36 protein-coding genes and 1 pseudogene are annotated in these 43833 nt (G+C 71.5%); 16 read left to right on the top strand and 21 right to left on the bottom strand.

The features are described from left to right. The coding region (locus ACIRVH_RS32690) for a maltotransferase domain-containing protein (RefSeq protein ID WP_403960716.1) at positions 1-734 on the bottom strand (734 nt) is incomplete at its 3' end. Positions 735-1072: 338 nt separating this feature from the next. On the opposite strand from ACIRVH_RS32690, the gene glgP reads away from it, so the two are divergent. Continuing rightward, complete coding sequence (glgP, locus tag ACIRVH_RS32685) at positions 1073-3691, top strand: alpha-glucan family phosphorylase (RefSeq protein ID WP_403960712.1); 2619 nt, start codon at positions 1073-1075, stop codon at positions 3689-3691. Between the two features lie 3 nt (positions 3692-3694). On the opposite strand, the gene ACIRVH_RS32680 is transcribed toward glgP, so the two are convergent. The 5 genes from ACIRVH_RS32680 to ACIRVH_RS32660 form a co-directional block, all read right to left on the bottom strand. After that, the gene (locus ACIRVH_RS32680) at positions 3695-4216 is read right to left on the bottom strand and encodes a DUF1990 domain-containing protein (protein WP_403960709.1); all 522 of its coding nucleotides are present in this window, start codon (positions 4214-4216) and stop codon (positions 3695-3697) included. A 71-nt stretch (positions 4217-4287) separates the two neighbouring features. After that, positions 4288-5952, bottom strand: coding sequence for a M4 family metallopeptidase (locus ACIRVH_RS32675; protein WP_403960706.1), 1665 nt, complete (start codon positions 5950-5952; stop codon positions 4288-4290). Positions 5953-6204: 252 nt separating this feature from the next. After that, on the bottom strand, positions 6205-8244 hold the full coding sequence (locus ACIRVH_RS32670) for a M4 family metallopeptidase (protein WP_403960704.1): 2040 nt from the start codon (positions 8242-8244) through the stop codon (positions 6205-6207). Between the two features lie 322 nt (positions 8245-8566). After that, positions 8567-10336, bottom strand: a complete 1770-nt coding sequence (locus tag ACIRVH_RS32665; RefSeq protein ID WP_403960701.1) for an ABC transporter ATP-binding protein — start codon at positions 10334-10336, stop codon at positions 8567-8569. Continuing rightward, positions 10333-12078 carry an ABC transporter ATP-binding protein gene (locus ACIRVH_RS32660; protein ID WP_403960698.1) on the bottom strand — a complete coding sequence of 582 codons (1746 nt, stop codon included), beginning with the start codon at positions 12076-12078 and terminating at the stop codon, positions 10333-10335. Before ACIRVH_RS32660 ends, ACIRVH_RS32665 begins: the two co-directional genes overlap by 4 nt. 182 nt (positions 12079-12260) lie before the next feature. On the opposite strand from ACIRVH_RS32660, the gene ACIRVH_RS32655 reads away from it, so the two are divergent. Continuing rightward, positions 12261-12932 carry a HEAT repeat domain-containing protein gene (locus ACIRVH_RS32655; protein WP_403960696.1) on the top strand — a complete coding sequence of 224 codons (672 nt, stop codon included), beginning with the start codon at positions 12261-12263 and terminating at the stop codon, positions 12930-12932. Positions 12933-12935: 3 nt separating this feature from the next. Beyond that, positions 12936-13940: a MerR family transcriptional regulator gene (locus tag ACIRVH_RS32650; protein ID WP_403960693.1), complete on the top strand. Its 1005-nt coding sequence runs from the start codon at positions 12936-12938 to the stop codon at positions 13938-13940. Between the two features lie 28 nt (positions 13941-13968). On the opposite strand, the gene ACIRVH_RS32645 is transcribed toward ACIRVH_RS32650, so the two are convergent. Genes ACIRVH_RS32645 through ACIRVH_RS32630 form a run of 4 tightly spaced genes read right to left on the bottom strand, consistent with a single transcriptional unit; the run spans position 13969 to position 17509 of the window. Then, entirely contained in the window at positions 13969-14604 is a 636-nt protein-coding gene (locus tag ACIRVH_RS32645; RefSeq protein WP_403960690.1) for a response regulator, read from the bottom strand. Then, positions 14594-15844, bottom strand: coding sequence for a sensor histidine kinase (locus tag ACIRVH_RS32640; RefSeq protein WP_403960688.1), 1251 nt, complete (start codon positions 15842-15844; stop codon positions 14594-14596). Before ACIRVH_RS32640 ends, ACIRVH_RS32645 begins: the two co-directional genes overlap by 11 nt. Positions 15845-15869: 25 nt before the next feature. Then, a complete protein-coding gene (locus ACIRVH_RS32635) occupies positions 15870-16604 on the bottom strand; it encodes an ABC transporter permease (protein ID WP_403960686.1) in 735 nt (244 codons plus the stop codon). Then, a complete protein-coding gene (locus ACIRVH_RS32630) occupies positions 16601-17509 on the bottom strand; it encodes an ABC transporter ATP-binding protein (protein WP_403960684.1) in 909 nt (302 codons plus the stop codon). The genes ACIRVH_RS32635 and ACIRVH_RS32630 overlap by 4 nt, the downstream gene beginning before the upstream one ends. Before the next feature lie 256 nt (positions 17510-17765). Between ACIRVH_RS32630 and ACIRVH_RS32625 the strand changes: the two genes are divergently transcribed. Genes ACIRVH_RS32625 through ACIRVH_RS32615 form a run of 3 tightly spaced genes read left to right on the top strand, consistent with a single transcriptional unit; the run spans position 17766 to position 22215 of the window. Further along, a complete protein-coding gene (locus ACIRVH_RS32625) occupies positions 17766-19601 on the top strand; it encodes an ABC transporter ATP-binding protein (protein ID WP_403960681.1) in 1836 nt (611 codons plus the stop codon). Continuing rightward, positions 19598-21466, top strand: a complete 1869-nt coding sequence (locus ACIRVH_RS32620; protein WP_403960678.1) for an ABC transporter ATP-binding protein — start codon at positions 19598-19600, stop codon at positions 21464-21466. Before ACIRVH_RS32625 ends, ACIRVH_RS32620 begins: the two co-directional genes overlap by 4 nt. 50 nt (positions 21467-21516) lie before the next feature. Next, a complete protein-coding gene (locus ACIRVH_RS32615) occupies positions 21517-22215 on the top strand; it encodes a VOC family protein (protein WP_403960675.1) in 699 nt (232 codons plus the stop codon). Positions 22216-22275: 60 nt separating this feature from the next. Here ACIRVH_RS32615 and ACIRVH_RS32610 read toward each other — a convergent pair whose 3' ends face one another. The 5 genes and pseudogenes from ACIRVH_RS32610 to glgX form a co-directional block, all read right to left on the bottom strand. Beyond that, positions 22276-23520, bottom strand: coding sequence for a hypothetical protein (locus ACIRVH_RS32610; RefSeq protein WP_403960672.1), 1245 nt, complete (start codon positions 23518-23520; stop codon positions 22276-22278). Between the two features lie 8 nt (positions 23521-23528). Further along, a pseudogene (locus ACIRVH_RS32605) lies at positions 23529-24284 on the bottom strand (dolichyl-phosphate beta-glucosyltransferase); the annotation flags it as partial. Positions 24285-24406: 122 nt separating this feature from the next. Continuing rightward, positions 24407-24934, bottom strand: a complete 528-nt coding sequence (locus ACIRVH_RS32600; protein WP_403960669.1) for a hypothetical protein — start codon at positions 24932-24934, stop codon at positions 24407-24409. A gap of 11 nt (positions 24935-24945) precedes the next feature. Continuing rightward, on the bottom strand, positions 24946-25452 hold the full coding sequence (locus ACIRVH_RS32595; RefSeq protein ID WP_403960666.1) for a SigE family RNA polymerase sigma factor: 507 nt from the start codon (positions 25450-25452) through the stop codon (positions 24946-24948). A 112-nt stretch (positions 25453-25564) separates the two neighbouring features. Next, positions 25565-27811 (bottom strand): glycogen debranching protein GlgX, encoded by a 2247-nt coding sequence (gene glgX / locus ACIRVH_RS32590; protein WP_403960664.1) that lies wholly within the window; start codon positions 27809-27811, stop codon positions 25565-25567. Positions 27812-28045: 234 nt separating this feature from the next. Between glgX and ACIRVH_RS32585 the strand changes: the two genes are divergently transcribed. The 7 genes from ACIRVH_RS32585 to ACIRVH_RS32555 all read left to right on the top strand — a co-directional run bounded on the left by ACIRVH_RS32585 (position 28046) and on the right by ACIRVH_RS32555 (position 36371). Further along, a complete protein-coding gene (locus tag ACIRVH_RS32585; RefSeq protein ID WP_403960661.1) occupies positions 28046-29269 on the top strand; it encodes an Ig-like domain-containing protein in 1224 nt (407 codons plus the stop codon). A 157-nt stretch (positions 29270-29426) separates the two neighbouring features. Further along, positions 29427-30674, top strand: coding sequence for an Ig-like domain-containing protein (locus ACIRVH_RS32580; RefSeq protein WP_403960658.1), 1248 nt, complete (start codon positions 29427-29429; stop codon positions 30672-30674). Positions 30675-30896: 222 nt separating this feature from the next. After that, on the top strand, positions 30897-31664 hold the full coding sequence (locus tag ACIRVH_RS32575) for an enoyl-CoA hydratase/isomerase family protein (protein WP_403960655.1): 768 nt from the start codon (positions 30897-30899) through the stop codon (positions 31662-31664). 286 nt (positions 31665-31950) lie between these two features. Then, complete coding sequence (locus ACIRVH_RS32570) at positions 31951-32454, top strand: ATP-binding protein (RefSeq protein ID WP_403960652.1); 504 nt, start codon at positions 31951-31953, stop codon at positions 32452-32454. A gap of 348 nt (positions 32455-32802) precedes the next feature. After that, entirely contained in the window at positions 32803-34230 is a 1428-nt protein-coding gene (locus ACIRVH_RS32565; protein ID WP_403960649.1) for a PQQ-binding-like beta-propeller repeat protein, read from the top strand. Between the two features lie 138 nt (positions 34231-34368). Then, a complete protein-coding gene (locus ACIRVH_RS32560) occupies positions 34369-35184 on the top strand; it encodes a polysaccharide deacetylase family protein (RefSeq protein WP_403960648.1) in 816 nt (271 codons plus the stop codon). Next, the gene (locus ACIRVH_RS32555; RefSeq protein ID WP_403960646.1) at positions 35184-36371 is read left to right on the top strand and encodes a hypothetical protein; all 1188 of its coding nucleotides are present in this window, start codon (positions 35184-35186) and stop codon (positions 36369-36371) included. The genes ACIRVH_RS32560 and ACIRVH_RS32555 overlap by 1 nt, the downstream gene beginning before the upstream one ends. On the opposite strand, the gene ACIRVH_RS32550 is transcribed toward ACIRVH_RS32555, so the two are convergent. Then, positions 36338-36997 carry a GNAT family N-acetyltransferase gene (locus ACIRVH_RS32550; protein WP_403960644.1) on the bottom strand — a complete coding sequence of 220 codons (660 nt, stop codon included), beginning with the start codon at positions 36995-36997 and terminating at the stop codon, positions 36338-36340. The two genes, ACIRVH_RS32555 and ACIRVH_RS32550, sit on opposite strands and share 34 nt — an antisense overlap. Before the next feature lie 119 nt (positions 36998-37116). On the opposite strand from ACIRVH_RS32550, the gene ACIRVH_RS32545 reads away from it, so the two are divergent. Then, entirely contained in the window at positions 37117-37329 is a 213-nt protein-coding gene (locus tag ACIRVH_RS32545; RefSeq protein ID WP_145887416.1) for an EF-hand domain-containing protein, read from the top strand. Positions 37330-37375: 46 nt separating this feature from the next. Here the strand turns inward: ACIRVH_RS32545 and ACIRVH_RS32540 are convergent, their stop codons facing one another. Continuing rightward, positions 37376-38296, bottom strand: coding sequence for an AraC family transcriptional regulator (locus ACIRVH_RS32540; protein ID WP_403960641.1), 921 nt, complete (start codon positions 38294-38296; stop codon positions 37376-37378). A 102-nt stretch (positions 38297-38398) separates the two neighbouring features. On the opposite strand from ACIRVH_RS32540, the gene ACIRVH_RS32535 reads away from it, so the two are divergent. Next, positions 38399-39391 carry a zinc-dependent alcohol dehydrogenase family protein gene (locus tag ACIRVH_RS32535; protein ID WP_403960638.1) on the top strand — a complete coding sequence of 331 codons (993 nt, stop codon included), beginning with the start codon at positions 38399-38401 and terminating at the stop codon, positions 39389-39391. A gap of 76 nt (positions 39392-39467) precedes the next feature. Then, the gene (locus tag ACIRVH_RS32530; RefSeq protein WP_403960727.1) at positions 39468-40169 is read left to right on the top strand and encodes an NADPH-dependent F420 reductase; all 702 of its coding nucleotides are present in this window, start codon (positions 39468-39470) and stop codon (positions 40167-40169) included. A gap of 2 nt (positions 40170-40171) precedes the next feature. Here the strand turns inward: ACIRVH_RS32530 and ACIRVH_RS32525 are convergent, their stop codons facing one another. From ACIRVH_RS32525 to ACIRVH_RS32510, 4 genes are all read right to left on the bottom strand, one after another. Continuing rightward, a complete protein-coding gene (locus tag ACIRVH_RS32525) occupies positions 40172-40729 on the bottom strand; it encodes a GH25 family lysozyme (protein WP_403960635.1) in 558 nt (185 codons plus the stop codon). 91 nt (positions 40730-40820) lie between these two features. After that, complete coding sequence (locus tag ACIRVH_RS32520) at positions 40821-41861, bottom strand: phosphatidylinositol-specific phospholipase C domain-containing protein (protein WP_403960632.1); 1041 nt, start codon at positions 41859-41861, stop codon at positions 40821-40823. A gap of 132 nt (positions 41862-41993) precedes the next feature. Further along, positions 41994-42185, bottom strand: a complete 192-nt coding sequence (locus ACIRVH_RS32515; RefSeq protein WP_403960629.1) for a hypothetical protein — start codon at positions 42183-42185, stop codon at positions 41994-41996. A 243-nt stretch (positions 42186-42428) separates the two neighbouring features. Then, positions 42429-43796, bottom strand: coding sequence for an L-serine ammonia-lyase (locus tag ACIRVH_RS32510; protein ID WP_403960626.1), 1368 nt, complete (start codon positions 43794-43796; stop codon positions 42429-42431). Positions 43797-43833: the final 37 nt, after the last annotated feature.

The raw sequence follows: 43833 nt of genomic DNA, 5'->3' as shown, positions 1-43833 counted from the left end.
AGGGCCCGCTCCCGCTCCACGAGCAGCGGCATCGCGTCCGACGCGGTCACCAACTCCCGCACCGGATGGCGGGACAACACCGCCTCCACCTCGGGAGCCAGAGCCGCCGCGAGCCGCCAGGCGGCCGGGCGGTCCTCGTCCCGCAGCGCGGCTGCGGCCGCCAGGACCAGGTCCCGCTCCTGCTCGGGGACTCCGGCGGCCGCCCGCTCGTACAGCCGTGCGCCCTCCTCCAGGACCAGGCCGGTGTCGATGCCCGCCGGGATCTTGATCTGCGCGTGGTGCCGCCAGGTGCCGATCGGGTCCGACCAGGCCTCGACCGTGTAGGTCCAGCGGCCGGGCTCGTCCGGGGTGACGGTGGCGCCCAGGCGATCGGTGCCCGGGGCGAGTTCACGCATCGGGGTCCAGGGCCCCGGGCGGCCCTCGGGGTCCCGCAGGACGACGTTCGCGGCGACGGCGTCGTGGCCCTCCCGGAACACGGTGGCCGACACCTCGAACGACTCACCGGCCACCGCCTTGGCGGGCCTGCGCCCGTGCTGGACCACCGGGCGCACGTCGAGGACGGGAATTCGGCCGAGAATGGTCGGCTCGGACGGGGCGGGACGCTGCTGAGGGGGCGGGGCCGGAGCCTCCTCGAGGAGTTCCTCGGCGGGCTTTCCGGTTTTCTTGCCAGAAGTTTTCCTTCCGGCCGCCTTGCTGGGTGTCGAGGGTGCTGACGAGTGGTGCGTGGCGGGCATGACCGCTCCTGTCCGCTTCAACGTGGGTGTGGGCGGATGGCTGTGGGGAGGTGGGTCCTGCAGGTGAGACGTGGTGCTGCTGTGGGACGTACCGGAGGAGCCTTCCCACCCTATTCGGGTGGGCAATCCGGCACTTTGTTAACTACTCACGCGTACGTCTACGCACAAGACCGGCCCCTTTTCCGGTTTCCCGCCAGGATGGCCATTACGCCCCCGCCGCGCCCCGACACCCGCGCCCGCTACGTCCCCACCGACGCCCCGGTAACCACTAACGTCGACCCTGACGACGAGACGTACGGCGCCGTGCGTCTCACCCCGTAACGCGTCCGAGGTGGAATGTGAAGGCGATCCGTCGGTTCACCGTCCGTCCCGTTCTCCCCGAACCCCTCCGGCCGTTGAGCGACCTGGCGCGCAATCTGCGCTGGTCCTGGCATGTGGAAACGCGCGATCTGTTCCAGTCCGTCGACCCCGAACGCTGGGCCGTCGCCGAGGGCGACCCGGTGCGGTTGCTGGGCGGGGTGCGCCCGGCCCGGCTCACCGAGCTGGCCGGGGACCGGCGGTTCCTGCGCCGACTGCGCGCGGCCGTCGACGACCTCAACGACTATGTGACCGGCGACCGCTGGTACCAGCAGCAGGACGACGGGCTGCCCGCCGCCGTCGCCTACTTCTCGCCCGAGTTCGGCATCACGGCCGCGCTCCCCCAGTACTCCGGCGGCCTCGGCATCCTCGCCGGCGACCATCTCAAGGCGGCCAGCGACCTCGGGGTCCCGCTGATCGGTGTCGGCCTGCTGTACCGGCACGGGTACTTCCGCCAGACCCTGTCCCGGGACGGCTGGCAGCAGGAGCACTACCCGGTGCTCGACCCCCACGAGCTGCCCGTCGGCCTGCTGAAGGAGGCCGACGGCAGCCCCGCCCGGGTCTCCCTCGCGCTGCCCGGCGGCCGGGCGCTGCACGCCCGGATCTGGCTGGCCCAGGTGGGCCGGGTGCCGCTGCTGATGCTCGACTCGGACGTGGAGGACAACGACCTCGGCGAACGCGGGGTGACCGACCGGCTGTACGGCGGCGGCAGCGAGCACCGGCTGCTGCAGGAGATGCTGCTGGGGATAGGGGGTGTCCGGGCCGTGCGGACGTACTGCCGGCTCACCGGGCACCCGGAGCCCGAGGTGTTCCACACCAACGAGGGACACGCCGGCTTCCTGGGGCTGGAGCGGATCGCCGAACTGTGCGACCGGGGACTCGACTTCGACTCGGCGCTGGAGGCCGTGCGCGGCGGCACCGTGTTCACCACGCACACCCCCGTCCCGGCCGGGATCGACCGGTTCGACCGGGAGCTGGTCGCCCGGCACTTCGGGGCGGACGCCGAACTCCCGCGCATCGACGTGCAGCGGATTCTGGCCCTCGGCATGGAGACCTACCCGGGCGGCGAGCCGAACCTGTTCAACATGGCCGTGATGGGGCTTCGGCTGGCCCAGCGGGCGAACGGGGTCTCGCTGCTGCACGGGCAGGTCAGCCGGGAGATGTTCGCGGGGCTGTGGCCGGGATTCGACCCCGAGGAGGTGCCGATCACCTCCGTGACCAACGGGGTGCACGCCCCGACCTGGGTCGCCCCCGAGGTGCTCCGGCTCGGCGCCCGGGAGATCGGCGCCCAGCGGGCCGAGGACGCGCTGAGCGTCGGCGGCTCCGAGCGCTGGGACTCGGTCGCGGACATCGCGGACCAGGAGGTCTGGGAGCTGCGCCGCACCTTGCGTGAACAGCTGGTGCTGGAGGTACGGGAGCGGCTGCGCGCCTCCTGGCGGCAGCGCGGTGCCGGGGACGCGGAGCTGGGCTGGATCGACGGCGTGCTCGACCCCGGGGTGCTGACGATCGGGTTCGCGCGGCGTGTGCCGTCGTACAAGCGGCTCACCCTGATGCTGCGCGACCGGGACCGGCTGATGGAGCTGCTGCTGCACCCGGAGCGGCCGATCCAGATCGTCGTCGCGGGCAAGGCGCATCCGGCGGACGACGGCGGCAAGCGGCTGGTGCAGGAGCTGGTGCGGTTCGCCGACGACCCGCGCGTACGGCACCGGATCGTCTTCCTGCCCGACTACGGCATGGCGATGGCGCAGAAGCTCTACCCCGGCTGCGACGTCTGGCTGAACAACCCGCTGCGCCCGCTGGAGGCCTGCGGCACCTCCGGGATGAAGGCCGCGCTCAACGGCTGCCTCAACCTCTCGGTGTTGGACGGCTGGTGGGACGAGTGGTTCCAGCCGGACTTCGGCTGGGCCGTCCCGACCGCCGACGGCGCAGGCACCGACCCGGACCGCCGTGACGACATCGAGGCCGCGGCCCTGTACGACCTCCTCGAACAGCGGGTCACCCCGCGCTTCTACGAGCGCGGCCGGGGCGGGCTGCCCGACCGCTGGATCGACATGGTTCGCCAGACCCTCACCCTGCTGGGCCCGAAGGTGCTGGCGGGCCGGATGGTCCGCGAGTACGTCGACCGCCTGTACACGCCCGCCGCCCAGTCGCACCGCGCGCTGACCGGGGACACGGCGCGTGAACTGGCGGTCTGGAAGGCCAGGGTGCGGGCCGCCTGGCCCCGCGTGAGCGTCGACCACGTGGAGACGACGGCCACGACGGCCACCGCGGAACTGGGCTCGACCGTGGGGCTGCGGGTGCGGGTGGGGCTCGGCGACCTCGGGCCGGACGACGTGGAGGTGCAGGTGATCTCCGGCCGGGTCGACGCGCAGGACCGCATCACGGACGCCACGGTGGTGCCGCTGAAGGCGACCGGCGCCCCGGACCTGGAGGGCCGTCGCGTCTACGAGGGCCCGCTCTCCCTGGACCGCACCGGCCCCTACGGCTACACGATCCGCATCCTGCCGGCCCACCGCCTGCTCGCCTCCGGCGCGGAGCTGGGCCTGGTGTCCGTGCCGTCGGAGGAGGCGGTGGAGAGGGCGGGGGTGCTGATGCGGTGAGCGTCAGTCCTCGAGGCCCCGGGTGGCCAGCTCCCTCAGCACCTTGCCGCACCTGCGGGCGTAGGCGTGCTGCAGCCCGCGCGTCGCGGCCCCGCCCGCGCGGGCGTACCACTTCTCGGCGCGGCTGAAGGCGGCCACCGTCAGCCAGACGGTGCCGTCGCCGGTGCGGTCGACCACGAAGGCCTCCTCGCCGCACTCGGGGTGGCCTTCCAGGGTGCCGTAGGCCCAGCCGGCGCGGCGGGGCTCCTCGACGGTCCAGACGATGCGGCAGGGGGCCTTGATGAGGCCGGCCAGGGTGACCGTGACGTCGACGTCGGGGGCCGCACGGTCGGCGGTGGCGTCGATGCCCACGCGCATGGAGCGGTGCATCTCCCAGGTCAGGACCGCCTCGGCGGCCCGGCGGAAGACCTCAGGGCCCTCGCCGATACGGGTGCGTTCGAGTAGCGGGTGGTAGCCGGGCGGGCAGAAGGTCAGGTCGTCGCGGGTCGCGCCGACCGGCTCGTAGGTGAAGGGCGCCGAGGACATGGGACACAAGGGTAGGGCGGTACCCGGGACGCCTTCCGCCCGGGTACCGCCCTACCTCACGTGGGGTGTGACTAGCTGACGTTGACCGCCGACCAGGCCGCCGCCACCGTCTTGTACTCGGTGCTGGTGGAGCCGTACAGGGCCGACGCCGCGCTCAGGGTCGCCGTGCGGGCGCCCTTGTAGTTCGTCGTCGACGTCATGTACGTCGTCAGCGCCTTGTACCAGATCTGCAGCGCCTTGGCGCGGCCGATGCCGGTGACCGTGGAGCCGTTGGACGTCGGCGAGTTGTAGCTCACGCCGTTGATCGTCTTCGAACCGCTGCCCTCGGACAGCAGGTAGAAGAAGTGGTTCGCGACACCGGACGAGTAGTGGACGTCCAGGTTGCCGACCGAGGAGGACCAGGAGTCCGCCGAGCCGCCGTCCTTGCTGGGCTTGTCCATGTAGCGCAGCGGGGTGCCGTCGCCGTTGATGTCGATCTTCTCGCCGATGAGGTAGTCACCGGGGTCCGAGGCGTTGTTCGCGTAGAACTCCACACCCGTGCCGAAGATGTCCGAGGTGGCCTCGTTCAGACCGCCGGACTCGCCCGAGTAGTCCAGGCCGGCGGTGTTCGCGGTGACACCGTGGCTCATCTCGTGGCCGGCCACGTCCAGCGAGGTGAGCGGGTCGACGTTGCCCGCGCCGTCGCCGTACGTCATGCAGAAGCAGCTGTCGTCCCAGAACGCGTTGACGTACTGGTTGCCGTAGTGCACGCGGGAGTAGGCGGCGGTGCCGTCGTTCTTGATGCCGCTGCGGCCGAAGGTGTTCTTGTAGAAGTCCCAGGTCACCTGCGCGCCGTAGGCGGCGTCGACGGCCGCGGTCTGGTCGGTGGTGGAGCTGGAGGCCGAGCCGGTGCCCCACGTGTTGTCCGCGTCGGTGAACAGCGTGCCCGCGGACGAGGTGGTGGTGTGCTTCTTGTTGTACGTCTTGTGGCCGCCACGCGTGGTGTCGTACAGCTGGTACGTCGAACCCGACAGCGTGGTGTTCAGGCTGACCGTGCCGGAGTAGAGGCTCTTGCCGGTGCCGGTCGCGTTCTCGATGCCCTGGTACTCGAAGAGCTTCTTGCCGGTGGCGGCGTCGGTGATGACGTGCAGCTGGTTCGGGGTGCCGTCGTCCTGCAGGCCGCCGACGATCGTCTCGAAGGCGAGGACGGGCTTGCCGGAGCCGGCCCAGATCACCTTGCGGGCGCCGTCCGCGGCGGTCTTGGCGGAGCCGAGGGTCTTCGCGGCGCTCAGCGCCTGCTTCTCGGCCTTGGCGGCGGAGATCTGCGGCTTGAGCGAGGCCACCTTGATGGCGGACTTGTTCGCCTTGGTGACGCCCTCGGCCTTGCCCGACTTGGCGGTGTGGACGACCAGGTCGCCGCCGAGCACCGGCAGGCCGGCGTAGGTGCGCTCGTAGCGGGTGTGGACGGTGCCGTCGACGTCCTTGACGACGTCCTTGACGACCAGCTTCTCCTTGGCGCCGAGGCCTATGTGCTGCGCGGTCTCGGTCGCGTCGTCCTGCGCCTGCTGGATCAGGGTGGTACGGGCAGCGGCGGACAGCGCGGTCGGGGCGGCGGCCAGGGTCTTGGCGGCGGCGGCCTCGGCCGGGGTCTGGGCACTGGCACTGGTGGTCAGACCGGTGGAGAGCAGGGCTCCGGCCGCGACAGCGGTGGCGATGGCCAGAGTGGTGCGCTTGTGACGCGCGTAGAGGGGGCTCACAGAAGCTCCTTCTCGTGGGGGAGTCCGGGCAGTGTGGGGTTACTGGCCGGAGTGTGTGGCGTTGGGAAGTTGCTGTGCTGCTGCGGCGGGTGGAGAGAGAGTGACATCAGGGGCGCGTACATGTCAGGACCCCTAAGTGATGTTGGCCGAAAATCGACTGTCTGATGAACGTTTCAGGAATGTAAAACGGGCGCCGCCCGAGGGGATCGAACCCCCGGGCGACGCCCTGTTCCGGTGCTGGTGGGGTGTGGTTTACGGGAACGTCAGCTTCCAGCTGTTGATCTTGCCGACGTCCTGTGCGGCCTGGTCCTGGACCTTCAACTTCCAGGTCCCATTGGCCGATTCGGAGGAGGCGTTGACCGTGTAGGTCTCCGCGACGTTGTCCGCCGAGTCGGAGGACGAGAAGTTCTTCAGGCGGTACGAGGTGCCCGACGGACCGACCAGGTCGATCACCAGGTCACCGCGCCAGGTGTGCGTGATGTCCACGCTCACCGAGAGGTTGCTCGGCGCGTTTCCGCTCCTGCCGGAGACGGTGATGTTCGAGGTGACCGCCGGTCCGTTGTCCGGGATCGACACCGGCGAGGTGTTCTCGTACGAGGTTCCGCCGCCCCCGCCGCCACCGGAGCGCGAACCGACCGCCACGCCCGCCCAGGCGTCCTGCACCGCCTTGTACTCGGCGCTGGTGGTGCCGTACAGCTCGCCGGCCGCCGCGAGCGTGCCGGTGCGGGCGCCCGCGTAGTTGGTGGTGGAGGTCCACTTGGTGGTCAGCGCCCGGTACCAGATCTGCAGCGCCTTGTCGCGGCCGATGCCGGTGACCGGAAGGCCGTCCGCGGTGGGCGAGTTGTAGGTGACACCGTTGATGACCTTGGTGCCGCTGCCCTCGCTCAGCAGGTAGAAGAAGTGGTTCGCGGGGCCCGACGAGTAGTGCACGTCGATGGACCCGATCCCCGAGTACCAGCTGTCCTTGGACGCGCCGTCCTTGCTGGGCTTGTCCATGTAGCGCAGCGGGGTGCCGTCGCCGTTGATGTCGATCTTCTCGCCGATGAGGTAGTCGCCGACGTCCGAGCTGTTGTTGGCGTAGAACTCCACGCCGGTGCCCATGATGTCGGAGGTGGCCTCGTTCAGGCCGCCGGACTCACCGCTGTAGTTGAGGCCGGCGGTGTTGGAGGTGACACCGTGGCTCATCTCGTGGCCCGCGACGTCGAGGGAGGTCAGCGGGTCGGCGTTGGCGGAGCCGTCGCCGTAGGTCATGCAGAAGCAGCTGTCGTCCCAGAAGGCGTTCACGTACGCGTTGCCGTAGTGGACGCGGGAGTAGGCGCCGACACCGTTGTTCTTGATGCCGCTGCGGCCGAAGGTGTTCTTGTAGAAGTCCCAGGTGACCGCGGCCCCGTAGTGGGCGTCCGCGCCCGCGGTGGCGGCGTTGGACGTGGTGCCGTTGCCCCAGGTGTCGCTGGTCTGGGAGAACAGGGTGCCGGTGCCCGAGGTGCCGTGGTTGAGGTTGTACGTCTTGTGGCCGCCGCGGGCCCCGTCGGTCAGCGTGTAGTTCGACCCCGACTGGGTCGTGGTCAGCGTCACCTGGCCGCTGTACTGCGTGTTGCCGACGCCGGTCCTGATGCCCTGGTACTCGAAGAGCTTCTTGCCGGTGGCGGCGTCGGTGACGACGTGCAGCTGGTTCGGGGTGCCGTCGTCCTGGAGCCCGCCGACGACGGTCTCGTACGCGAGAACGGGCGTGCCGCTGCCGGCCCAGATCACCTTGCGCACGCTGTCCGCGGCCGACTTGCTGCCCCCGAGGGCCTTGGCCCGCTGCACGGCCTGCTTCTCGACCGAGGCCTTCGACACGGCCGGGGTGAGGCCGGCGACCTTCAGCGAGGCGTTGTCGGCCTTGATGACGGACTTCGTGGCGCCGGACTTGGCGGTCTCGACGACGAGGTCGCCGCCCAGCACCGGCAGACCCGCGTAGGTCCGCTCGTAGCGGGTGTGCACAGTCCCGTCGGCGTCCTTGACGACGTCGTGGACGACCAGCTTCTCCTTGGCCCCGAGGCCTATGGACCGCGCTGTGGAAGCCTTCTCGGCGTCCGCGTGCCGGATCAGCTCGGTGCGCTGCGAGGGCGTGAGCTTGAGGGCCACATGGGCGGGGTTGACCTTGCCGGCCTGCGGCTTCGCCGGGGTGGCGCTCGCGGCGCCGGACTGGACGGCCGCGGCGATCAGGGCGGCGACACCCGCGAGGGCGACGGTGGCGGTGCGGCGGTGCGCTGTGTGGGAGGTGCGTCTGCGAGAGGTGCTACTCAACACTGACTCCTTCTGCATGACCGCGGGTCGCGCGGCCAGGGGAGACCGGACGGTGGGTTGGGACGTCCGGGCAGAACAGGGCGTTACGCGGAACCACGTGCAGGTGCAGAGCCGGCTCACGCGAGCATGGGGAACTGTGGGGTTGCTGTGAGTCGGCCGTGGGAAGAGTGGCAGGGGATCACGGCATCTGTCAGGACCGCGTCAGAAACTTGGCTGGAAATGGTCCGTTGACCGGATGTTCATGTTCGATATGCGGACTGTTGGCCGGGTTGGTCTCACCGGGCAACTGGCTTGGACGCTGCGCCGGTTGAACCGCAGAAATGGACTAGTCCTCGGGGACCGCGTCCCCGTGCCAGGTTCGCCACAGGGCCGCGTACGCCCCCTTCGCGGCCACCAGTTCGTCGTGGGTGCCCAGTTCGGTGAGATGGCCGTTTTCCATGACCGCGACGCGGTCCGCGTCGTGGGCCGTGTGGAGGCGGTGGGCGATGGCGATGACCGTGCGGGACTCCAGGACCGCGGCCAGGGCGCGCTCGGTGTGCCGGGCCGTGGTGGGGTCGAGGAGGGCCGTCGCCTCGTCGAGGATGAGAGTGTGCGGGTCGGCCAGCACGACCCGGGCCAGGGCGAGTTGCTGGGCCTGGGAGCCGTCGGTGGGGTGGCCGTTCGGGCCGAGGGGAGTGTCCAGGGAGGACGGCAGGGCGCGGACCCAGTCGTCTGCGCCCACTGCCTTCAGCGCCGCCCACAAGTCGGTGTCCGTGGCGGTGGGTTCCGCGATCAGGAGGTTGTCGCGGACCGTGCCGAGGAAGACGTGGTGCTCCTGGGTGACCAGCACGACCTGACGGCGCAGGCGTTCCGGTTCCAGGGACGCGATCGGCACCCCGCCCACCGTCACCGTGCCCGCTCCGGGCGTGTCGATGCCCGCGAGGAGCCTGCTGAGCGTGGTCTTGCCGGCACCCGACGGGCCCACCACGGCGAGGCGTTCACCGGGACGTACCGTCAGGTCCACCCCGCGCAGCACCTCACCGCCCCGCTCGTACGCGTACCGCACCCCGCGCACGTCGATCCGGTCGTCCGCCGGCTCCGGACAGCCGCCCTCCGCCTCCGCCCGGGGAGCCTGCGCCAGCCCCTCCACCCGCGCGAACGAGGCACCGCTGCTCTGCAGTTGCTCCACCCGCATCAGGATCTGGTCCAGCGGCTCGGTGAACTGCCGCAGGTACAGCGCCGCGGCCACCACCGCCCCGACGCCCACCGCACCCCGCTCGTGCAGCCACCCGCCGAGCAGCAGCACACCCACCACCGGGACGCTGTAGGTCACCTCGACCGCGGGGAAGAACACCGACCGCAGACGGAGGGTGTAGAAGCGGGTCCGGCGGGACTTCTCCAGCGCGTCCCGGTTCGCCGTGATCCGCCGCCGCCGGAGCCGGAACGCCTCGACCGTCCGCGCCCCGGTCGCGGTCGCCGCGACGATCTCGGCGACCTCCGAGGTGGCCGCGCCCTCGGCGAGGTAACCGTCCCGCGCCCGGCGCAGATACCAGCGCAGCGCCAGCCAGATCGGGGTCAGACCCAGCACACCGAACAGCCCCAGCACCGGGTCGAGCGCGAACACCGCGCCGAGCACGAACAGCGCCTGCACGATGCACACCAGCAGCTCCGGTCCGACGTCCCGCAGCGTGGTGCCGACGGTCGCCACGTCGGCCGTACCGCGCGCGGTCAGGTCACCGGTGCCGGCCCGCTCCACCGCCGAGGCGGGCAGCGCCAGCACCCGGTCGACGTACTCCTCGCGCACCCGGGCCAGCGTCCGCTCACCGAACCGGTGCCCCACGTACCGTGCCCAGCGCGCCAGCAGCAGCTGGGCCAGCGAGCAGAGCAGGATCCACAGCGCCAGCCGGTCCACCGCCCCGACCCCGTGTCCCGCCCGCACCTCGTCGACGATCCGCCCGACCAGCCACGGCCCGGCGAGCCCCGCCCCGGCCGACAGCGCGTTGAGCGCCAGCGCGACGGCGAACGCCCGCCGGTCGGCCCGCAGCAGTCGCCCGGTGGCCCGCCGCACCCCGGCCCGGTCCGCGACCGGCAACAGCCCCGTGTCCGTCGTCGTCACCGTACGGCCTCCTCGGCGGTGTCAGCAGTGTCAGCAGTGTCAGCAGCGTCATCGGTGTCTCGCGCCACCAGCGCCCGATACCCGGGCTCGGAGACGAGCAGCCGCTGATGCGGGCCGCTCGCCGTCACCTTGCCGTCGGCCAGGAACAGCACCGTGTCCACGCGGTCCAGCACCAGCGGCGACGTGCTCACCACCACCGTCGTACGGCCCTCCCGCGCCGCCCGCAGCCGCTCGGCGACCGTGGCCTCCGTGTGCGCGTCCAGCGCCGAGGTCGGCTCGACGGCCAGCAGCACCTCGGGGTCGGCGAGCAGCGCCCGCACCAGCCGGATCCGCTGCCGCTGCCCACCGGAGAGGCTGCGCCCCTGCCCGGTCACAGCCGAGTCCAGCCCGTCCGGCAGCCCTCGTACGACATCCTCGGCGGCGGCCGCGTACACCGCCCGGCGCAGCGCGGCGTCCTCGGCCTGGTGCTCGGCGGCCACGACCTCCCTCAGCGGCCCGGCGAACAGGTCCGCCTCGTTGTCGGCGACCAGGATCCGGTCCCGTACGTCGGTCAGCGGTACCGCGTCCAGCCGTACCCCGCCCCAGGTCGCCTCGGTGGGCCCGTACCGGCCCAGGCGGTCGACCACGGCGGCGGCCTCCGCGGGCCGGACGGCGGCCAGCGCCACCAGCCGGCCCGGCGCCACCCGCACCCCGGACGCCGGATCGCACAGCTCGGCCGGCCCGTCCGGTGCGGCCAGCGTGCCCGTGTCCGGCTCGGGTTCCAGCCGCAGCAGCCGTACGACCCGGCGGGCGGCCACCACGCCCCGGTTCAGCTCGTAGGCCATCTGCACGAAGAACGCCACCGGTCCGATCAGCACCGCCACATAGCCGTACACCGCCACCAACTCGCCCACGCTGATGGACTTCTCGGCCGCCAGCCGGGCCGCCAGCCAGGTCACCACGGCCAGGAACAACGTCGGCAGCCCGACCCCGAGCGCCTGCACCCAGCTCGCCACCGCGCCCACCCGATAGCCCTGCGCGCGCAGCCGCTGCGAGTCCTTCCGGAAGGCGTCCGAGAACAGCCCCTTGCCGCCGAGCCCGTTGAGGACACGCAGCCCGCCCGCGAGGTCGCCGATGCGCGCCGTCAGCACGCCCTGCCGCTCCCGGTACTCGCTCTCCGCGCCCTGCAGCCGCAGCGTCAGCGGCCCGGTGAGCAGCGCGATCACCGGAACCCCGAGCAGCACCACGGCGGCGAGCGGCGCCGAGATGGCCAGCAGCAGCCCCGCCACGACGACATACACCACGATCGAGCCCACCCCGGGCCCGACCACCGTCAGCGCCTGCGCGAGGGTCGCCACGTCACCGACCCCGATGGTGACGACCTCCCCGGCCCCGGCCCGGCGCGACAGCACCGCCCCCAGCCGGGCCGCGTGCCCGACGACCAGCTTGACCGTACGGAAGTTGGCATCCATCCGCACCCGGGTCATCGTGCGGTGCCGCATGATGCTCAGCCAGGCGTTCAGCGCCCCGACCCCGAACATCGCGGCGGTCCACCAGGCGAGCACCCCCAACCGCCCCGGCACCAGCCCGTCGTCCACGGCCCGCGCCATCATGTACGGCTGCGCCGCCATCAGCACCATCCAGGCACTGCCCAGCAACGCCCCGACCAACGACCGCACCGGCTGACGCAACACCAGCCAGCCCAGGTAGTGCCACCCGCCCCGAATGTCGGGTGTGCCCGGATCCGCGTACGCGTCGATCATCCATCCCCCGTTCCGTTCGAAACCCACCGGAACAGCGGTCCTGACCGGAGACGTCGAACGTACTCAGCGTAAGGATGGTTGCTCCATCGAATAAGACGCCGTCTCAGGTGCTCGCGCAGCGAGCCCTGTTTGACCTTGACACGGTGACAGGGTCTTCACTGCCCGCCAGGGAGGTGGTCTCGATGACGATCATGAGACACGATACGGATGCGGTACGAGTGCTGAAGGGGTTGGGGGACGGCCGTTCGTCCGTGCGACTGCGGACTGCTCTGGCGGCCAGCACGACGCCTGACCCGCGCTTCGTCGACAAGCTCGTCGAGCGAGGCGCGATCGAGCCCGAGTTCTTCGTCCGCGACATGCTGACCTGGGCGCTCACCCGCCACCCGGTGTCCGTGACGCTTCCCGCACTGCTCCGCGAAGTCCGCTCGGAGCGTGCGCAGGCGCGGAGCCAGGCGCTGCACACGCTGTCCAAGATCGGGGACGGGCGGGCGTGGCCGGCGATCACCCGGACACTCCTGTCCGACGCCGACGACGAGGTGGCACGAAGCGCCTGGCGCGCCGCGGTCGTGCTCGTTCCGGAGGGCGAGGAGCCCGAGTTGGCCGCGGTGTTGGCGACGCAGCTCGGGCGCGGTGAGCGGGAGACGCGGCTGAGTCTCAGCCGGGCACTGGTCGCGCTGGGTGAAGTGATCGTGCCGGCTCTTCGTGACGCGACGACGGCCCCGGACCCGCGCACGCGCACGCACGCGCTCGCCACCCAACGGCTCCTGCGCGACCCGGACGCCGGATTCGAGTTCGCGGTCGAGGAGGCGAAGCGCGTCGTGGCCCTCGGCGGGTCCGGCCGGGAGGGACGATAGGGCGTGTTGATCGGTGAGGTGGCGCGACGGTCCGGGGTCAGTGCCCGCATGCTCCGGCATTACGAGTCGCTCGGTCTGGTGCGCCCTTCGGGTCGTACCGGCTCCGGATACCGGGAGTACTCCGGCGAGGACATCCGGCGGATCTTCCACATCGAGAGCCTGCGGTCGCTGGGACTGTCGCTGCGTGAGATCGGACGTGCGCTCGACGATCCCGGCTTCACGCCCTCGGCACTCGTCGACGACCTCATCCGTCAGACGCGCGACCGCATCGCGGCCGAGACCGACCTGCTCACGCGGCTGAGCCGGATCCATGCCGCGGAACCCGCCGGCTGGGAGGACGTCCTCCAGGTGGTCGCGCTCCTCCAGGCACTGGGATCGAAGAACGCCGACGTGCGCCAGCGCGCGGCCCTCTCCTCGGTCGATACGGTTCCGGTGCCGGTGGAGGCCCTGGTCGAGGCGACGCTCAGCGAGACGGAGCCGAACGTCGCCGGGGCCCTTCGATGGGCGCTGGCGCGATCGGGCGACGGCGGCCCGGCACTGCTGGCGGAGGGCCTCGGCTCACCGGTGGCCGCGGTGCGGGAGCGTGCCGTTCGGTCCCTCGCCGAGCTGCCCGGTGGTGAAGCCACCGCGCAGCTGCGGGATGCCCTCGCGAACCCCGACGTCGTGGTACGCGGGTATGCGGCTCTGGCGCTCGGCACACGTGGTGTGGCCGCTGCGATCCCGACGCTCGTCGACATGATCGTGGAGGGAAGGAACGACACCGATGCAGCCGATGCGCTGAGCGTGCTGGCGAGCGACACCGCGACGGCGGACCGGATCGCGACCATGCTCTGCAACCGCCTCGCCCACGACACCACCGAGGCGCCGGCACGCGGGCGGCTGACCCAGGCGCTGGCGGGCATCCCGGGGACGAGGGCGTCACGTGCCCTCGTGGAGCTTTCGCACGACGAGGACCGTGCCGTCTCGCTGACTGCGGCGTACCTTCTTCGGCTGCGCGACGCCCGGTGACGGACACCCGCCCCGCTCGGTGGACGCCTCAGCCCAGGATTCCCCGGTCGTAGGCCACCGCCACCGCCGCAGCCCGGTCCTTCACGCCCAACTTGACGTACAGATGCGTGAGATGGGTCTTGACCGTCGCCTCACTGATGAACAGTTCGCGGGCTGTCTCGCGGTTGGACATGCCCTTGGCGACCAGGGCCAGGACCTCGCGCTCGCGGGTGGAGAGGGGCTCGTTGCCGGGGGCGCGGACGGCGTGGACCAGACGGGAGGCGACGGCGGGGGACAGGACCGTGCGGCCCTCCGCGGCGGCCCGGACCGCGGTGAACAGCTCGTCGCGCGGGGCGTCCTTGAGGAGGTAGCCGGTGGCGCCCGCCTCGATCGCCGGGAGGGTGTCGGAGTCGGTGTCGTACGTCGTCAGTACCAGGACCTTGGCACGGGCGTTGCGCCGGGTCAGTTCGGCGATCGCGTCGACCCCGCCGCCGCCCGGCATCCGCAGGTCCATGAGGATGACGTCCGGGTCGAGCGCGGCCGCCCGTTCGAGGGCCTCGACGCCGTTGGTCGCCTCGCCGAGCACGGTGAAGCCGGCTGCGGACTCGAACATGCCGCGCAGGCCGTCCCGTACGACGGGATGGTCGTCGACGATCAGCAGAGAGATACCCGTGTCACTGGTCATGGCGGACCAACGGTACGCGGGCCGACAGCGCCGTGCCGTGACCGGGCTCGGACTCCACCGCGAGGGAGCCCGCGATGCGTTCGGCGCGGGCGCGCATGCCGTCGAGGCCGAAGCCGCCGGAACGGGTGCGTGCGGGGACGGCGAGCGGGTCGAAGCCGCGGCCGTCGTCGCGGATGTCCAGGATGACCTCGTCGCCCAGGAAGGACAGGGTGACGCCGGCGCGGGTGGCGCGCGCGTGGCGTGAGGTGTTGGACAGGGCCTCCTGGGAGATGCGCAGAAGGGTCGCCGAGACCTCGTCGTGCAGCTGCTCGGCGTCACCGGTGACGGTGAACTCGGCGCGAATGCCGGTGTGTTCACCCCATTCGGCGACCGTCTTCTTCAGGGCATCCGGCAGCCCGTCGCGGGCCAGGGCGACCGGGGCGAGGTTGTGCACCGAGCGGCGGGCCTCGCCGAGGCTGTGCCGGGCCAGCGCGGAGGCCCGATCCAGATGCGTCCGGGCCGTCGCCAGGTCGGGTGCGTTCGCGACGACCTGGAGCTGGGCGATGATGCCGGTCAGCCCCTGGGCGAGGGTGTCGTGGATCTCGGCGGCGAGCCGCCGGCGTTCGTCGGCGACCCCGGCCTCCCTTGCCTGGACGAGGAGTTGGGCGTGCAGGGCGGCATTCTCGTCGAGGGCCTGCTGCAACGCCGTGTTGGTGCGCTCCAGTTCGGCGATGGTGTCGGTCTGGACCTCGGATCGGGCCTGCTCCTGCACGGCGTAGCGGGTGAACACACTGACCATGCCGACGTTGACGCCCAGGACCAGGAAGAAGCCGAACCACAGGACCAGCCCGTGCGGCGGCATACCGCCGATCTCGCTGCCGGACATGGTGACGGCGGTCAGGAAGAGACCGGGAAGCACCAGGCGGCGGGGCAGCTCACGGACGGCGGTGTAGTAGCCGGTCACGGCGTAGAAGGCGAAGAACGGGTTGATCCAGGTCAGCACGAAGCCGATGGCCCAGCGCAGCAGATAGAGGCCGGCACCGGTGCGGCTCGGACCCGGCCGCCTGCGTTTCACCCTCCCCCAGACCGCCTGCAGCACGACGCTCGCGGCCACGAGCACTCCCGTGACGACCAGTTCGGAGCGGTCCATGCCGATCAGGTGGGCGGAGATCGTCCCCGCGACGACACCGGCGGCCAGCAGCGCCCAGGGTCCCCATGTGTCGAAGGAGGCCCGGGGCTGGTGCTGCGTGGCGGTCGTCATGGCATCAGTGTCCGGCACGGCTCGCTCACTCCCAGCGGAACCAGCGTGCGGCCGCCGCCGTCAGCAGCACCGTCCAGGCCGCGAGCACGCCCAGGTGCCCCCACCCGGGCCAGTGTCCGGCCGCCGCCTCGCCCAGGGCGCGGGCCGCCGCGCCGAACGGGGTCAGCTGCACCACCCGCGCCAGCGTGTGCGGCATCGCCTGCACCGGCAGCCACACACCCGCGCAGAACATCATCGGGAAGAACACCGCCGAGCCGGTCGCGCTCGCGATCTTCGTGGTGCGGGACAGCGCCGAGACGACGGAGCCGAGGGCGAGGGCCGCCCCGGCGGCGAGCAGCAGGGCCAGCAGATAGCCGGCCGGCTGCTCGGGCAGCCGTACGCCGAAGGCGAGCCGGCCGACGACGAGCGCGAGCAGCGCCGAGGCCAGCGCCACCGTGCCCTGCACGACCATCTGCGCGGACAGCAGGGCGGAGGGCCGTACGGGGGTGAGCCGCATCCGGCGCAGGATGCCCCGCTCCCGGTGGCCGGTCAGGGCCTGGGGGAGCGACTGCACCCCGGACATGATCAGGGCGATCAGGACGGCGATGGGGACGTAGGCGTCGACCGGCCGCAGCCCGCCCAGGGACTTGTCGGCCTCCCGGAACGACGGGATCGAACCGAGGATGACCAGGAGCAGCGTCGGGAACAGGAAAATCCAGAAGACGGCGCCGGGTTCCCGGCGGAACAGGCGGAACTCGGTGCGCAGGACGGCGGTGTTCATGCCGTGGCCTCCTTCGTCAGGTCCAGGAACGCGTCGTCGAGGGTGGCGTCGAGGACGCGCAGCTGATGGGCGGTGACGCGGTGGCGGGCGAGCAGGGTGATGACGGCGTTGACGGTCTCGTCGGTGCCGGAGAGGGTGATCCGGCCGTCCCGGTGCTCGAACGAGGCGAGCGCCGGCAGGGCGGTCAGTTCACGCTCGTCCAGCGGGGCGGACGGGGTGAAGCTGATGACGGTCGCGCCCGCCGAGCGGCGGATCAGCCCGGCCGGCGTGTCCAGCGCCGCGACCCGGCCCTTGTCGATCACCGCGATCCGGTCGCACAGCCGCTGCGCCTCCTCCATGAAGTGGGTGACGAGCAGCACGGTGACCCCGCTCGCGCGGACGTCCTCGATGAGCTGCCAGGTGTCGCGGCGGGCCCGCGGGTCGAGGCCGGTGGTCAGCTCGTCCAGGACGACGATCCGGGGGTCGCCGATCAGGGCCAGTGCGATGAACAGGCGCTGCTGCTGTCCTCCGGAGAGCTTGGCGAAGCGAGTGTCCAGCTTCGGGGTCAGCCCCAGCCGTTCGGCCGGCGTCCGCCAGTCGGCGGGGCGCGGGTAGAAGGACGCGTACAGCTCCAGCGCCTCCCGCACGGTGAGCTTGGGCTGGAGTTCGCTCTGCTGGAGCTGGGCGCCGAGGACCTTCGCGACCTGCCCGTGGTCGGCGACGGGATCGAGGCCGGTGACCCGGACCCGCCCGGCGTCCGGGACGCGCAGCCCCTCGACGCACTCGACGGTGGTGGTCTTGCCGGCGCCGTTGGGGCCGAGGATGCCGAAGATCTCGCCCTCCTCGACGGCGAAGGAGACGCCGTCCACGACGGCGCGGCCGCCGTAGGACTTGCGCAGATCGGTGACTTCGATGACGGGTGGCATGCGTCGAGAGTCCCGTGCGGGCGGGGTCCGGCACATCGGCCGTCGCGCTCGAAGCGGCATCGTCCGATCGGTTGATGGCGGGCTACGACCCCCTGTGCGCGGCTCCTCGACTCCCTTGTACGACGCCTCGAACGTTCCCCCAAGCTGTCGGCTTCGCTCGAGCAGGGGGAACCCCCAGGTCGTAGGACCAGGGACGGATGTGGGTCCGGCCAAAACTCGGTGGGCGATGTCAGTGCGGATCCGTAGGCTCGCGATGATGCCCACGACACGTGCAACCACCCAGGACCGCTCCGCCGTACGCACCCTTCTGCGACTGTGGCCGTACGTCCGCCCCGTGCGGGCCCGGCTGTTCACGGCCGCGTTCGTCGCGGTCGTCGCCTCCTGTACCGGACTGGTGATCCCGCTCGTCCTGAAGTGGCTGGTCGACGGACCGGTCGCCGACCGGGATCCGGCCGGGGTGTGGCTCGGCGCGCTGTACCTGCTGCTGCTCGGCCTCGCCGAGGCCGTCCTGTTCGGCATACGGCGCTGGCTGGTGGCCCGGCCGCTGTCGCACGTCGAGGCGGAGATGCGGGCGGGCCTGTACGGCCGTCTGCAGCGGCTGCCCGTGTCCTTCCACGACCACTGGGCGTCCGGCCAGTTGCTCTCCCGGGGCACCACCGACCTGATGCTGCTGCGCATGTTCCTCGCCTTCCCGCTGACCTTCCTGCTGGTCAACGGAGTGACGATCCTCGTCGGCGTGGTGATCATGCTGATGCAGGACTGGGTGCTCGGGCTGGTCATCCTCGGGCCGGCCGTCCCGGTCATGTGGACCTGTGTGGTCTTCGAGCGGCGCTACGCCGAGGTGGCGCGGCGCGCCCAGGACCAGGTCGGGGACCTGACGACGATGGTCGAGGAGAGCGTGCTCGGCATCCGCATCATCAAGGGCTTCGGCCGGCACCGCAGCCAGGCACGGGCGTTCCGGGAGCTGTCGGGCAGACTGCGCGACACGGAGCTGCGCAAGGCGCGGCTGCTGGCCACCATCTGGGGCGTCATCGTCACGCTTCCCGAGGTGGCGATCGGGGCGGCGCTGGTGCTGGGCGCGGTGCGGGTGGCCGACGGGGACCTGTCCGCGGGCACACTGGTCGCCTTTCTGAGCACGGCACTCGCGCTGCGGTGGCCGGTGGACTCGATCGGCTTCCTGCTGGCGATGAGCCAGGAGGCGGCGACGGCGACCGAGCGGTACTTCGAGGTGATGGACGAAGCGCCGGAAGACGGGTCGGCCGGGGGCGGCTCGCGCGGCTCGGCGCCGCGAGATGCCGCTGCGCGGGGACTGCGCTTCGACGACGTCCGGTTCCGCTACCCGGACGCGCCCCCCGACTCCCCACCCCTCCTCGACCACATCGACCTCCACATCCGACCCGGCGAGTCCATGGCCCTGGTCGGAGCCACCGGCTGCGGAAAGACGACGCTCACCGCCCTCATCCCCCGCCTGCACGAGCTGACCTCCGGGCACATCACCCTGGACGGAGTCGACATCACCGCGATGTCCCGCGAGGAGCTGCGCGCCAAGGTCGCCGTGGCCTTCGAGGAACCCACGCTGTTCTCGGCCGACGTCGGCGAGAACGTGCTCATGGGGGCCGGGGACGACGCCTCGGAGGCGGACCTCGACCGCGCCCTCGCCGTGGCGCAGGCCGAGTTCGCGCACGCGCTCCCGCAGGGCACCGGCACCCAGGTCGGCGAACAGGGCCTGAGCCTGTCCGGTGGTCAGCGCCAGCGTCTCGCGCTGGCCCGCGCGGTCGTCGGCCGGCCGGAGTTCCTCGTGCTGGACGACCCGCTGTCCGCCCTGGACGTGCACACGGAGGCCGCCGTGGAGGCCGCGCTGCGGCACGTCCTCGCCGACACCACCGCGCTGATCGTGGCCCACCGCCCGTCCACGGTGCTGCTCGCCGACCGGGTCGCCCTGCTGTCGGGGGGCCGGATCACCGCCGTCGGCACGCACCAGGAACTGCTGCGCACCAACGCCGAGTACGCACACCTGATGTCCGGCGAAGAAGGCGAAGAAGGCGAACAAGGCGAACAAGTCCGAGAAGGGGAACGAGGGGACCTCCGATGACCACCACCACGACCGCCGCCCCCGCCACGGACAACGACGACGAACTTCCCCGCCCCGAGGCCACCGGTGGCGCGGGCGATCCCTTCGACCGGGACGTCCTGCCCACTCCACCCGGGGCTACGGCCTCCCTCCTGCGCTCGCTGCTCGCACCCATGAGGGCCCGGGTCACCCTCACCACCGTCCTCCTGCTGTTGCAGCAGGCGGCGGTGCAGGCGGGCCCGCTGCTGGTGGCGTACGCCCTCGACACCGCCGTACCGGCGTTCCGGGACCACGACCACGGTCCGCTCATCGCGGTCGGCGTCGGCTATCTGCTGTGCGCGCTGCTCTCCGGCGGGCTGCAGTTCGCGTTCATCGAGGTCTCCACCCGGGTGAGCCAGGACGTGCTGCTGGACCTGCGTGGCCGGATCTTCCGGCACGCGCAGGCGCTGAGCGTCGACTTCCACGAGCGGTACACCTCGGGCCGGCTGATCTCCCGCTCCACGACGGACGTCGAGTCGCTGCGCGAGCTCCTCAACGAGGGGCTCCAGGAGCTGGTGACCGTCGTGCTGTCCTTCGTCTACATCTCGGCGATGCTGCTGTGGCTCGATCTCGGCCTCGGCACGGTCGCGGTGGCCTCCTTCGTGCCGCTGTACCTGCTCGTCCGGGTCTACCAGCGGCGCGCGGGGCGGGTGTACCGCGCGCGTTCCACGGCGATCGCGGCGGTGATCGTGAAGTTCGTGGAGACGATGAACGGCATCCGCCCGGTGCGCGCGTTCCGCCGGGAGGCCGCGAACGACGCCGAGTTCGCCGGGCTCAACAGGCGGCACGAGCGGACGAACGGGAACGCGCTGCTGGAGATGGCCCGGTACGTGGTCGGGTCCCGCCTGGTGGCCAACACGGCGGTCGCCGCGATCGTCCTGTGGGGTGCCTACCGGGTGGCGTCCGGCTCGCTGGCGCTGGGTGTGCTGGCGGCGGCCGTGCTGTATCTGCGGCGGCTGTACGACCCGATCGACCGGCTCGGCATGTTCCTGAACTCCTACCAGTCGGCGGCGGCCTCCCTGGAGAAGATCGCCGGGCTGCTGGCGCAGACGCCGTCCGTGCCGGAGCCGTCGGCGCCCCGTGAACTCCCGTCGGCGAGGGACGAGTTCCCGGGCCGGGAGGTCGTCTTCGACGGGGTCCGCTTCGCCTACCGCACCGGCGGCGAGGTGCTGCCCCGCTTCGACCTGACCCTCCCGGCCGGGCAGACCGTCGCCGTGGTCGGCTCCACCGGGGCGGGCAAGTCGACCCTGGCCAAGCTGCTCGCCCGCTTCTACGACCCCTCCGACGGCCGGGTGCTGCTGGACGGCGTCGACCTGCGCGAGCTGGCCGTGCCCGAACTACGGCGCGGGGTGGTCATGGTGACCCAGGAGGCCTTCCTGTTCTCCGGCACGGTCGCGGACAACATCGCGATCGGCCGGCCCGACGCCACCCGCGAGGAGATAGAGCGGGCCGCGAAGGCGATCGGCGCGCACGAGTTCATCAGCGCACTGCCCGACGGGTACGACACCGACGTACGCAAGCGCGGCGGGCGCATCTCGGCCGGGCAGCGCCAACTGGTCTCCTTCGCCCGCGCGTTGCTCGCCGACCCGGCGGTCCTGATCCTGGACGAGGCCACCAGCTCCCTGGACATCCCGGGCGAACGGGCCGTCCAGCGGGCGATGTCGACGGTCCTGCGGGGCCGCACCGCCGTGGTGATCGCCCACCGCCTCTCCACCGTGGAGATCGCCGACCGCGTCCTGGTCATGGAGCACGGCCGCATCGTCGAGGACGGTCACCCCGACGAACTCATCGCGGGCACGGGGCGCTTCGCGGACCTGCACCGGGCGTGGCGGGACAGCCTGGCGTAGCCGCCGATCGGTCGAACTGCGTTGTCGGACCTGCCGGTTAGGTTGAGTTCATGACCTACGCAGAGGGCAGGGCCGAGCGCATCAGGCCGCAGCGGTTTCACGAGACCCCCGGCCTGGAGGACTGGCGTGTGCTGGGGGAGGGGGCGTGTGCGTACTTCCGTACCGGGTCGTTCGCGGCCGGCGCCCGGCTCGTGCAGGCGATCGGTGCGTTGCCGGGTGTGGGGGACGGTCCTCCGGACGTCGACCTGCGGCACGAGGGCGTGACCGTACGGCTGATCACGATCACGGACGACTCGTACGGTCTGACCGAGCGGCACATCGAGCTGGCCCGGCGGATCTCGTCGGTGGCCCGCACACTGGACATCCCGGCCGATCCGTCCGCCGTGCAGACCGTCCAGGTCACCGTCGACGCCCTCGCCCGTCCCGACGTGGTGCCCTTCTGGCGTGCCCTGCTCGGGTACCAGGACCGCGCGAACAGCCCCGAGGACCTGATCGACCCGCACGGCCGCGGGGCGCCGTTCTACCTTCAGCAGATGGATGCGCCGCGCCCGCAGCGCAACCGGGTCCACGTCGATGTCTGGGTGCCGTACGACCGGGCCGAGGCGCGGGTGGCCGCAGCGCTCGCGGCCGGTGGCCGCCTGGTGAATGATGCCGACGCGCCGTCGAACTGGGTGCTGGCCGACCCCGAGGGGAACGAGGCGTGTGTCGGCGTGGCCGGCCGGCCCGGGACGGGCCCGGCCCGTCCCTGACGAGCGGCCGCCCAGCGATGGTTCGCCCCGCAGGAGCTGTGCGACAGACGGGACCGGGCCCTACGGCACTCCGAGTTCGAACAGTGCGTACCCCGCGTACGAGCCGGAGGCCAGGGCGGCGATGCCGAACAGGGTGCACTGCATGCGCAGGCTGAGGCGGCGCATGGCTACGGCGAGGGGGATGAACAGGGGGAAGCAGGGGAGCAGGTAGCGGGAGACGTTGGCGAAGATCTGCTGGCTGCCGAGGACCAGGGCGAGGGTGAGGACGGTGTGGACGACCAGCACCGCCGGTGGGCGCAGCCTCAGCAGGAGGGGGAGGAGGGCGAACGCCAGCAGGACGACCCCGACCCCGATCACGTCGGCGAAGGGCCAGGCGGACAGGTAGGTGAAGTGACCCACGGGGACGGACGTCAGGACGTCGAAGGTCTGCTTGCCGTAGTCGAAGCTGTGCGCCCACGCGCCCGACTGGAGCTTGAAGTAGCCGCCGTAGTCGCCCATCCGGTGGCCCACCCAGCCGAGGTAGCCGAGCAGGCCGAGCGGGGCCACGGCCATGGCGAGCAGCGGGCGCAGGACGCCGTCGCGGCGATCGCGCAGCGCGCACAGCGCGGCGACGGCGAGCGCGGCGATCAACGCGGCGGCCGTGGGGCGGTTGAGGCCGGCCATGAAGGTGAGGACGCCGGCGGTGAGCCAGCGGCGGGTCATGACCGCGTAGCAGACCCAGGCGGCGAGGGCGACGTAGAGGGAGTCGGAGTAGACCGCCCACTCCACGCCGGAGCCGGGCCAGACCGCCCACAGCCCGGCCGCCGCGAACCCGGCCCGTCGGCCGCCGAACCGGTCGGCGACCGCGTAGATCCCGAGGGCTGCGACGAACGAGGCGAGGATCGAGACCAGGAGGCCGGAGCCGAACGGGCCCAGGCCGGTGACCGCCGAGGTCAGCCGCATCAGCGCCGGGTACAGCGGGAAGAACGCCGCCGAGTTGCCCTCCAGGGTGATCAGGCCGGTGGCGCCGGGGATGTGGACGAGCTTCGGGTCGTAGCCGTGCAGCGCGATCTGCTGGTACCACCAGCCGTCCCAGGTGGCCAGGACGTCCCAGGTGTGCGCTCCGCCGCCGAAGCGCGGGTGCTTGGTGCGGAAGTCGCCGGCCGAGTCCAGCAGGTACATGAAGGAGCAGAAGCCGGCCAGTTTCAGGGCGCCGTAGAAGGCGAGGACCGGGCCGTGGTGGCGGGCGGCGGCGCGCAGGCGTTCGCGGGGGCCGGGCGGGCGGGCCGGGGCCGGCGCGGGTATGTGGTCCAGGGTCATGGTCATGCGGCGCTCGATCCCGTACGGCGGCGGGCCGGTGCGCGGCGCATCCGGGCGATCCCGCGCAGGTCGGCCAGCGCCGTGGCGAGGATGTCGACCCGGCTGTCGGGATCGTCCACCCAGTCCACCGGCACCTCGTGGATCCTGAGGCCCGCCCGCTCGGCGAGCACCAGCAGCTCGGTGTCGAAGAACCACTCCCCGTCCCGCACCAGCGGCAGCAGCCGCTCGGCGACATCGCGCCGCACCGCCTTGAACCCGCACTGCGCGTCGGAGAAGCCCACGGACAGCGTGCAGCGCAGCAGGACGTTGTAGCAGCGGGAGATGACCTCCCGTTTGGGGCCGCGCACCACCCGGGCGCCGGGTGCGAGGCGGGTGCCGATGGCCAGGTCGGAGTGGCCCGAGATGAGCGGTGCGACCAGCGGCAGCAGCGCCGCGAGCCCGGTGGACAGGTCCACGTCGGTGTACGCCAGCACGGGCGCCCGCGAGCCCGACCAGGCCGCGCGCAGCGCCCGCCCGCGCCCCTTCTCGGGCAGCCGTATGCACTCCACCTCGGCCAGCTCCTCCGCGAGCCGGGCCGCGATGTCCGGGGTGCGGTCGGTGCTGGCGTTGTCGGCGACGGTGATCCGGAACGGGTAGGGGAACGTGTCGCACAGGTGCGTGTGCAGCCGCCGGACGTTCGGCTCCAGGTCCTTCTCCTCGTTGAACACCGGCACGGCCAGGTCCAGGACGGGCTCCTCGTGATCGGTCGGCAGCGGGGCGCGCCGGGGCAGCGGAGTCCTCGACGGTGTGGCCCGACGCGGGCGGAGATTTATCACGTAGGTCCCTTACGTTCTTGAATGTGAGGCGCACTGAGGGAGCGCGCGGCGGTGAAGTGACGGAGGAGGGCGGCGCGTTATCCGGTCGGGCTGGCCACCTGGGAGGGGGCGTCCGACGAGTCGTCCGGGTTCGCGGTGTCCGTGGGCGGCGGTGCGGTGTTCGTGTCCCGGTCCGTGGGAGTCGCCGTGGCCGTGCCGGTGGGCGGCGGGTCGGTGGCCGGGTCGGTGGTCGTCGACGTCGCGGGCGGTACGGAGGTCTCCATGGTTCCGCCGGGGTTCGGTGTCCCGGTGGTCGCCGTCGAACTGGGCGGCGGGCTCGGCGAGTCGTCCGGCGAGGGGGACGTGTTCGGGGTGGGCGTCGGGCTGACGGCGGGCCGCGGGTGGGGCGCGCTGGGCCGGTCCGTGGTCGGTGTGTGCGGCCACAGGAACAGGCCGAGGCCGAGCCCCGCGACCGCCAGCACGGACCCGGCGGCCCGGCGCGCCGCCCGCACCCGGCGCCGGGTGCGCACGCCCGCGTACAGCCGGTCCTGGTTCCTGGCCTCGAAGGGGCTGTGCTCCTGGGTGCTGTGCATCAGCTGCGTCAGCTGCCGTTCGAAGTGATCCATGGCTTCTTTCCTCACCCCACCGGCTCGATGACGTCGGCCAGGAGCCGGCGCAGCCGGGCCACCCCGCGCGAGGCGTGGGACCGGGCTGTGCCCACCGGGCAGCCCAGGGTCTCCGCGACCTGCCGGTCGGGCAGGTCCTGGTAGTAGCGCAGGACGACGGCGGCCCGCTGCTGCGGCGTCAGCTCGGCGAGCGCCGCCTCCAGCCGGGAGCGCTCGGCGACGGTCGCGGACATGTCGCCGGCCACCGCGACCTCGGGCAGCTCCTCGACGGGCCGCTCGCCCCACCAGCGCCGGCGGGCCGAGCGGGCCGCGGCCCGGGCCAGCACCTTGCGCACGTACGCCTCCGGCGCCTCGTCGGCGACCTTCGGCCAGACGAACCACAGCTTGACCAAGGACTCCTGCAACAGGTCCTCGGCGCGATGCCGGTCCCCTCCGGTGAGCAGACGCGCGAGATGGAACAACACCGACCAGCGTGCCGTCACGAACGCGTCGTACTCACCTGCCCGAGCCTGCTCCATTCCCGCGGTCCCCGTTCTTGCCGACTGTCTCCACAGGGGGAAAGGCCCTGGGCCCCCGCCCACGCTGCACCCGGCCGACGTGATCCGCGTCACGCACAGGACTCACACAGCGTCAGTCGACGCGCAGCAGCAGGACGGCCCGGGCCGGCACCATGATCTCCGTACCGGCCGGATGGACCGTGCCCGGCGCCTCGGCCTGCTCCTCGCGCGAGGTGTCGACCACGACCTCGTACCGCTCCGCCCAGGGCGCGCCCGGCAGCACGAAACCCGTCGGCCGGTCGCCCGCGTGCAGCACGGTGAGGAAGCTGTCGTCCAGGACCGGCGCGCCCCGCTCGTCCCGGCCCGGGATGTCCCGTCCGGACAGATACATGCCAAGCGTGGCGGCGGGTGCGTACCAGTCGCCCTCGGTCATCTCCTCGCCCCGGGAGGTGAACCAGGCCAGGTCGCGCAGGCCGTCGGCCGAGTGGGCACGGCCGGAGAAGAAGGCGCGGCGGCGCAGCACCGGGTGCCGGTGGCGCAGGGCGATCAGCCGGGAGGTCAGGTCGAACAGGGGGCGCCAGGCCGGGTCGTCCAGCAGGGACCAGTCCAGCCAGCTGATCTCGTTGTCCTGGCAGTAGGCGTTGTTGTTGCCGCGCTGGGTGCGGCCGAGTTCGTCGCCGGCGACCAGCATGGGCACGCCGGTGGACAGCAGCAGGGTCGTCAGGAGGTTCCTGAGCTGCCGGCGCCGCAGGGCCCCTACCCGCTCGTCGTCCGTCTCCCCCTCGGCCCCGCCGTTCCAGGACCGGTTGTCGTCGGTGCCGTCCCGGTTGTTCTCGCCGTTCGCCTCGTTGTGCTTGGTCTCGTACGACACCAGGTCGCGCAGGGTGAAACCGTCGTGCGCGGTGACGAAGTTGACCGAGGCGTAGGGGCGCCGGCCGCCCCAGGCGTACAGGTCGCTGGAGCCGGACAGGCGGTAGCCCATCTCCCGCACATCGGGCAGGGCGTGGCGCCAGAAGTCCCGTACGGCGTTGCGGTAGCGGTCGTTCCACTCCGTCCACAGCGGCGGGAACGCGCCCACCTGGTAGCCGCCCGAACCGATGTCCCACGGCTCGGCGATGAGCTTGACCCGGCGCAGCACGGGGTCCTGGGCGATGACGGCCAGAAAGGGCGACAGCATGTCGACGTCGTGCATCGAGCGGGCCAGGGCCGCCGCCAGGTCGAAGCGGAAGCCGTCCACGCCCATTTCCGTCACCCAGTAGCGCAGCGAGTCCGTGATCAGCCGCAGGACCTGGGGCTGGACCACGTGCAGGGTGTTGCCGCAGCCGGTGTAGTCGGCGAACCGGCGGGCGTCGTGCTGGAGACGGTAGTAGCCGCGGTTGTCGATGCCCTTCAGGGAGAGCGTGGGGCCCAGCTCGCCCGCCTCGGCGGTGTGGTTGTAGACCACGTCGAGGACGACCTCGATGCCGGCCGCGTGCAGCGCGCGGACCATCCGCTTGAACTCGCCGACCTGCTGGCCCGTCGTACCGGAGGCCGCGTAGGCCGCGTGCGGGGCGAAGTAGCCGATGGAGTTGTAGCCCCAGTAGTTCTTCAGACCGCGGCGCAGCAGATGGTCCTCGTGGGCGAACTGGTGCACGGGGAGCAGCTCCACGGCCGTGACGCCCAGCTTCACCAGGTGCTCGATCGCGGCCGGGTGCGCCAGGCCCGCGTAGGTGCCGCGCAGTTCCTCGGGAATGCCGGGGTGCAGCTGGGTGAAGCCGCGCACGTGCAGCTCGTAGATCACCGAGTCCGCCCAGGGCGTCTTGGGGCGGCGGTCGTCGGCCCAGTCGTCGTCATCGTGGACCACGACGCCCTTGGGGACGTACGGCGCCGAGTCCCGGTCGTCGCGCACGGTGTCGGCGACATGCTGCTCCGGCCAGTCCCGGACGTGCCCGTACACCTCGGGCGGCAGCCCGAACTCACCGTCCACCGCCCGCGCGTACGGGTCCAGCAGCAGCTTGGCCGGGTTCCAGCGGGCGCCGGTCCACGGGTCCCAGCGGCCGTCGACGCGGTAGCCGTAGCGCTGCCCCGGCATCACGCCCGGGACGAAGCCGTGCCAGATCTCGTGCGTCAGTTCGGTCAGCGGGACCTGCGTCTCCCGGCCCCGCTCGTCGAACAGACACAGCCGGACCGCCTCCGCCCCGCCCGCCCACAGCGCGAAGTTGGTGCCCGCGACCCCGTCCGGGCCCACCCGGAACCGGGCCCCCAGCGGAGTCGGCGCACCCGGCCACGCGGGCGGGGCGGCCGGCAGGGCGCGACGGACGCCGTCCACCACGGCAGCCGGCTGCCCGCTCTCGGCGGCCCGCCCCTCGGCCAGTGCCCGCTGCTCGGCTGCGCTCGTCACCAGTCGGCCCCTCTTTCAGTGGCTCGCCCCCGGGGCGCAGTCGGCCGCGCCGAAGGGCCGAGCGTGCCCGGACCCTTCCGGCCCAGGGCACGCTCGGCCGCCCGGTACGGCTGCGCCCCGACGGCTCCGACGATGGCGCGGCGGCTCCCCTTCGCGTCGTCCTCCCCACTGTTCTGCCCAGCCCTGGCGTCGCACTCACGTTTCCCCGGAGCGTGCCCGGTCGTTGAGTCCCACGTGAGGCACGTAAACGGGCGCGCACGGCGCGCGGGGGCCGCATTGGCCGCCGTACTGACATGGGCGGGTCTGCTGGCCGGCTGCTCCTCGGGCAGCCCCGGCGGACTGGACTTCGACCGGGTCCTCGGCAAACATCCGGCCCCCGAGGACGTCATCCGGGTCACCCCCGACGACGGCGGAACGGGTGTCAAACCCGGGGAGCGGCTGCGGGTACGGGTGCCCGACGGGCGCCTGGAGAAGGTGAAGGTCGTCAGGTCCCAGGACGCGCAGGACTCCCCGGTCCCCGGGCACATCAGCGCCGACGGGCTCAGCTGGGCACCGGACGACGAACGGCTGGCGCTCGCCGCCAAGTACACCGTGGACGCGGTCGCGCTGGACGCCGACGGCGGTCGATCGGCCCGGCACACCACGTTCACCACCCTCGTCCCCGCGGAGCGGTTCATCGGCTACGTCACGCCCGAAAACCGCTCCACCGTCGGCACCGGAATGATCGTCTCCCTCGCTTTCAGCCGGGACATCACCCACCGCGCCGCTGTCGAACGGGCAGTACGGGTCACCGCGAATCCGCCCGTGGAGATCCGCCCGCACTGGTTCGGGAACAACCGTCTGGACTTCCGCCCCGAGGCCTACTGGAAGCCCGGCACCGAGGTCACCGTCGACCTCGGCCTCAGGGACGTCGAAGGGGCGCCCGGCGCCTTCGGCCTGCAGGACAAGACGTTCACCTTCACCGTCGGCCGCAGCCAGGTCTCCCGGGTGGACGCGGCCGAGCACATGATGGAGGTCCGGCGCGACGGGCAACTGCTCGCGAACGTGCCGATCACCGCGGGCGCACCCAAGACCACCACCTACAACGGGAAGATGGTGGTGATGGAGATGCTCGAGGTCACCCGCATGAACAGCCGGACGGTCGGCTTCGGCGGCGAGTACGACATCCCCGACGTCCCGCACGCCATGAAGCTCACCGACTCCGGCACCTTCCTGCACGGCAACTACTGGTCCTCGGACGCCCCCGGCCGGGTCAACGTCAGCCACGGCTGTGTCGGGCTGAGGGACGTCAAGGGCGGCAGTTCGGACACTCCGGCGGGCTGGTTCTTCGACCGCAGTCTGGTCGGTGACGTCATCGAGGTCGTCAACAGCGAGGACAAAACGGTCGCTCCCGACAACGGCCTCGGAGGGTGGAACATGGCCTGGAAGGAGTGGAAAGCGGGCAGCGCGGTCAAGTAACCGGATGAGGGACAGGGTTGCGGGCGAGGACGGCCGGTTGAATTTGCGACTGAACGGTGACATTCACCTGACACCTCGCTCAAAACCCTGCGGTTAACATGCGCACACCAAGTGTGGTGGGGAGCGGGCCTGACCTGGCCCGGCGAGGGGAGAACAAGTGAACGTGCGGCCTGTTTCGGGGGCGTCGGTGGGGGGCCGGGGGAGAGGCCGTAAGGGGCTGGCGCTCATAGCCGGCGCCCTGCTCGTGACCCTCACCGCGTGCGGCGGCGGTGACTCGGGGTCCGGGTCCGGGGCCGGTTCCGGCGACGGGAAGGGCAAGGACCCCAGCACGCAGCAGGGCAAGCAGTCGACGGCCGCCGTCAGCATCTCGCCCAAGTCCGGTGCCACGGGCGTCGACACCAGCGGCGCCCTGAAGGTGAACGTCAGCAAGGGCAAGCTGACCGAGGTCACCGTCAAGGACGCCAAGGGCGCGAAGGTCGACGGCGCCATGGCCGGCGGCGGCACCTCGTGGACGCCGTCGACCCATCTGGCCGCCGGCACCAAGTACACGGTGCACGCGGTCGCCAAGGACTCCGCGGGCCGTGAGGCCGCCGAGGACTCCAGCTTCACGACGCTCACCCCGCAGAACACCTTCGTCGGCTACTTCACCCCCGAGGACGGCTCCACCGTCGGTGTGGGCATGCCGTTCTCGGTCCACTTCACCCGGGGCATCACCAACCCGGGCGACGTCGAGAAGGCCATCAAGATCAAGACCGAGCCGGCTGTCGACGTCGAGGGCCACTGGTTCGGCAACGACCGCCTGGACTTCCGTCCCGAGAAGTACTGGAAGGCCGGCACGAAGGTCACCGTCGACCTCAACCTGGACGGCGTCAAGGGCCGCGACGGCGTCTACGGCGAGCAGCGCAAGACGGTGAAGTTCACCATCGGCCGCAACCAGGTCTCCATCGTGGACGCCAAGAAGCACACGATGAAGGTCACCCAGGACGGCAAGGTCATCAAGACCATCCCGGTCACCACCGGCAAGCCCGGCTACGACACCTGGAACGGCCAGATGGTCATGCGTGAGAAGCTCACGGTGACGCGCATGAACGGCGAGACCGTGGGCTACGGCGGCGAGTACGACATCAAGGACGTCCCGCACGCCATCCGCCTGACCGACTCCGGCACCTTCATCCACGGCAACTACTGGGGCGGCGACGCCTTCGGCAACTACAACGCCAGCCACGGCTGCGTCGGCCTCCGTGACGTGCGCGGCGGCTACGACAAGAACGTGCCGGCGGCCTGGTTCTTCAACCACTCGATGAGCGGCGACGTGGTGATCGTGAAGCACTCCCACGACCGCACGGTGGACCCGGCCAACGGCCTCAACGGCTGGAACATGTCCTGGGCCGACTGGAAGAAGTGAGCCCTCGGTGAGCTGCCGGCCCGGTGCTGTGAACTACGGCACCGGGCCGGCGGTCGTTTTTGGGGCAACCCCCAGACCCCCGGCCGGATGTGATCGACCGCACCGCCCCAGTTGCCGTTAGTGCCCGTGCTGTGCCTGTCTGGGGGCAACCCCCAGACCCCCGGCCGGATGTGATCGACCGCACCGCCCCAGTTGCCGTTAGTGCCCGTTAACCTGCTGCGCATGACCGTGAATCTCGAAGTCGCCGAAGGTGTCGGAACGCTGCGGCTGGACCGGCCGCCGATGAACGCGCTGGACGTCGCCACGCAGGACCGGCTGAAGGAGCTCGCCGAGGAGGCCACGCGGCGCGAGGACGTGCGCGCCGTGGTGATCTACGGCGGCGAGCGGGTGTTCGCGGCGGGCGCGGACATCAAGGAGATGCAGGCGATGGACCACACCGCGATGGTCCTGCGCGGCCGCGCCCTGCAGGACTCCTTCACCGCCGTGGCCCGCATCCCCAAGCCCGTCGTCGCGGCCGTCACCGGGTACGCGCTCGGCGGCGGTTGCGAGCTGGCCCTGTGCGCGGACTTCCGCATCGCCGCCGACAACGCCAAGCTCGGCCAGCCGGAGATCCTGCTCGGTCTCGTCCCGGGCGCGGGCGGCACCCAGCGGCTGCCCCGCCTCGTCGGCCCCTCCAAGGCCAAGGACCTCATCTTCACGGGCCGGATGGTGAAGGCCGACGAGGCCCTCGCGATCGGTCTGGTGGACCGGGTCGTCCCGGCCGCCGAGGTCTACGAGCAGGCGCACGCCTGGGCCGCCAAGCTGGCCCAGGGGCCGGCCATCGCGCTGCGTGCGGCGAAGGAGTCGATCGACACCGGCCTGGAGACCGACATCGACACCGGACTCGCCGTCGAGCGGAACTGGTTCGCGGGTCTGTTCGCCACCGAGGACCGCGAGCGGGGCATGCGCAGCTTCGTCGAGGAGGGGCCGGGCAAGGCGAAGTTCCTGTGAAGTTCACCGCTGAACTTCCGTGCTGAGGCTTGCAGTTGACGCCTTGTCTGATCCGGGTCCCTCGATGGGGCGGTTTATGGGAGCCTTAAGGCAACCTTAAACCTGCCTCGTCGAGGGAGTCCGTCGGTTGCCCGGAAGTGAGCCATCGCCGCAGGTCGGATGGGCTGTTCCAAGATCGGACATGCCATCGGCATATGCCGGTAGGCCGGAGCGTGGCAGGGGCGTACGGGGGGTGTATTCCTCCGGAACGGCCACGGAGGCGGCTCCGGACGGCCATCATGGGGGCATGGCGGGGCTGGAGGGCATCGAACAGCCGCGGGGACACAGCCGTGCGGCCGCGGCGCGGTGGTCGCCCGCGGTCGAGGACGAGCAGGCGCTCAAGGCGCTCGAACTGTTCGGCAACCCGACGGAGGCGGAGGTACCGCTGCCGTCCCGCCCGGAGTCCGCGGCCACCGCGCGCCGGCTCGCCCAGGTCGTCGTCCTGCGGCAGTGGGGGCTGACCCCCAAGATGACCGAGGACGTGGTCTTACTCGTCTCCGAACTCGTCGGCAACGCCGTACGGCACACCGGGGCCCGGGTCTTCGGCCTCCGGATGCGCCGCCGTCGTGGCTGGATCCGCATCGAGGTCCGCGATCCCTCCCGTGGGCTGCCCTGTCTGATGCCGGTTCAGGACATGGACGTCAGTGGCCGCGGCCTGTTCCTGGTGGACAAGCTGTCCGACCGCTGGGGCGTCGACCTCCTGCCACGTGGCAAGACCACCTGGTTCGAGATGCGGGTCGCCGACCGCTAGGGCGACAGGCCCAATGACCGGGGTCGAGGAGACCCGACGGCTTGCTCCCTGCGAATGAATCCTCCGCCACGCCCCCTTGGCGTACCGATGATGTGACTGTCAGTCACCAGAATGGCCCTCGGCCGGATGCCGGCGTCCACGCAACCGGAGACAAGGGCGGATCACATGGTGCGAGTCACTTCACCGACACACCGACAAGGAAGAGGACGACGAGGGCTGCTGCGGCCGAGGGCGAGGGCGGCGGCTCTGGCGGGACTCCTGCTGCTCGGGATCGCCGCTCCGTCACAGGCCGTCGAGTCCACCGTCTCGGAGAACAACAGGCGCACCGGGTGGGACACGCACGAACCGATGCTGGCGCCGGCCCTGGTGTCCTCCTCCGCCTTCGGGCAGCGCTGGTCCACCGCGGTGAACGGCGTGGTGTCGGCCCAGCCACTGGTCACCGGCAAGAACGTCGTCGTCGCCACACAGAACAACTACGTCTACGGCATCGACGCCTCGACCGGGAGGACCAGCTGGACCCGCCAGCTCGGCCCGGCCTGGCCCACCTCGGCCGTCGGCTGCAACAGCGGGTCCACCGGGATCACCGCCACCCCGGTGTACGACGCGTCGTCCAACACGGTCTATCTGACCAGCAAGGTCGACGACGGCCCGGACGCGATGCACCCGCACTGGTACCTCCACGCGCTGAGCGCCTCCAGCGGCGCCGAGCGCGCGGGCTGGCCGCTCACCATCAAGGGCACGCCCACCAACAGCCCCGGCCACCCGTTCAACCCGCTCACGGCGTCGCAGCGCCCCGGCCTGCTGCTGCTCAACGGGTCGGTGTACGCCGGGTTCGCCTCGTACTGCGACCACGGCCCGTACGTCGGCCAGGTGGTCGGCGCGAACGTCACCAGCCGCAAGCTCACCCTGTGGTCCGCCGAGGCCGGTTCCGACAGCAAGGAAGCCGGCATCTGGCAGAGCGGCGGCGGGCTGGTCTCGGACGGCAACGGGCGGATCTTCGTCGCCACCGGCAACGGCACCGGAACGGGCGGCTCGCCGAGCGCCGGACCCGGCAACCTGCCCCCGGCCGGCCTCGGAGAGTCGGTGGTGCGTCTCGGTGTGAACGGCGACGGCAGCCTCTCGGCCAGGTCCTTCTTCAGCCCGACCGACAACAAGACCATGGACGTGCACGACACCGACCTCGGCTCGGGCGGTCCGGTCGCCCTGCCGAACAGCTTCGGCACCGCGGCGCACCCGCGCCTGCTGGTCCAGGTCGGAAAGGATGGCCGCGTCTTCCTGCTGGACCGGGACCATCTGGGCGGCATGGGCCAGGGGTCGAACGGCACCGACAACGCGGTGAGCACGGCCGGTCCGTTCGAGGGCATCTTCGGCCACCCGGGCGTCTGGGGCGGTGACGGCGGCTACGTGTACACGGTGGCCACCGACACCGGTCACGGCTCGCCGCTCCGTGCGCTGAAGTACTCGGTGAACGGCGCCGGCACTCCGGTCCTGACCAGCGCCGGCACCAGCACCGAGAGCTTCGGCTACGGCTCGTCCTCGCCCGTGGTCACCTCCAACGGGACGATGCCCGGCACCGCCCTGGTCTGGACGGTGGCCGCCGCCGGTTCCGCCGGAGCACTGCGGGTCTACGACCCGGTGCCGGTCAACGGCACCCTGCACCTGCGCCGGTCCTTCCCGATCGGCACGGCGTCCAAGTGGTCGCTGCCCGCCACCGACGGCGGCCGGGTCTACGTGGGGACCAAGGACGGGCACCTGGTGGCCTTCGGCATCGGGTAGGACCGTTCCACGGCACGGGCGTGCCCGACCCGATGGAGGGCCGGGCACACCCGTGTGCGCGGGATCCGGTGGCGACTGCGACCCGAAATCGCCCCTCGATCGGCGCAATCGGCCGTTTTCTTACCCAACGCCCCTTAAATGGTGCGGGTGACCACGACCAACCGACGCGGGGTGCTGCGCGCGGGTGCCGGGCTCGTCACCGGGGGCGCGTTCGCCGCCGGTTGCGGCGCAGGCCAGGACGCCCGGCCCGGCGCGACGACCGCCGCGCATCCCGGGTCCGCCCCACCCGCCGACGCGTCCGGCCGTCCCGCGGCCACCTCCCACGCCGCCCCCGCCCCCCGCGCCTACGCCGGTCTGCCGGCCCAGATCACCCACGGCCCGCGCACCCGCCCCCAGGTCGCCCTCACCTTCCACGGGCAGGGCGACCCCGACTTCGCCGAGTCCCTGCTCAGCACGGCCGAACAGCACGGCGCCCGGCTGACCGTGCTCGCCGTCGGCACCTGGCTGGACCAGCACCCGGGCCTGGCCCGCCGCATCGTCGACGGCGGCCACGACCTCGGCAACCACACCCAGCGGCACATCTCCATCAACGCCATGGCCGAGGCCGACGCCCGCAAGGAGATCACCGACTGCGCGGACCGGCTGAAGCGGCTCACCGGGTCGATCGGCACCTGGTTCCGGCCCTCCCGCTCCCCGACGGCCTCCCCGCTGGTCACCCGGCTCGCCCGCGCCGCGGGCTACCCGCACGTGCTGTCGTACGACGTCGACTCGCTCGACTACACCCGCCCCGGCGCCGACGCCGTCACCCGCAAGGTCCTCGCCGAAGTGCGGGGCGGCTCGGTGGTGAGCCTGCACTTCGGGTATCCGGACACGGTCGCCGCCCTCCCCGCCGTACTCCACGAACTCGACCGCCGCCACCTGCGCGCGGTCACCACCACGGAGCTGCTGAGCTGATGCGAACCACGAAAGCCGCCCGCCGCCTGGCCGCCGGAGCCGCCCTCACCGCCCTGGCCCTGCTGTCCGCGTGCAGCGGTGAAGCCCAGCACAAGGAGAACGAGGCCCTCGGCAGCCAGGCGCCCGCCCGGCCGCAGGTGAAGAAGCAGCAGGTGGACGGGTTGCCCGGGATGCCCCCGGTGCTGGACCCGACCGACGTCTACGCGGCCGACCGACCGAACCGGCTCTCCCCGGCCGTCAAGGACTTCCCGTCCCGGGTGTACGTCCCCAACACCAACTCCGACACCGTCACGGTCATCGACCCGGAGACCTACCGGATCCTCAAGACCATCCCGGTCGGCCGGCAGCCCCAGCACGTGGTGCCGTCCTGGGACCTGAAGACCCTCTGGGTCAACAACGACCTCGGCAACAGCCTCACCCCCATCGACCCGAGGACCGGGAAGGCCGGCCGGAAGGTCGCCGTGCATGACCCGTACAACCTGTACTTCACGCCCGACGGCAAGTACGCGATCGTCATGGCCTCCATGGACCGTCAGCTCGTCTTCCGCGACGCGCACACCATGAAGGTGGTGAAGGCCGTCCCGGTCGGCTGCTACGGCGTCAACCACGCCGACTTCTCCCTGGACGGCCGCTACTTCATCGTCTCCTGCGAGTTCAGCGGCGAACTCCTCAAGGTCGACACCGCGCGGATGGAGGTCCTCGCGCACCAGAAGCTGCCGTTGCACGGCGCGATGCCGCAGGACGTCAAGGTCTCCCCGGACGGCAGGCTCTTCTACATCGCCGACATGGTGGCCAACGGCATGTGGATCGTGAACGGGGACACCTTCGACAAACCGGAGTTCCTCGCCACCGGCAAGGGCGCCCACGGGCTGTACATCAGCCGGGACTCCCGGGAGATGTACGTGTCCAACCGCGGCGAGGGCACCATCTCCGTCTTCGACTTCACCGAGAACCGGCTCACCAAGAAGTGGCACCTGCCCGGCGGCGGCAGTCCCGACATGGGCGGGGTCTCCTCCGACGGCAAGGTGCTGTGGCTCTCCGGCCGCTACAACTCCGAGGTGTACGCCATCGACACCCGCACCGGCACCGAACTGGCCCGCATCAGGGTCGGCAGCGGACCGCACGGCCTCGCCGTCTACCCGCAGCCGGGCCGCTACTCACTCGGGCACACCGGCATCTTCCGCTGAAGCAGCACCTCCGAGCCCACCGGACGGTACCCGGCCGCCTGGAACGCCCGCATACTGCGGGCGTTCCCCGCCGACACCTGGGCCCAGACCGGCTCGTCGGCCAGCTGCCGCGCCGCCGTCACCAGCGCCCGGCCGAGCCCCTGGTGGCGTACCGCGTCGTCCACCTCGACCGCCGCCTCCAGCCGGCCCGCCACCCCGCGCCCCAGCACCAGCACCCCGCCGTCCACGGTCCACACCCGGACGTCGTCGCGCCGCCGGCGCGAGCTGACCACCCGCGGGTGGGACGGGTCGGCGATCTCCCGCAGCGCGAGCGCCGGACGGCCCGGCAGCGGGGACCCGACGACCATCACGTCGACCGTGTCCGTACGGCACCCCGTGCGGTCCATCAGGGCGGTCAGGAAGCGCGCGTTCATCGTGGCGGCCAGCGCGTCGCACTCCTCGGTGACCGCGCGCAGCGTCTCCCGCACCCAGTCCGGATCCTCGTCGGTGAACACGACCGAGTGGGCGGTGAAGGCCAGGACACCGGCGTCCCGGGGCGAGGGCTGGGGAACGACCGTCGTGCCGCCGTCCGCCGGCGGGAAGACGCCCTGTGCCGCCGCGTCGAGAATGTCCCGCAAGGTCTCCAAAGCCGTGCTCCTTGAGTCTCCAGGGTGGTCGCCGCACTCCATGCTCACGGCGGCCGTTAATCTGACCAGCGACAGTACGCCGACACGGCATGAGAATCACGAGCAAAAGGGGCGGATCGGTGGCTGACATCGAGGAAGCACGCAAGCAGTTCCAGCGGATCGACGCGGACGGTGACGGTGTCATCACCGCTGCCGAGTTCAAGCACGCCCTGGCGCAGGGGGGCGACTGGAACGTCACCGATACGGTCGCCGAGGCCATCATCAAGACCCGCGACCTGAACGGCGACAAGGTCCTGTCGTTCGACGAGTTCTGGGCCTACCTGAACAAGTGACCCACCCGAAGGGGGTGCCCGTCCCGTGGGGAGGGCACCCCCTTCGTCATGCCACCCCCCGCCGGTACTGCCCCGGCGCCACCCCGTACTCCCGCTTGAACGCCTTGGCGAAGGCGAACTCCGAGGTGTAGCCGGTGCGGGCGGCCACCTGGCGCAGGGACAGGTCGTCGTGGCGCAGCAGCCGTCCGGCGACCGTCATGCGCCACCAGGTCAGATACGTCAGAGGCGGCTCGCCCACCAGCGCGGTGAAGCGGCGGGCGAAGGCCGCGCGGGACAGGCCGCCGGTCGCGGCGAGCTGTGCCACCGTCCAGGCCTGCGCCGGGTCGCCGTGGAGCGCGCGCAGCGCCGCCGCGACCGCCGGGTCGGCCAGCGCGGCCGACCAGCCCCGTGCCCGCCCGGCCGCGCGCTCGCTCTCCCACCAGGCCCGCAGGATGTACAGCAGCAGGGTGTCCAGCAACGAGGTGACGATCGCGTCCGTCCCCGGCCGCAGTTCCTCCGGTTCCATCCCGAGCAGCTCCACCGCCGCCCGCAGCGAACGGTGGCTGCCGACATGGGCGGGAAGGTGCACGACCTGAGGCAGTTCGGCCAGCAGCCGGTGGGCGCGGGCGCGGTCGAGCCGGTAGGTGCCGCACAGCGTCACCGTGTCCGGGCAGCCCTCCGGCGGCCCGCCCGGCGGCGGACCGCTCCAGGTGCCGTCCGGCAGCAGCCGTACCTCCTGCAGGGGTACGTCCAACCCGCTGGCCAGCGCGTGCCCCTGGCCGTGCGCGAGGAAGACGACGTCCCCGGGCGCCAGCGCCACCGGCTCGCCGCCGTCCGGGATCAGCCAGGCCGAGCCACGCAGCACCACATGGAAGCCGGCCTCGTCGGCGGCGCCGAAGTGCAGGCCCCAGGGTGCGTACTTGTACCGGCGCGCGGAGTGCGGGCGGCCGGTGCGCATGGCGGCGACGACGTCACTGAGCACGTCCATGGGGCCACCGTAGCCCGGAAGTTCGGCAGGGAAGACGTACGGACATGAAACCGAGATCGGGGGACATGGAGCGTCTCCCGTACGGGACTTAGCGTCGACGGCATGACAACTTCCGCACGCACAGTGCTCTTTCACGAACTCGGCGGCCCCGACGTGCTCACGGTCGAGGAGATCGAGCTGCCCGCGCCCGGCCCGGGCGAGGTGCTGGTGAGGGTCGAGGCGCTGGGCCTCAACCGCGCCGAGGCGCTCTTCCGCGCGGGCACCTACTACTACCGGCCGACCCTGCCCGCCTCCCGCAACGGCTACGAGGCGGCGGGCGAGGTCGAGGCGGCCGGCGCGGGGGTCACCGCCTTCGCGGCGGGCGACCCGGTCCTCTCTGCCGCCAACTTCGAACTGAGCGCCCACGGCGTCTACGGCGACCGGGTGCTCCTTCCGGAGAGCGCGCTGGTCCCGCGCCCCGCCGGGGTCGACGCCGTGACGGGTGCGGCTGCCTGGATGACGTACACGACGGCGTACGGCGCGTTGGTGGAGCGGGCCGGCCTGGTCCCGGGGCACCAGGTGCTGATCACCGGCGCGTCCAGCGGGGTCGGCTCCGCGGCGATCCAGGTCGTCCGCCGGGCGGGAGCCGTCCCGATCGTCACCACCCGCACCGGGGCCAAGCGGCGGCGGCTGCTCGAACTCGGCGCGGAGCACGTGATCGTCAGCGCCGACGAGGACGTGGTCAAGGAGGCCAGGAGGCTGACCGGCGGGCGGGGAGTGGACATCGTCCTCGACGCGATCGGCGGCGCCGGCTTCGCGGAGCTGGGCGGCGCCGTCGTCCAGGACGGGACCCTGGTCTCCTACGGCTGGCTCGACGAGCGGCCCATCCTGCTGCCCCGGCAGTGGCCGCTCACCGTCCACGGCTACGCCAACATCGCCCTCACCGGCACCGCCGAGGGCCGCCACCGCGCCGCCCACCACCTCGCCTCGGGCCTCGCCGACGGCACTCTCCGCCCGGTCCTGGGCGAGGTCTTCGACGGCCTCGACCGGATCCGGGACGCCCACCGCCTGATGGAGTCCAACCGGCACACGGGCAAGATCGTCGTACGGGTCTGAGGACGTTCAGCGAGCGGTCGTCCGCCTGGCGTAGTCACCGGAATACTGCCGTTCCCCCTGGGGTTGTCGCCGACGACTGACGCATGCACATGCATCGACCTTGGAAGGTTCTGGCATGAAGATCGGCATCATCGGCGCGGGCAACATCGGCGGCAACCTCACCCGGCGGCTCACCGCCCTCGGCCACGACGTGTCCGTGGCCAACTCCCGTGGTCCCGAGACCCTGAAGGAGCTGGCCGAGGAGACCGGCGCGACCCCGGTCCCGGCGACGGAGGCCGCCAAGGGCGCCCAGGTCGTCGTTGTCACCGTCCCCCTCAACCGGGTCCCCGACCTCCCCTCCGGCCTGCTGGACGGCGCGGCCGAGGGCGTCGCCGTGATCGACACCAACAACTACTACCCGCAGCAGCGCGACGGCCGGATCGCCGGCATCGAGGACGAGGGCCTGACCGAGAGCCGCTGGACCGAACGGCACCTCGGACACCCCGTGATCAAGGCGTTCAACGGCACCTACGCCCAGGACATCCTCGACCGCCCCCGCCCGGCCGGCGACCCCGAGCGCATGGCCCTCCCGGTGGCCGGCGACGACCCGGCCGCCAAGCAGGTCGTCCGCGATCTCATCGACGAACTCGGCTTCGACACGGTCGACACCGGCGGCCTCGACGACTCCTGGCGCCAGCAGCCGGGCACCCCGGTGTACGGCCTGCAGGCGGGCCTGGAGGCCGTGCGGAAGGCCCTGGCGGAGGCGTCCCCGGAGCGCCCGGCGGACTTCCGCGGCTGACCTCAGTTCCCGGCGGCCCACTCCCGCAGAGCGCTGCGGTCGGCGAAAGCGGCCACATTCTTGTCGTGGGGCTCGCTGCTGTACTGGTGGAAGCGCCACTTGGCCTTGATGCGGGGGTGGCCCGCGCTCACGTAGTCGGCGATCCAGAGGCCGTCGCCGGCGTACGAGGTGACGTCCACGTTCAGCCAGTACTCCCGGTTGGCGTAGAGCAACACCTTGTTGTGGGGGCGGAGTTCCTTCACCGTCCGGATGAACAGGTCCTTCTCCGCGTTGCTGGCGTGCGTGCCCTCGCTGGTCGTCTCCCAGTCGACGACGAGCAGGTCGCCCGCCTGCTCGGGGGCGTGCCTGACGAAGTACTCGGCCTGGGCGGCGATGTGACCCGGCCACAGGAAGTGGTAGAAGCCGACGACGAGTCCGGCGTCGCGGCCGTGCTTGGTCTGGGCGGCGAGTCTCGGGTTCACGTACGAACGCCCCTCCGTCGCCTTGATGAAGACGAAGGAGAGGCCGTCCGTGTCGTACGACGACGACTGGAACGCGCTGACGTCAATGCCGTGCAGCATGGGGGACTCCCTTGAGTGCCGGTGGGGGGACAGGAGTTGACGTGTGTATGCCCCACCTTGGCACGGGAGATCCGCCGGTGCACCCGAAATGTCAGCTCCGGGTTGCCACCGACCCCAGGACCGACGCCGACTTGGCCGACCAGTCCGAGGTGATGATGCTCGCGTGGTCCTTGGCCAGCAGGGCGAGCCGGGCGGCGACCTCGGCGTCCGTGGGATCGGTCGAGGAGATCGAGGGGGATACGCCGTCGGCGCTCGTGGTGATCAGGATGTAGTGGTTCGACGAGTAGAAGGACGTGTCGTAGGCGTTGTTCACGTACGTCGCCGCGTCACCGTCGAAGAACACGAACCAGGGCCTGATCGAGGCGTCGTAACGGCTGGTGCGCGGGTCGCCGTTCGCGGCGCCGAGCACGGCCGGGAAGGCCTGTGCCTCACCGATCTTCCCCGCCGCGTACAGGTCGCGGAGATGGTCGCCGTACTCCTCGTCCGTCCAGTAGCTGTCGAACGGGTTGGACTGCTCCACCGTGCCCGGGATCAGCTCGAAGAGGAACTTGCCCTTGAGGGAGTCGCGGGAGGGCCAGGCGTCGGCCTTGGCCGCCGCGTCCAGGGAGGAGTACGTCCCGCCCAGCAGGTCGGACGGCTTGTACACGCTGCTGCCGAGCTTCTGCGACACCAGGGTGTCGAACTCGTCCGGGCCGAGGCCCCCCTTGTTGTTGAAGCCGACCTTCATCTCGACCTTGAACACGATCGGCGGGTGGTCGGGATGCAGCTGGTTCCAGGCCGCGATGTTGTCCAGGCAGCTGCCCAGATCCTGGTTCCGGCTCTTGCTGTACAGCTCGCCCGGCGTCTTCGCGGCCTCGCAGTTGTTGTTGTCGCCGAACGGATTGCTGTGACTGACGCGCCAGCGATGGCTGATGCTGTCCACGTACACGTCCAGTTCGAGCAGCGAGGCGCCCGAGTCCAACGCCTGTGCGAAATAGGTGTACTTGGCCTTGTCGTACGCGTTGTGCGTCCCGATGGCCGTCGTCCCGGAGAACTTCGGCCCCGCCGCGTGGGCATTCGCCGGCACCGCCATCAGCAGGGCGGCGGCACCCAGGAGCGCCCCCACCCGTCTCACCACACGAACCGCGCCCATGTATGAACTCCCCTTCGCTGTCGCTGAGTTGGCGGCAGCGTAGGAGCAATCGGTTACTGAGTGGTAGCCCCTGGAGGAACATCGATCTCCGCCGGCCGGGGAGCCTCCCTGAGGGAGGAGGGCACGCCGGGGTCAGAAACGGCGCCAACGCGCGACCGTGGCCTCGGCCTTCCGTACGGCGACGGCCAGGTCGGCAGCGGTGTACGCCTGGTCGAGGGCGCGTTCGATGTGCGGGCGCCGGTTGCGCAGCCGCTCCACCTCCGCCATGGGGAGGTGGGCCGTCTGTTTCTGCGCGAGCGACAGGTTGACGGGGACGTCGGACATCCCGGGGAAGTCATCCGGCCCGGATCCGGTCCGGAGGCGAGACGGAGCCCGGCCACGCGCAGGACGCGGTCGGGGCGGAGGGTTCCGGTGGCGCCTGCCCGCACGACGTCTCGTCACTGCGCGACAGGATCGAGGACTCGCGCCGGGCAGGCCGCTCCACCGAAGCGGAGCGACTGCGGCGCTACGGCATCGAACCGGGAGCCTTGGCCGCCGATCCCTGGCAACCCGCCGACGAGGGCGGGGTCAGCACTCGATGATGTTGACGGCCAGCCCGCCCCGAGCCGTCTCCTTGTACTTCACGCTCATGTCCGCCCCGGTGTCCTTCATGGTCTTGATGACCTTGTCCAGGGACACCTTGTGGGAGCCGTCGCCGCGCATCGCCATCTTCGCGGCCGTGACCGCCTTCACCGCGGCCATGCCGTTGCGCTCGATGCAGGGGATCTGGACCAGGCCGCCGACCGGGTCGCAGGTGAGGCCGAGGTTGTGCTCCATGCCGATCTCGGCGGCGTTCTCGACCTGCTCCGGGCTGCCGCCGAGGACCTCCGCGAGGGCGCCGGCCGCCATCGAGCAGGCGGAGCCGACCTCGCCCTGGCAGCCGACCTCGGCGCCGGAGATGGAGGCGTTCTCCTTGAAGAGCATGCCGATCGCGCCGGCGGCCAGCAGGAAGCGGACCACGCCGTCCTCGTCGGCGCCGGGCACGAAGTTGATGTAGTAGTGCAGGACCGCCGGGATGATGCCGGCCGCGCCGTTCGTGGGGGCCGTGACCACGCGGCCGCCCGCCGCGTTCTCCTCGTTCACCGCCATCGCGTAGAGCGTGAGCCACTCCATGGCGTGCGCCAGCGGGTCGCCCTCGGCACGCAGTTGGCGGGCCGTGACGGACGCGCGGCGGCGGACCTTCAGACCGCCGGGCAGGATGCCCTCGCGGGACATGCCGCGCTGCACGCACTCGCGCATCACGCGCCAGATCTCCAGCAGGCCGGCCCGGATCTCCTCCTCCGTGCGCCAGGCCCGCTCGTTCTCCAGCATCAGCGAGGAGATCGACAGACCCGTCTCCTTCGTGAGGCGGAGCAGCTCGTCGCCGGTGCGGAAGGGGTACTTCAGGACGGTGTCGTCCAGCACGATGCGGTCCGCGCCGACCGCGTCCTCGTCCACGACGAAGCCGCCGCCGACCGAGTAGTACGTCTTGGAGAGCAGCTCCGTGCCCGCGGCGTCGTACGCCCACAGCGTCATGCCGTTGGCGTGGTACGGCAGCGCCTTGCGGCGGTGCAGCTTCAGGTCCGCGTCGAAGGCGAACGCGATCTCGTGCTCGCCGAGCAGGCGCAGCCGCTTGGTCGTCCTGATGTCCTCGACCCGCTGGTCAGCAGTCTCCACGTCCACCGTGCGCGGCGAGGCGCCCTCCAGGCCGAGCAGCACCGCCTTGGGCGTGCCGTGGCCGTGGCCGGTCGCGCCGAGTGAGCCGTACAGCTCGGAGCGTATCGACGTGACGGATTCCAGCACCTCTTCGTTGCGCAGCCGCCGCGCGAACATGCGCGCCGCGCGCATCGGGCCGACCGTGTGGGAGCTGGACGGGCCGATGCCGATCGAGAACAGGTCGAAGACCGAGATGGCCACGGGGAACTCCTCAATACGGGGGGTGGTGCTCAGGCTG

Origin of the sequence: Streptomyces sp. NPDC101165 (assembly GCF_044768135.1) — a bacterium.
Taxonomy (GTDB): Bacteria; Actinomycetota; Actinomycetes; order Streptomycetales; family Streptomycetaceae; genus Streptomyces.
The sequence above is the reverse complement of the archived record's forward strand: the minus strand, read 5'-3'. Positions and strand labels throughout refer to the sequence as shown.

What these genes read in the sequence shown, in the direction of transcription:
- ACIRVH_RS32680 (WP_403960709.1), bottom strand. Translation starts at nt 4,216, where the DNA reads ATGTCCTCGGCGCCCTTCACCTACGAGCCGGTCGGCGCGACCCGCGAC.
- ACIRVH_RS32660 (WP_403960698.1), bottom strand. Translation starts at nt 12,078, where the DNA reads ATGATCGACGCGTACGCGGATCCGGGCACACCCGACATTCGGGGCGGG.
- ACIRVH_RS32655 (WP_403960696.1), top strand. Translation starts at nt 12,261, where the DNA reads ATGACGATCATGAGACACGATACGGATGCGGTACGAGTGCTGAAGGGG.
- ACIRVH_RS32645 (WP_403960690.1), bottom strand. Translation starts at nt 14,604, where the DNA reads ATGACCAGTGACACGGGTATCTCTCTGCTGATCGTCGACGACCATCCC.
- ACIRVH_RS32640 (WP_403960688.1), bottom strand. Translation starts at nt 15,844, where the DNA reads ATGACGACCGCCACGCAGCACCAGCCCCGGGCCTCCTTCGACACATGG.
- ACIRVH_RS32635 (WP_403960686.1), bottom strand. Translation starts at nt 16,604, where the DNA reads ATGAACACCGCCGTCCTGCGCACCGAGTTCCGCCTGTTCCGCCGGGAA.
- ACIRVH_RS32630 (WP_403960684.1), bottom strand. Translation starts at nt 17,509, where the DNA reads ATGCCACCCGTCATCGAAGTCACCGATCTGCGCAAGTCCTACGGCGGC.
- ACIRVH_RS32625 (WP_403960681.1), top strand. Translation starts at nt 17,766, where the DNA reads ATGCCCACGACACGTGCAACCACCCAGGACCGCTCCGCCGTACGCACC.
- ACIRVH_RS32620 (WP_403960678.1), top strand. Translation starts at nt 19,598, where the DNA reads ATGACCACCACCACGACCGCCGCCCCCGCCACGGACAACGACGACGAA.
- ACIRVH_RS32615 (WP_403960675.1), top strand. Translation starts at nt 21,517, where the DNA reads ATGACCTACGCAGAGGGCAGGGCCGAGCGCATCAGGCCGCAGCGGTTT.
- ACIRVH_RS32610 (WP_403960672.1), bottom strand. Translation starts at nt 23,520, where the DNA reads ATGACCATGACCCTGGACCACATACCCGCGCCGGCCCCGGCCCGCCCG.
- ACIRVH_RS32600 (WP_403960669.1), bottom strand. Translation starts at nt 24,934, where the DNA reads ATGGATCACTTCGAACGGCAGCTGACGCAGCTGATGCACAGCACCCAG.
- ACIRVH_RS32595 (WP_403960666.1), bottom strand. Translation starts at nt 25,452, where the DNA reads ATGGAGCAGGCTCGGGCAGGTGAGTACGACGCGTTCGTGACGGCACGC.
- ACIRVH_RS32575 (WP_403960655.1), top strand. Translation starts at nt 30,897, where the DNA reads ATGACCGTGAATCTCGAAGTCGCCGAAGGTGTCGGAACGCTGCGGCTG.
- ACIRVH_RS32570 (WP_403960652.1), top strand. Translation starts at nt 31,951, where the DNA reads ATGGCGGGGCTGGAGGGCATCGAACAGCCGCGGGGACACAGCCGTGCG.
- ACIRVH_RS32565 (WP_403960649.1), top strand. Translation starts at nt 32,803, where the DNA reads ATGCTGGCGCCGGCCCTGGTGTCCTCCTCCGCCTTCGGGCAGCGCTGG.
- ACIRVH_RS32560 (WP_403960648.1), top strand. Translation starts at nt 34,369, where the DNA reads ATGGTGCGGGTGACCACGACCAACCGACGCGGGGTGCTGCGCGCGGGT.
- ACIRVH_RS32555 (WP_403960646.1), top strand. Translation starts at nt 35,184, where the DNA reads ATGCGAACCACGAAAGCCGCCCGCCGCCTGGCCGCCGGAGCCGCCCTC.
- ACIRVH_RS32540 (WP_403960641.1), bottom strand. Translation starts at nt 38,296, where the DNA reads ATGGACGTGCTCAGTGACGTCGTCGCCGCCATGCGCACCGGCCGCCCG.
- ACIRVH_RS32535 (WP_403960638.1), top strand. Translation starts at nt 38,399, where the DNA reads ATGACAACTTCCGCACGCACAGTGCTCTTTCACGAACTCGGCGGCCCC.
- ACIRVH_RS32525 (WP_403960635.1), bottom strand. Translation starts at nt 40,729, where the DNA reads ATGCTGCACGGCATTGACGTCAGCGCGTTCCAGTCGTCGTCGTACGAC.
- ACIRVH_RS32520 (WP_403960632.1), bottom strand. Translation starts at nt 41,861, where the DNA reads ATGGGCGCGGTTCGTGTGGTGAGACGGGTGGGGGCGCTCCTGGGTGCC.
- ACIRVH_RS32515 (WP_403960629.1), bottom strand. Translation starts at nt 42,185, where the DNA reads ATGTCCGACGTCCCCGTCAACCTGTCGCTCGCGCAGAAACAGACGGCC.